At 51.5% G+C, this 57,671-nt stretch carries 52 protein-coding genes and 1 riboswitch (2 of these 53 cut by a window edge); of the genes, 44 read left to right on the forward strand and 8 right to left on the reverse strand.

The genetic code is table 11. The features are described from left to right. The 10 genes from ACQ76X_RS21900 to ACQ76X_RS21945 form a co-directional block, all read left to right on the forward strand. On the forward strand, positions 1-445 hold the 3' portion of the coding sequence (locus tag ACQ76X_RS21900) for a carbohydrate ABC transporter permease (protein ID WP_076110501.1). The gene continues 440 nt to the left of window position 1, outside the view; only the last 445 of its 885 coding nucleotides appear in the window; the start codon falls outside the window, past its left edge; it ends in the stop codon at positions 443-445. Further along, positions 442-1,269, forward strand: a complete 828-nt coding sequence (locus ACQ76X_RS21905) for a carbohydrate ABC transporter permease (protein ID WP_076110502.1) — start codon at positions 442-444, stop codon at positions 1,267-1,269. The genes ACQ76X_RS21900 and ACQ76X_RS21905 overlap by 4 nt, the downstream gene beginning before the upstream one ends. Before the next feature lie 21 nt (positions 1,270-1,290). Beyond that, the gene (locus ACQ76X_RS21910) at positions 1,291-3,303 is read left to right on the forward strand and encodes a beta-galactosidase (protein ID WP_438495916.1); all 2,013 of its coding nucleotides are present in this window, start codon (positions 1,291-1,293) and stop codon (positions 3,301-3,303) included. 79 nt (positions 3,304-3,382) lie between these two features. Then, positions 3,383-3,490, forward strand: a riboswitch (guanidine-I (ykkC/yxkD leader). A gap of 107 nt (positions 3,491-3,597) precedes the next feature. Next, positions 3,598-3,930, forward strand: coding sequence for a DMT family transporter (locus ACQ76X_RS21915; RefSeq protein WP_438495956.1), 333 nt, complete (start codon positions 3,598-3,600; stop codon positions 3,928-3,930). A gap of 1 nt (position 3,931) precedes the next feature. Then, a complete protein-coding gene (locus tag ACQ76X_RS21920; protein ID WP_038587851.1) occupies positions 3,932-4,246 on the forward strand; it encodes a DMT family transporter in 315 nt (104 codons plus the stop codon). Between the two features lie 107 nt (positions 4,247-4,353). Further along, positions 4,354-5,217 (forward strand): aldo/keto reductase, encoded by an 864-nt coding sequence (locus ACQ76X_RS21925; RefSeq protein ID WP_438495917.1) that lies wholly within the window; start codon positions 4,354-4,356, stop codon positions 5,215-5,217. Between the two features lie 390 nt (positions 5,218-5,607). After that, a complete protein-coding gene (locus ACQ76X_RS21930; protein WP_438495918.1) occupies positions 5,608-7,056 on the forward strand; it encodes a PTS mannitol transporter subunit IICB in 1,449 nt (482 codons plus the stop codon). A gap of 96 nt (positions 7,057-7,152) precedes the next feature. Then, positions 7,153-9,219, forward strand: coding sequence for a BglG family transcription antiterminator (locus tag ACQ76X_RS21935; RefSeq protein WP_438495919.1), 2,067 nt, complete (start codon positions 7,153-7,155; stop codon positions 9,217-9,219). Between the two features lie 16 nt (positions 9,220-9,235). Further along, positions 9,236-9,670, forward strand: coding sequence for a PTS sugar transporter subunit IIA (locus ACQ76X_RS21940; protein ID WP_438495920.1), 435 nt, complete (start codon positions 9,236-9,238; stop codon positions 9,668-9,670). Next, positions 9,670-10,815: a mannitol-1-phosphate 5-dehydrogenase gene (locus ACQ76X_RS21945; protein WP_438495957.1), complete on the forward strand. Its 1,146-nt coding sequence runs from the start codon at positions 9,670-9,672 to the stop codon at positions 10,813-10,815. The genes ACQ76X_RS21940 and ACQ76X_RS21945 overlap by 1 nt, the downstream gene beginning before the upstream one ends. 67 nt (positions 10,816-10,882) lie before the next feature. Here ACQ76X_RS21945 and ACQ76X_RS21950 read toward each other — a convergent pair whose 3' ends face one another. Further along, on the reverse strand, positions 10,883-11,956 hold the full coding sequence (locus ACQ76X_RS21950) for a M42 family metallopeptidase (protein WP_076110510.1): 1,074 nt from the start codon (positions 11,954-11,956) through the stop codon (positions 10,883-10,885). A gap of 152 nt (positions 11,957-12,108) precedes the next feature. On the opposite strand from ACQ76X_RS21950, the gene ACQ76X_RS21955 reads away from it, so the two are divergent. The 4 genes from ACQ76X_RS21955 (at position 12,109) to spoVAE (ending at position 14,302) form a co-directional block, all read left to right on the forward strand. Then, complete coding sequence (locus tag ACQ76X_RS21955; RefSeq protein ID WP_340893989.1) at positions 12,109-12,279, forward strand: hypothetical protein; 171 nt, start codon at positions 12,109-12,111, stop codon at positions 12,277-12,279. A gap of 134 nt (positions 12,280-12,413) precedes the next feature. Then, positions 12,414-12,911 (forward strand): stage V sporulation protein AC, encoded by a 498-nt coding sequence (gene spoVAC / locus ACQ76X_RS21960; RefSeq protein WP_038587871.1) that lies wholly within the window; start codon positions 12,414-12,416, stop codon positions 12,909-12,911. A 3-nt stretch (positions 12,912-12,914) separates the two neighbouring features. Further along, positions 12,915-13,949 carry a stage V sporulation protein AD gene (gene spoVAD / locus ACQ76X_RS21965; protein ID WP_438495921.1) on the forward strand — a complete coding sequence of 345 codons (1,035 nt, stop codon included), beginning with the start codon at positions 12,915-12,917 and terminating at the stop codon, positions 13,947-13,949. Further along, complete coding sequence (gene spoVAE, locus ACQ76X_RS21970; RefSeq protein ID WP_038587876.1) at positions 13,946-14,302, forward strand: stage V sporulation protein AE; 357 nt, start codon at positions 13,946-13,948, stop codon at positions 14,300-14,302. Before spoVAD ends, spoVAE begins: the two co-directional genes overlap by 4 nt. A gap of 59 nt (positions 14,303-14,361) precedes the next feature. On the opposite strand, the gene ACQ76X_RS21975 is transcribed toward spoVAE, so the two are convergent. Beyond that, positions 14,362-15,303, reverse strand: a complete 942-nt coding sequence (locus ACQ76X_RS21975; RefSeq protein ID WP_438495922.1) for a hypothetical protein — start codon at positions 15,301-15,303, stop codon at positions 14,362-14,364. Between the two features lie 216 nt (positions 15,304-15,519). Between ACQ76X_RS21975 and ACQ76X_RS21980 the strand changes: the two genes are divergently transcribed. The 12 genes from ACQ76X_RS21980 (at position 15,520) to ACQ76X_RS22035 (ending at position 26,261) form a co-directional block, all read left to right on the forward strand. Then, positions 15,520-16,476 carry an AAA family ATPase gene (locus tag ACQ76X_RS21980; RefSeq protein WP_038587881.1) on the forward strand — a complete coding sequence of 319 codons (957 nt, stop codon included), beginning with the start codon at positions 15,520-15,522 and terminating at the stop codon, positions 16,474-16,476. Between the two features lie 2 nt (positions 16,477-16,478). Further along, complete coding sequence (locus ACQ76X_RS21985) at positions 16,479-17,726, forward strand: DUF58 domain-containing protein (RefSeq protein ID WP_438495958.1); 1,248 nt, start codon at positions 16,479-16,481, stop codon at positions 17,724-17,726. Continuing rightward, a complete protein-coding gene (locus tag ACQ76X_RS21990; RefSeq protein WP_438495923.1) occupies positions 17,723-19,957 on the forward strand; it encodes a DUF4129 domain-containing transglutaminase family protein in 2,235 nt (744 codons plus the stop codon). The genes ACQ76X_RS21985 and ACQ76X_RS21990 overlap by 4 nt, the downstream gene beginning before the upstream one ends. 87 nt (positions 19,958-20,044) lie before the next feature. Next, complete coding sequence (locus ACQ76X_RS21995; RefSeq protein WP_438495924.1) at positions 20,045-20,572, forward strand: YqeG family HAD IIIA-type phosphatase; 528 nt, start codon at positions 20,045-20,047, stop codon at positions 20,570-20,572. After that, complete coding sequence (gene yqeH, locus ACQ76X_RS22000; protein ID WP_438495925.1) at positions 20,569-21,696, forward strand: ribosome biogenesis GTPase YqeH; 1,128 nt, start codon at positions 20,569-20,571, stop codon at positions 21,694-21,696. The genes ACQ76X_RS21995 and yqeH overlap by 4 nt, the downstream gene beginning before the upstream one ends. Positions 21,697-21,716: 20 nt before the next feature. Then, on the forward strand, positions 21,717-22,607 hold the full coding sequence (aroE, locus tag ACQ76X_RS22005) for a shikimate dehydrogenase (protein ID WP_438495926.1): 891 nt from the start codon (positions 21,717-21,719) through the stop codon (positions 22,605-22,607). A 37-nt stretch (positions 22,608-22,644) separates the two neighbouring features. Further along, entirely contained in the window at positions 22,645-22,938 is a 294-nt protein-coding gene (gene yhbY, locus ACQ76X_RS22010; protein ID WP_038587894.1) for a ribosome assembly RNA-binding protein YhbY, read from the forward strand. 75 nt (positions 22,939-23,013) lie between these two features. After that, positions 23,014-23,616 (forward strand): nicotinate-nucleotide adenylyltransferase, encoded by a 603-nt coding sequence (locus ACQ76X_RS22015; protein ID WP_438495927.1) that lies wholly within the window; start codon positions 23,014-23,016, stop codon positions 23,614-23,616. Then, the gene (gene yqeK, locus ACQ76X_RS22020; RefSeq protein ID WP_076110520.1) at positions 23,588-24,163 is read left to right on the forward strand and encodes a bis(5'-nucleosyl)-tetraphosphatase (symmetrical) YqeK; all 576 of its coding nucleotides are present in this window, start codon (positions 23,588-23,590) and stop codon (positions 24,161-24,163) included. The genes ACQ76X_RS22015 and yqeK overlap by 29 nt, the downstream gene beginning before the upstream one ends. Beyond that, on the forward strand, positions 24,163-24,510 hold the full coding sequence (rsfS, locus tag ACQ76X_RS22025) for a ribosome silencing factor (protein ID WP_038587902.1): 348 nt from the start codon (positions 24,163-24,165) through the stop codon (positions 24,508-24,510). Before yqeK ends, rsfS begins: the two co-directional genes overlap by 1 nt. Then, positions 24,507-25,439 (forward strand): CvfB family protein, encoded by a 933-nt coding sequence (locus ACQ76X_RS22030; RefSeq protein ID WP_438495928.1) that lies wholly within the window; start codon positions 24,507-24,509, stop codon positions 25,437-25,439. Before rsfS ends, ACQ76X_RS22030 begins: the two co-directional genes overlap by 4 nt. Positions 25,440-25,490: 51 nt before the next feature. Continuing rightward, complete coding sequence (locus ACQ76X_RS22035; protein ID WP_438495929.1) at positions 25,491-26,261, forward strand: class I SAM-dependent DNA methyltransferase; 771 nt, start codon at positions 25,491-25,493, stop codon at positions 26,259-26,261. Positions 26,262-26,376: 115 nt separating this feature from the next. On the opposite strand, the gene ACQ76X_RS22040 is transcribed toward ACQ76X_RS22035, so the two are convergent. Next, positions 26,377-26,535, reverse strand: a complete 159-nt coding sequence (locus tag ACQ76X_RS22040) for a hypothetical protein (RefSeq protein ID WP_038587909.1) — start codon at positions 26,533-26,535, stop codon at positions 26,377-26,379. 397 nt (positions 26,536-26,932) lie between these two features. Further along, a complete protein-coding gene (locus tag ACQ76X_RS22045) occupies positions 26,933-27,889 on the reverse strand; it encodes an ArsR/SmtB family transcription factor (protein WP_438495930.1) in 957 nt (318 codons plus the stop codon). Positions 27,890-28,247: 358 nt separating this feature from the next. On the opposite strand from ACQ76X_RS22045, the gene arfA reads away from it, so the two are divergent. From arfA to ACQ76X_RS22075, 6 genes are all read left to right on the forward strand, one after another. Next, complete coding sequence (gene arfA / locus ACQ76X_RS22050; protein ID WP_438495931.1) at positions 28,248-29,765, forward strand: arabinosylfuranosidase ArfA; 1,518 nt, start codon at positions 28,248-28,250, stop codon at positions 29,763-29,765. Positions 29,766-29,857: 92 nt separating this feature from the next. Further along, positions 29,858-31,105, forward strand: a complete 1,248-nt coding sequence (locus ACQ76X_RS22055; protein WP_438495932.1) for an extracellular solute-binding protein — start codon at positions 29,858-29,860, stop codon at positions 31,103-31,105. Positions 31,106-31,187: 82 nt separating this feature from the next. Then, complete coding sequence (locus tag ACQ76X_RS22060; RefSeq protein WP_038587920.1) at positions 31,188-32,066, forward strand: carbohydrate ABC transporter permease; 879 nt, start codon at positions 31,188-31,190, stop codon at positions 32,064-32,066. A gap of 78 nt (positions 32,067-32,144) precedes the next feature. Then, the gene (locus ACQ76X_RS22065; protein ID WP_144024305.1) at positions 32,145-33,035 is read left to right on the forward strand and encodes a carbohydrate ABC transporter permease; all 891 of its coding nucleotides are present in this window, start codon (positions 32,145-32,147) and stop codon (positions 33,033-33,035) included. A 32-nt stretch (positions 33,036-33,067) separates the two neighbouring features. After that, on the forward strand, positions 33,068-34,546 hold the full coding sequence (locus ACQ76X_RS22070) for an alpha-N-arabinofuranosidase (RefSeq protein ID WP_438495933.1): 1,479 nt from the start codon (positions 33,068-33,070) through the stop codon (positions 34,544-34,546). A gap of 55 nt (positions 34,547-34,601) precedes the next feature. Next, the gene (locus ACQ76X_RS22075) at positions 34,602-35,564 is read left to right on the forward strand and encodes a glycoside hydrolase family 43 protein (protein ID WP_342438962.1); all 963 of its coding nucleotides are present in this window, start codon (positions 34,602-34,604) and stop codon (positions 35,562-35,564) included. Between the two features lie 87 nt (positions 35,565-35,651). On the opposite strand, the gene ACQ76X_RS22080 is transcribed toward ACQ76X_RS22075, so the two are convergent. Next, complete coding sequence (locus tag ACQ76X_RS22080) at positions 35,652-36,539, reverse strand: AraC family transcriptional regulator (protein WP_438495934.1); 888 nt, start codon at positions 36,537-36,539, stop codon at positions 35,652-35,654. Between the two features lie 365 nt (positions 36,540-36,904). Between ACQ76X_RS22080 and ACQ76X_RS22085 the strand changes: the two genes are divergently transcribed. The 3 genes from ACQ76X_RS22085 to ACQ76X_RS22095 all read left to right on the forward strand — a co-directional run bounded on the left by ACQ76X_RS22085 (position 36,905) and on the right by ACQ76X_RS22095 (position 40,490). Further along, positions 36,905-38,533 carry an extracellular solute-binding protein gene (locus ACQ76X_RS22085; protein WP_438495935.1) on the forward strand — a complete coding sequence of 543 codons (1,629 nt, stop codon included), beginning with the start codon at positions 36,905-36,907 and terminating at the stop codon, positions 38,531-38,533. 102 nt (positions 38,534-38,635) lie between these two features. Then, positions 38,636-39,559, forward strand: coding sequence for an ABC transporter permease (locus ACQ76X_RS22090; protein WP_038599019.1), 924 nt, complete (start codon positions 38,636-38,638; stop codon positions 39,557-39,559). A gap of 28 nt (positions 39,560-39,587) precedes the next feature. After that, entirely contained in the window at positions 39,588-40,490 is a 903-nt protein-coding gene (locus ACQ76X_RS22095; protein WP_038587935.1) for a carbohydrate ABC transporter permease, read from the forward strand. Between the two features lie 126 nt (positions 40,491-40,616). Here the strand turns inward: ACQ76X_RS22095 and ACQ76X_RS22100 are convergent, their stop codons facing one another. After that, a complete protein-coding gene (locus ACQ76X_RS22100) occupies positions 40,617-43,202 on the reverse strand; it encodes a beta-L-arabinofuranosidase domain-containing protein (protein ID WP_438495936.1) in 2,586 nt (861 codons plus the stop codon). 285 nt (positions 43,203-43,487) lie between these two features. On the opposite strand from ACQ76X_RS22100, the gene ACQ76X_RS22105 reads away from it, so the two are divergent. Further along, positions 43,488-43,814, forward strand: a complete 327-nt coding sequence (locus tag ACQ76X_RS22105) for a MazG-like protein (RefSeq protein ID WP_438495937.1) — start codon at positions 43,488-43,490, stop codon at positions 43,812-43,814. A gap of 108 nt (positions 43,815-43,922) precedes the next feature. Here the strand turns inward: ACQ76X_RS22105 and ACQ76X_RS22110 are convergent, their stop codons facing one another. Further along, positions 43,923-44,450, reverse strand: coding sequence for a hypothetical protein (locus tag ACQ76X_RS22110; protein ID WP_438495938.1), 528 nt, complete (start codon positions 44,448-44,450; stop codon positions 43,923-43,925). Between the two features lie 243 nt (positions 44,451-44,693). On the opposite strand from ACQ76X_RS22110, the gene ACQ76X_RS22115 reads away from it, so the two are divergent. Together ACQ76X_RS22115 and ACQ76X_RS22120 are read left to right on the forward strand one after the other, a co-directional pair. Continuing rightward, the gene (locus tag ACQ76X_RS22115) at positions 44,694-47,369 is read left to right on the forward strand and encodes a YhgE/Pip family protein (RefSeq protein ID WP_438495939.1); all 2,676 of its coding nucleotides are present in this window, start codon (positions 44,694-44,696) and stop codon (positions 47,367-47,369) included. 151 nt (positions 47,370-47,520) lie between these two features. Beyond that, positions 47,521-48,918 (forward strand): transcriptional regulator, encoded by a 1,398-nt coding sequence (locus tag ACQ76X_RS22120; RefSeq protein ID WP_438495940.1) that lies wholly within the window; start codon positions 47,521-47,523, stop codon positions 48,916-48,918. A gap of 119 nt (positions 48,919-49,037) precedes the next feature. Here ACQ76X_RS22120 and ACQ76X_RS22125 read toward each other — a convergent pair whose 3' ends face one another. Next, the gene (locus ACQ76X_RS22125; protein WP_438495941.1) at positions 49,038-50,012 is read right to left on the reverse strand and encodes an aldo/keto reductase family protein; all 975 of its coding nucleotides are present in this window, start codon (positions 50,010-50,012) and stop codon (positions 49,038-49,040) included. A gap of 147 nt (positions 50,013-50,159) precedes the next feature. On the opposite strand from ACQ76X_RS22125, the gene ACQ76X_RS22130 reads away from it, so the two are divergent. The 6 genes from ACQ76X_RS22130 to ACQ76X_RS22155 all read left to right on the forward strand — a co-directional run. Then, positions 50,160-50,822 (forward strand): SGNH/GDSL hydrolase family protein, encoded by a 663-nt coding sequence (locus ACQ76X_RS22130; RefSeq protein WP_438495942.1) that lies wholly within the window; start codon positions 50,160-50,162, stop codon positions 50,820-50,822. Between the two features lie 226 nt (positions 50,823-51,048). Next, positions 51,049-51,681, forward strand: a complete 633-nt coding sequence (locus ACQ76X_RS22135; RefSeq protein ID WP_438495943.1) for an SGNH/GDSL hydrolase family protein — start codon at positions 51,049-51,051, stop codon at positions 51,679-51,681. Positions 51,682-51,699: 18 nt separating this feature from the next. Next, a complete protein-coding gene (locus tag ACQ76X_RS22140) occupies positions 51,700-53,526 on the forward strand; it encodes a sensor histidine kinase (protein WP_438495944.1) in 1,827 nt (608 codons plus the stop codon). Next, the gene (locus tag ACQ76X_RS22145; protein ID WP_438495945.1) at positions 53,516-55,144 is read left to right on the forward strand and encodes a response regulator; all 1,629 of its coding nucleotides are present in this window, start codon (positions 53,516-53,518) and stop codon (positions 55,142-55,144) included. The genes ACQ76X_RS22140 and ACQ76X_RS22145 overlap by 11 nt, the downstream gene beginning before the upstream one ends. Positions 55,145-55,366: 222 nt before the next feature. Then, the gene (locus ACQ76X_RS22150) at positions 55,367-56,740 is read left to right on the forward strand and encodes an ABC transporter substrate-binding protein (protein WP_438495946.1); all 1,374 of its coding nucleotides are present in this window, start codon (positions 55,367-55,369) and stop codon (positions 56,738-56,740) included. Between the two features lie 100 nt (positions 56,741-56,840). Continuing rightward, a protein-coding gene (locus ACQ76X_RS22155; protein ID WP_438495947.1) for a carbohydrate ABC transporter permease crosses the window boundary here: on the forward strand, positions 56,841-57,671 show its 5' portion. Its footprint extends 72 nt past the window's final position; 831 of the gene's 903 nt are visible here — the first part of the coding sequence; it begins with the start codon at positions 56,841-56,843; the stop codon falls past the right edge of the window.

Here is a 57,671-nt window from a genome sequence, read left to right on the forward strand (position 1 = left end):
GCTGTGGATCGGAGATCCCAACGTTTCTTTCTATTCGATCATTATCGTATCGCTGTGGAATGGCGTCGGCTATATGATGATTATATATTTGGCCGCCCTGCAGGGGGTGCCGCAAAGCTTGAAGGAAGCTGCCGTCATTGACGGGGCCAGCCCGTTCCAGACGTTCCGCAAGGTGACGATGCCGATGATTACGCATGCGGTTACGATCTGTTTTTTCCTTACGCTGAACGGGGCGTTCAAGGTATTTGAGGTGGTATACGGGCTTACCGGCGGCGGTCCGGGACGCAGTACACAGGTCATTACGATGAATATCTACGAAGAGGCGTTCTCCAACAACTTCCGTTACGGGTATGCCAGCGCCAAATCGGTGATTCTGTTCGTGATTATCCTGCTCTTCACCTTTATCCAGATCGGTGTCATGAAGAGAAAAGAGGTGGAAGCATGAGACTGAGAAAGGGAGCCAACCTATTCATCACGCTGTTTCTCTGTATCGGTGCTGTCATGTCCTTTTTCCCGATTTATCTGGCGATTATCAATTCCGTGAAAACCCAAGGCGAGATGTTCGCTTCCTTCACGGCGCTGCCGACCAAGCTGCACTTTGAGAACTACAGCCAGGCTTTTAGCAAAATCAACCTGCTAAGCAGCACCCTGAACTCGGTTATTGTCTCGGTCATCGGTATTGGAGGCATCATTTTCTGCGCTGCCCTGGCCGGTTACAAGTTATCCCGGACCTCCGGCAGACTTAGCGCGGCGATCTTCTCGCTATTCATTGCTTCCATGCTGGTACCGTTTCATTCGATTATGATTCCGCTTACACGGATGGCCAAAGCACTGCATGTCAGCGGCAGCACCTACGGCCTTGCTGTGATCTACATTGGTCTTGGAGTGAACATGGCGATCTTCCTGTACCACGGCTTTGTGAAGTCGATCCCCCGCGAGCTGGAGGAAGCGGCACGGATTGACGGCTGCGGCGAGTTCCAGACCTTCTTCCGCATCATCTTTCCGCTCTTGCTGCCGATTACGGTAACCATTGCGATTCTGGACTTCCTGTGGATTTGGAATGACTTCCTGCTGCCGCTGCTGATGCTCACCGACTCTACCAAATATACGCTGATTCTATCGACCAACACGCTGTTCGGAGAGTACAATAAGGAGTGGTCGCTGATTCTGGCGGCGCTGGTGCTGACTGCGCTTCCTGTGATCGTTATCTATGGATTCTTCCAAAAGTTTATTATGCAGGGCATTGCCGAAGGGGCAATAAAAGGCTAAAGCGAGAGGAGCAACAGAGTAATGAGTCAACTACGATACGGCGTCGCCTACTACGATGAATATATGCCTTATGAGAGGCTGAATGAGGATATTGCCATGATGCTGGAGGCCGGGATCAATACCGTCCGCATCGCCGAATCGACCTGGAGCACGCATGAGCCGCAGAACGGGATATTCGACTTCACTTCCGTCGACCGGGTGCTGGATGCGATGCATGCCGCAGGAATCTCCGTGATTGTCGGGACACCAACCTATGCCGTTCCCACATGGCTGGTCAAAGAGCATCCCGGAGTGCTGGCTGTAACGGCGGACGGTCCCGGCCGGTATGGCGCACGGCAGATCATGGATATAACGAACCCGGTCTACCTGTTCTATGCGGAGCGGATCATCCGCAAGCTGATCGGCAGGGTCAGCAAGCATCCGGCGGTGATTGGCTACCAGACGGACAACGAGACGAAGCACTACGGGACAGCCGGAGAGAATGTGCAGCTGCTGTTTGTTAAGCATATGCGGCAGAAGTATGGAACACTGGATGAGATCAATGACCGGTTCGGGCTGGATTACTGGAGCAACCGGATTAACAGCTGGGAGGACTTTCCGTCCGCTGTCGGCACGATCAACGGCAGCCTGGGTGCGGAATTCGCCCGTTTCCAGCGCGGTCTGGTGACAGAATTTCTTGCCTGGCAGGTGTCGCTGGTGAACGAGTACAAGCATCCGGGACAATTCGTCACACAGAATTTTGATTTTGAATGGCGCGGCTATTCGTATGGCGTACAGCCGTCCGTGGATCATTTTGCCGCAGCTGAAGCCTTCGACATCGCCGGAGTGGATATTTACCATCCCTCGCAGCATGAGCTGACCGGAACGGAGATCTCCTTCGGAGGGGATATCGCCCGGTCCCTGAAGCGCAGCAATTATCTTGTGCTGGAGACACAGGCCCAGGCGTTTCCCCACTGGACACCCTATCCGGGCCAGCTGCGGCTCCAGGCCTTCAGCCATCTCGCCTCCGGGGCAAATATGGTGGCTTACTGGCATTGGCATTCCATTCATAATTCGTTTGAGACCTACTGGAAAGGGCTGCTCAGCCACGACTTCAAGCCGAATCCGGTATACAACGAGGCCAAGACTATCGGCCGGGATTTTGCCCGCTTAAGCCAGGCGCTGGTTGACCTGCGCAAGGATAACAAGGCTGCGGTAATGGTCAGCAATGAAGCCCTGACTGCGATGGAATGGTTCAAGCTGCCGGATGGCAGGAACTACAATGATGTGGTTCGCTGGCTTTACGATGAGCTGTACCGGATGAATATCGAATGCGACTTCATTCAGCCCGGCTGTACCGAGCTTTCGAGGTATAGCCTCATTATTGTTCCGGCACTTTATGCCGTTCCGGATGAAGCACTGCTGCGCTTAAATGAATATGTGCGCGAGGGAGGCCACGCCGTCTATTCCTTCAAATCCGGCTTTGCGGATGAAGATCTCAAAGTGCGCACGGCAGAGCAGCCGGGCATTATCAGCGAGGCCTGCGGAATCAGCTACAGCATGTTTGTGACTCCGCATGAGGTGACACTGCGCAGCGAAGCTCTGGATACCGGTGCGGCAGATCCTGCGGTGAATACATGGATGGAGCTGATTACACCGGATACGGCGGAGGTGCTGCTCCGCTATGACCATCCCCATTGGGGCGAATATGCGGCCGTCACCCGCAACAGGTTCGGAAACGGTACGGCAACCTATATCGGCTGCATGACAAGCAGCGGGCTGGCGGGCAGCATCCTGAGATCCGCTGCGCAGGAGGCCGGATTATGGGGGCCCGATCAGGAGCTGGCTTTTCCGCTGATTGTCAAGACTGGAGTGAACCGGGAGCAGCAGAGGGTACGCTATTATTTCAATTACAGCGATGAGCCGGTGTCTATGGTGTACCGGCATGGCGCGGCGGCAGAGCTGTTGTCCGGAAGAGAGGTTCAGCCTGAGGAAAAACTTGAACTTGAGCCTTGGGGTGTGCGCATCCTGCTGGAGCATTCAAGCGGACAATGAGACCGGAAGCGGCCCCGGGAATAATAGAGGGTTGCTTTTATAGGCGGTATTTGCTAACATACAATGTAACTTAATCAGTTGTTCTGTTTTCTAGGGTTCCGCAGCTGCTACAGGCTGGTCTGGTCCGAGGGAAAACGCATGTACTGTGATGTACATGTCTACACGGAGGGATAAAAGCCCGGGAGGTATCGTCAATTAGACGATGACCTTCCGGGCTTATTTTGTTTCCGCGGTTAAGAGGTTTGTATCATAACTTATTTAGGTAAAGAGGAGGGAATGGCAGTGAATAACAGTATGGCATGGGTTAAGATCGCAGGCGCTGCCTGCTTCGAGGTCGTGTGGGTCATCGGGCTCAAGCATGCTTCGGCTCCGTGGGAGTGGCTCGTTACGGCAGTGGCCATTATCATCAGTTTCTATACGATCATCTCGGCGAGCAGCAAGCTGCCCGTAGGAACGGTCTATTCTGTATTTGTCGGACTCGGCACAGCCGGGACTGTACTGGCGGATATCCTGTGGTTCGGTGAGCCGTTCAAGCCGCTGAAGCTGGTGCTGGTGCTGATTCTGCTGGCGGGTGTTATCGGGCTGAAGCTTGTGACCGGTGATTCTAAAGAGAAGGAGGTGTCCTAAAATGGCTTGGTTAATGCTGATTGCTGCCGGCTGCTGTGAAATGTTCGGGGTGGCGATGATAGGCAAGCTGCACCGGGACCGCAATTGGCAGGCGATTGCCCTGCTGGTCCTCGGATTCGGAGGCAGCTTTCTGCTGCTGTCGCTCGCCATGGAAAGTCTCCCGATGGGCACGGCCTATGCGGTATGGACAGGAATTGGTGCTTCCGGAGGTGCGATTCTGGGCATGCTCCTGTATGGTGAAGCCCGGGATCTGCGGCGGATCATCTGTATTGTGGTGATTCTCGGAGCTGCCGTCGGTTTGAAAATGGTAGGCTGACAACGCTGAGATGTTAAAGAAATAGACACCTGTACGATGTTTCGAATGATGTATCATGGTAAGTATAGTAAGTAGTACTTAATCCATCGTATAAGGAGACTTCCACTATGAATGAAAATATACCCGGGCGGATTAAACTTCCGGACGGAACAGACTTGCCGAGAATCGGACAGGGAACCTGGTGTATGGGTGATGATGCTTCCAGACGTTCTGAGGAGATAGCTGCCCTGAGGCATGGGGTAGAGTTGGGCCTTAGTGTGATAGATACGGCAGAAATGTACGGGGACGGCCGCTCGGAAGAGCTTGTCGGTGAAGCGATCCGGGGAATCCGCGACAGCGTATTCCTGGTCTCCAAGGTGTATCCGCATAATGCAGGCAAGAAACAGCTGGCCCGCAGCTGTGAGGACAGTCTGAAGCGGCTCCGTACGGATCATCTGGATCTATATCTGCTGCACTGGCGGGGGAAGATTCCGCTGGAGGAGACGGTGGAAGGCATGGAGGAACTGGTGGCCGCCGGAAAAATAGCCCGCTGGGGCGTGTCCAATCTGGACACGGACGCTATGCGGGAATTGCTGCGCATTCCCGGAGGCAACCGCTGCGCTGTTAATCAGGTCCTCTACCATCTGGGTTCCAGAGGTATTGAGCATGAGCTGCTGTCCTGGCAGCGGAGCCACAAAATACCTGTAATGGCCTACTCTCCGCTGGCACAGGCAGGCACCTTGAGAAAAGGACTGACGGAGAATGCTGCGGTGCAAGAGGTTGCCCTTAGACACGGAGCGACACCGCTGCAAATTCTGCTGGCCTGGAGCATCCGGGAAGGCGACGTAATCGCTATTCCCAAAGCATCGACCCCGCGGCATGTAGCCGAGAACGCGGCAGCAGGGGAAATCAAGCTCAGTACCGATGAGCTGTGGCAGCTGGATGAGGCTTTTCCGCAGCCTGCCTGGAGAGTTCCACTGGATATGATCTAAAACTTTTAAAGATTAGAAATAACGGAGTGGAAATCTAAATAAAGCACACCCTAAACGGGAGTCTTGCAGTCAATGCAGACTTCCGTTTTTTTTTGTAAATATAAGGATGTTTAGGCTTCACGCCATAAATTATTTTTGTTTTTGCTAAAGAAACGGACCTCATCCCATAGGGATGGCAGGGCCGTTTTTTCTTGTGTCCATAAGCCGGATGCATGTCCAAAAGCCTGTGGCAACAGCTCTTAAATGTTGTCAACAACGTTCATGACGAAACCGTGTTTTCAATTTAATGACAAAGAAAGCGCTTTGATTTACGCTGTGTGCATAAGGGATATCTTTTAAAGAAAGCTTAAATAAAGGCATCCCATTTAATTTATTAAGGGGGCATTTTAAATGGCCACAACGGCAACAACGCAAACTTCATCCGGTGGTACAAGGGTGAAAGTTCAACAATTCGGCCGCATGCTCAGCGGTATGGTTATGCCGAATATCGGCGCTTTTATCGCATGGGGTTTAATCACGGCTTTATTCATTCCAACAGGCTGGTTTCCAAATGAAAGCCTTGCAGCTCTAGTAGATCCAATGATCAAATTTCTGCTTCCGCTGCTCATCGGGTATACAGGCGGACAGATGGTACACGGCAAACGCGGCGGTGTTATCGGGGCAGTAGTCACGATGGGGGTTATCGTCGGTTCTTCTATTCCGATGTTCCTCGGCGCCATGATTGTCGGCCCGCTGGCCGGCTGGGTTCTGAAGCAATTCGACCGTGCAGTTGACGGCAAGATCAAAGCCGGGTTCGAAATGCTTGTCAACAACTTCTCGCTCGGCATCATTGGCGGCGGCTTGTCCATTGCTGCGCTGAAGGGAATCGGACCTCTGGTTGAAGGCTTGACCAACATCCTTTCCAATGGTGTGGAATTTCTGGTCAATCATAACCTGCTGCCGCTCGTCAACATCATCATTGAGCCGGCAAAAGTATTGTTCCTGAACAATGCAATCAACCACGGCGTACTCGGACCGATTGCGCTGGAAGAATCACAGAGACTGGGACAATCGGTACTGTTCATGCTGGAATCGAATCCGGGACCAGGGCTGGGTATCCTGCTTGCTTACTGGCTGGTAGGACGCGGTTCGGCGAAGGCCTCCGCACCGGGTGCGGTAATCATTCACTTCCTGGGGGGTATTCATGAAATTTACTTCCCGTACATTCTGATGAATCCACGTCTGATCCTGGCTGTTATCGGCGGCGGCGTGTCTGGAACGTTCACAATGCAATTGCTGGGCGCAGGTCTGGTAGCTTCTCCATCGCCAGGCAGTATCTTTGCTTACTTCGCCATGACACCTAAGGGCGGATATGTGCCAATGCTTGCCGGTGTCATTGTTGCCACAGCCGTATCCTTCGTGCTGGCTACACTGCTCCTTAAGACCGTGAAGAAGAACAACGAAGAAGAGATGGATCTGGAAGAAGCTGCAGCAAAAGTGAAAGACATGAAGTCGGCAGGGACTGCAGCGCAAACCGCTGCTGCTGCCGCAACTGTAACTACAGCGGCAAATGTCCGCGGCAAGGCTGATGTGAACAAAATCGTCTTCGCTTGTGATGCAGGTATGGGGTCCAGCGCGATGGGCGCATCCGTGCTAAGAAAAAAACTGCAGGCTGCCGGAGTCAATATTACGGTTGTCAATTCCGCAGTCAGCGAAATCCCTGCGGATGCTGATATCGTGGTTACCCAGAAAACGCTGACGGACCGGGCGATTGCCAGCAATCCGAAAGCAGAGCATATTTCTATCGACAATTTCCTGAAGAGCCCTAAATATGATGAGCTAGTGGAACGTTTAAAGTAAGCGGAACAAGCATAGAAATGATGTATAACGCTAACTCAGGAGACGCTGGCCCGCAAAGCCGGCGTTTGTCTCTATTTAGGGCGGGGGTACACGGTTATGAGAAAAGTTACCGCGAGGCAGCGTCAAATCATCTGGCTTCTCTTGGGAGTCAGTGAAGAGATTACTGCCGCCGAAATCGCCGAGAGCACCGGTGTGAGTGTAAGAACGGTTCACCGGGAGATGGAGGACATCGAGCTTACGCTGGCAGATTTCGGTCTGGATTTGATCCGGAAATCAGGAAAAGGGATTCAGTTGAGCGGCCCGGCGGCCGGTCTTGCTGAGCTGCGCCTGTTTTTGCGGGAAGAGAAGCCAGCGGAACATTCCAGCGAGGACCGCAAGGTGTATGAGCTCTGCTCCTTGCTGGAGGCAGAAGAGCCGGTGAAGCTGTTCACACTGGCCCACTGGCTCAAAGTTACGGTGGCTACCGTGAGTTATGACTTGGATGAACTGGAGCCCTGGGTCCGCAAGTTCGGCCTGCAGCTGGTCCGCAGGCGGGGCTACGGCGTTGAGATTACCGGCAGCGAGATTGACAAGCGCAGGGCGATTGCCCGGCTGGCCGCCGAGCATCTGGATCTTTCAGATCTGGTAGGGCATAATCCGCAGCCTGCGAGCAGTCCGGTCTTCCGGATTCTTCTGGATGCGGTAGGCAAAACCAATCTGATGGACGTGGAGAACACGCTGTGGGATATGGAATGGAAATGGACGGCGGAGCTGCCGGAGATCGTTTATATGGAAATGCTGCTTGGCCTCGCTGTAACCACCAGACGGATTGAGATTGGCCGGAGTATCGACAACGGCGTGGAAGCGGGATATCCCAGAATGTCAGATCACCGCCATATTACCGCCGCCGAGCAATTTGGGCAGCGGCTGGGCCAGGCGCTGGGAGCTGAGATTCCGCGGGCAGAGATTCTATATATAGCCGGTCTGTTCGACAGGGTCCAGGAATCATTCTTCTCAGCCGGATTCGCCTCCGGTGACATTGAGCTGATGGAGATTGTATATAAGCTGACGGAGAGCGTGGTCAAACGGACCGGAGTTCCGTTTCAAAGCGACCGCTCCTTGCGGGAAGGGTTGCTGGAGCATATGGATCCGGCCTTCAAGCGGCTCCGGGAGGGAACCCGTATCCGCAATCCGCTGCTGGGCCCCATCCGTAAGGATTATGAATATTTGTTCCAGATTGTGAGGGCCGCGGTGGAGGAGCTGGAGCTGGAACTGGACATCCCCGATGAGGAAATCGGATTCTTGGTCATGCATTTCGGCGCTTCTGTCGAACGTCTGAATCAGCTCAGGCGGGGCGTCCGGGCAATTCTGGTCTGCGCCAGCGGTCTCAGTTCTTCCCGGCTGCTGGCTACCCGGCTGGCCAAAGAAATGCCGCAGATTGAAATTCTCGGCAATATTTCCTGGTACGAAGCGGCTCGACTGCCTGAGGTTGACTACGATCTGATTATTTCAACGATTGATCTGCCGCTCGACAAAGACCGCTATATCAAAATCAGTCCTCTGTTGACAGGGGAAGAAATAGAAAAACTGCTGAGTTATATTCAGAACACCACGCTGAGAGAACGGGAGAGCGTTCCGCAAGGCGAGTACGACAGAACAGCGCGTGAAGAGCATTCCCTGGAGCGGTTGAAAAGCTACCAGGGCATGCTGGATGAAACGGTCAGCCTGCTGGAGCGGTTCCGCTTCTATCCGCTTGATAACAGCGGGATAACGCTGCCCGCAACGATTTCGGCGATGCTCGATTTTCTGGATGGCAGCGGGGTGGTCGGCGATGCAGATATCCTGCTGGAGCGGCTGCTGGAACGGGAAAGGATGGCCAGCCAGGTCATTCCGGACACTGGTCTTGCGCTGTTTCATGCAAGAAGCAGCCACATCCTGATGTCTTCCCTGACGCTGTACCGTCTGCGCCAGCCGGTTGTTCTGGATGGGGGTACCGAGGTCAGGGTCATCCTGCTGATGCTTGCACCGCGCAAGCTGTCCAAGGAAAGCCTGGAAGTGCTGAGTGAAATCAGTGCAATGCTGCTTAATTCCGAGCTGGTGAAGCTGCTTGAGGAGCGTACGGAGTCCGAGATCAGGCGATATCTGTCGTCAGAGCTGCTGCGTTTTTTCGAAAATAAAATGTGAAAGCGAGAGAAACCATATGAGTATACTGTCAGAGAATAAAGTGATTATGAACGGTGTTGCCAAAGATAAATACGAGGCGATCACCATGGCCGGAAAGCTGCTTGTGGATGCCGGACATGTAACAGAAGAATATGTGCCGAAGATGCTAGAGCGCGAAGAGGTAGTTTCCACTTATATGGGCGAAGGACTTGCCATTCCCCACGGAACCAAAGAAGCCAGACCCTTCATTAAATCTACCGGATTATCCATTATCCGCTTTCCTGATGGTGTTGATTTTGGCGGAGATGAGCCGGCCTTTGTTGTGATTGGCATTGCAGCGGCAGGTGACGGGCACATGGAGATATTGACGAATGTGGCGATGATCTTCTCGGAAGAGGATGCCATTGAGCGGGTCATGAATGCGCCAACCCCGGCCGATGTGATCGCCATCTTTGAAGGAGGCCTGGAATGATGAAGGCTGTTCATTTCGGTGCCGGCAATATCGGCAGAGGTTTTATCGGTCTGCTTCTGTCGCAGGCAGGCTATGAGGTCACCTTCGTCGATGTGAATGAAACCTTCGTCACACAGCTTCAAGAACGCGGGGAATACCCGGTGACGCTGGCCAGCGAGGGTCAGGAAACGGTGATCGTGAAGAACGTGACCGCACTAAGCAGTGTAACCCATGCCGAAGAAGTTGCCGCGGCCATTGCCGGAGCGGATCTTGTTACGACAGCGGTTGGAGTATCCATCCTGAAGCATATTGCAGGGGTGCTGGCTGAGGGGATCGGCAGACGGCTTGCGGGTTCCACCGCTCCGCTGCATGTCATTGCCTGCGAGAATGCCATCGGCGGTAGTGCGCAATTGAAAGAGCTCGTATACGCTAAGCTGGATACTGAGACACGGTCCAAAGCGGATATATCCGTAGCTTTCCCGAACGCGGCAGTAGACCGGATTGTTCCCTTGCAGCAGCATGAGGATATCCTCAAGGTAGTGGTAGAGCCATTCTATGAGTGGGTGGTAGACGCTTCTCAGATGCTTCCTGGTTACCGTCCGGTAGAAGGTGTTCACTATGTAGATAATCTTGAACCTTATATTGAACGCAAATTGTTCACGGTGAATACCGGGCACTGCTCGGCAGCGTATCTCGGGTACCTGCGCGGTTACGGGACGATCCAGCAGGCTATGGCGGATGAGGGTTTGACCGGGCTTGTGCGCGAAGTGCTGGAGGAGACAGGGGCGGTGCTGGCTCAGAAGCACGGGTTCGACGCGGAGCAGCACAGCAAGTATATCGACAAAATACTGGAGCGCTTCCGCAATCCGGCCCTGACGGATGAAGTTACCCGTGTAGGACGTTCACCGATCCGCAAGCTGTCGCCGAATGACCGGCTGGTATCGCCGGCGCTCCAGGCTTTTGACAGAGGGCTTGGATTCACGGCCCTGACCCGCTCCATGGCGGCAGCACTGCTGTTCAACGTGAGCGATGATCCGGAAGCGGTTGAGCTTCAGGCGGCTGTCGCAGAGCTTGGTGCTGCAGCGGCAGTTACGAAATATACCGGCCTGGCCGCAGATCATGCGGTACACCGGTCGGTGATGGCAGAGTATGACAAACTGAAATAACGATGCAGGACATCATAAAGAGCCGCAGGGGAGATTCTATCCCCTGCGGCTCTTCGAATAGCGCAGCTTAGCTGTTCTCAATAATGGTCTGCAGCGTCGTGCGGTCCAGTCCTTCTACGAGCTTGATCAGCAGCTCTTTGGCGGCATCATAATCATCACTGTGAATAATGGAAGAGGATGTGTGGATGTAGCGCGAGCAGATTCCAATCACTGTGGACGGCACGCCAATTCCGCTGACATGCACCTGCCCGGCATCGGTTCCGCCTTGGGAGACAAAATACTGGTATTTGATCCGGTGGGTATCTGCCGTATCCTGAACGTATTCGAGCAGGCCGCGGTGGGTAATCATCGTCGGATCGTAAATGCGCAGCAGCGCTCCTTGGCCCAATTGGCCGAAGGCCTGGCGGTCGCCGGTCATGTCGGCGGCGGCACTGGCATCCAGGCCGAAGAAGATGTCCGGCGACAGCAGGTTAGCTGCTGTGCGGGCACCGCGCAGGCCGACCTCTTCCTGTACCGTAGCACCGGCGAACACGGTGTTTGGCAGTTTTTTGCCGTGCAGCGCTTTGACCAGCTCAATGGCAAGGCCTAAGCCATAGCGGTTGTCCCAAGCTTTGGCCATGATTTTCTTCGGATTGGCCAGCGGGGTGAACGGGCAGATCGGCAGAATCTGCTGTCCCGGAGCAACGCCGTAGCCCTGTGCTTCTTCCCGGCTGTCCGCACCGATATCTATGTACATTCTGCGGATATCACCGGTTTTGTTGCGTTCGTCATCACTCAGCAGATGGATCGGCGTACTGCCGACAACACCCGTCAATGTTCCCTTCGGGGTAATGATCTGCAGCCGCTGCGAAGCAACCGCCGAAGCCAGCCAGCCGCCGAGCGGTTGAAAGCGGATCATTCCGTTGTCGGTGATGCCGGTGACCATAAAGCCCACCTCGTCAAAATGACCGGCCACCATAATCTTGGGGCCGTTCTCTTCGCCGCGCAGCACACCGAACAGGCTGCCGAGGCGGTCCTGGACGAACTCTTCGGTATACGGTGTCATAGCATCCTTGACATAGGCACGCAACTCGCGCTCAAAGCCTGGAGCTGCGGGGAATTCAGTTAATGTTTTGAACAGATTGGTAGTTTCTTGATTCATATACTTATCGCTCCTTTACTATTGTCTAGTATGAACATTGTCGCGCTACTTGTCCATGTCTGCAAAGGGGTAAATGAACACTGGGCGCCGCCTTTGCGAATATTATGCAGTAGTGGCTCTGCAGGCAGGAGCCGGGAAAGGAAGCGAGGAAGATGAGGGTGGCTGGAAGCAGGTCCGCGGACAACCCGCAGGGCTTCTACGGTAAAGTGAATGCCCGTGGGGTGCCAAAAAGATACCTCCGCCGGTATGGGCCGGAGCGCGATGCTGTGCTGATTTTGATTCTGTTTATACTGCTGATTGTAATACTGCTGTATTTTTCCTGAACTGGGGAGACATAACGAAGCGGCTTACGGCGAACAATAAGGAAAAACTTCTAAGCGAAGAAAAGTCCGAGGGGAAATGTCCGCACTCACTGGTCCAGCCCTCCCCTCGCATACATTCCAGGAGGTGTCCTCATTTGCCGGCCAAAACTAGAAAGTCCGGTGTCAAGCTTCGGCTTGACACCATGACCCCACAGGATTATGAGAAATTGTCCAAGCCGTATGTGCCCAGCCGTCCTGTGTTCAAAAACTGCATCCGGGCTTTTCTGTCGGGAGGGTTGATCTGCGTGATCGGACAAGGCATCCAGGAGGCATTTATGGCGATATTCGATATGACCTCCAGGGAAGCTTCAAGCCCTACCGTTGCGGTTCTGATCCTTATCTCCGTCATCCTGACCAGCTTCGGTGTATATGACAAATTGGCCCAATGGTCAGGAGCAGGCACTGCTGTTCCCGTCACGGGTTTTGCCAACAGTATGTGCTCCGCAGCGCTTGAACACCGTGCCGAAGGTCTTGTGCTCGGAGTTGGCGGCAATATGTTCAAGCTGGCCGGCTCCGTCATTGTATTCGGTGTCGTCGCAGCCTTTATAGTCGGGGTAGTCTATGCCATTATGGGCTGGGGAGGTTCTCACTAAACTATGAAGCAGCTTGGCAGCCAGACCTGGCAATTCACAACCCGTCCTGTCATTCTCGGTTCTTCCGCAGTAGTAGGGCCGGAAGAAGGGGAAGGCCCTTTAGTTTCCGATTTTGATTTTATCTATGACTCGCTCAAAATGGGCGAACAGACATGGGAGAAGGCAGAACGAGCCCTCTTCGAGAAAGCATCCAAGCTGGCGCTGATGCATGCCGGACTCGAGCAGGAGAAGCTGGAGTTTTTCGTCGGCGGGGATTTAATGAATCAGATTATCAGCAGCTCGTTCGCGGCGAGAAAGCTTGGCGTGCCTTATCTTGGCGTCTTTGGCGCATGTTCCACTTCCATGGAGAGTCTCGCCATCGCTTCGATGATCGTGGATTCCGGCGGGGGCAAATACGCGCTCGCGGGAACCTCCAGCCATAACTGTACCGTGGAGAAGCAATTCCGCTATCCAGTCGAATACGGCTCCCAAAAGCCGCCGACCGCCCAGTATACCGTAACAGGTTCGGGTTGTGCCATTGTCGGCCGCAATGACGGCTCCGCTGCAGGCCCCTATGTCGTGTCGGCAACCCTCGGACGCATTATGGATATGGGACTGACGGACCCTTTTAATATGGGCACAGCCATGGCTCCGGCCGCCGCGGATACGATAACTGCCCATTTCCGCGATACGGGCTTGTCCCCCGGCCATTACGATTTAATTGTAACCGGTGATCTGGCTTCTATCGGCCTGCCCATTGCCAAAGATCTCCTGGCCAAAGAAGGCATTCCCATGGAGCAGACGACATTTGATGACTGCGGGATGCTCATTTATAATCTCGACAAGCAGAAATATGTCATCGCCGGAGGGAGCGGCTGCGGCTGCTCGGCTGTGGTCACCTATGGACATATTCTCAAACGGATGAAAAAAGGCGAGCTGAAGCGGGTGCTGATCGTGGCAACCGGAGCGCTGCTTTCACCGCTGTCATACCAGCAGGGAGAAAGCATACCGTGCGTGGCACATGCTGTAGCTCTGGAGAGCGGAGGTGAAGGAGCATGATTTATGTATGGGCATTTTTGATTGGAGGCGCCATCTGTGTCATCGGGCAGCTCATGTTCGACGTACTGAAGCTGACGCCCGCTCACACGATGAGCACGCTTGTCGTTGCCGGAGCGATCGCTGACGCGTTTGGACTGTATGACCCGCTGGTGAAATTTGCCGGGGCAGGGGCTAGCGTCCCGATTACCAGCTTCGGCAACTCATTGGTGCACGGAGCGCTTACGGAACTGGAACGGGACGGCTGGGTCGGTGTGGTGACGGGGATTTTCGACGTGACCAGTGCGGGGATTTCGTCAGCCATTGTATTCTCGTTTCTGGCAGCCCTGCTTGTACGGCCTAAGGGAACGCATTGATCAGCTGAAAACTATAGGATTCTTTTCCGGCCGCCACTTGGCGGTCTTTTTTGTTTTGTCTACATAACCTTCCTTAATTCCTGCGTGCTCTGCTCAAGAAGTTTCTCCGCCGCAGCGGAAATTAGAGAGTACTCCTGATCAAGCCATTGCTTTATGCCGGGCTCGTAATCCTTCTTGAAGATTAGCGCCGATAAATTCCTGATGATGTGATAGGAAGCATACGGATGGGGCAGCTTGGGGGCATTTTTGGCCTGAAGCAAAAATTTGGTGAGCACGGAATGATCGCTGTAATAGAAAAGCTCAACTAATTTAGCCCGGTATTCCAAATCCCTGGACTCAAGCCCGGGAAATTGGTTGAAGTCATACAAATGCTGTGCTTCGTGATTCAGGTAAGAAATTCGAAACTCTGCGCCTTCGATATCTTCATAACGTTTGGCATTGCAATACAGGCTTTCCTTCACAGCCCAGCCCCCGACGGTTCTCTGTTCACACGTAGCGAAACTGATCCAGCTTTCCAGAATAAAGTCCTTCATCATATGTACGGTTACGGGCTGGCTGATGGAAGGGAGCTCCACAGTGAAATTTAACGTCTCCATCTTTCGCCATATATAAGGTCCTCTGTACGGAGGGGTGACTCCGCCCCAAAAATAATAACCCTTTTGTGCAAATACTTCCTTCAGATGATCTTCAATGCAATCAAGGGCGGCGGGCTGCTCAATCTCAATCAAATTGCGGAGTGCATCCATGAGCTTAACCTCAGCATCATCCGCTGCATCAGGACGGGTCAGCACCATGCGGAAGTAAGCGTGGTAGGCCGAAATTACCTGTCTAACCCAAGGATCTTCTTCCTTGAGTGTTACCTCGTCATGCTTGTTGAAAAATCTGTTGATGTACAATGCCTCAATCTTTTCGATTTGCTCGGTTTTGGGCTGGATTGAACGCAGATACGCCATTGCCGGGTTAATATCTCCTTGAAGACATAGGGCATAAAACTTGTCCATGGATGACCCTCTTTTCGCCTGCCAGAATAGAAAAACGGATTCGGTTTATAATCATTTCTATAGGAACAATAATTTTCCTTCTATATAATAGAGAGATTTCCTTGTCCTTTGTTTGGTGTATCTTTAATTTCACGGGCTGCAATAATGTACTTTGGGACCCATAATCATGTAAAATATAAGTATTACGCTTATTCTGACATAGGAGGTTTACTATATATGCCCGTACGTCAAGAATCAATTCACATCATGAAGGCTGTTCGCCATAATTTAGAATCCTGTATACTCGGCAAAACATTTGAAATAGAGCTGCTGCTTACGGCGCTGCTGGCCGGTGGGCATGTCCTGATCGAGGATGTTCCGGGAACGGGCAAAACCCAGCTCATTCGGGCGCTCTCCAGATCAATGTCCGGGGAGTACCGCCGAATTCAGTGCAATCCCGATATTCTCCCTAGTGATATAACGGGGGTATCGGTCTATCATCCGCGCGATGAGATGTTCCATTTCCGTCCCGGTCCCGTGATGACGAATATTCTGCTCGCCGACGAGATCAACCGTGCGACAACAAAGACGCAGTCTGCGCTGCTTGAAGTGATGGAAGAACGGAATGTAACCGTCGACGGAGAGACCTATCCGCTGCCGCATCCGTTTATGCTCTGTGCGACCCAGAACCCGATTGATTTCGAAGGCACCTACACGCTGCCCGAAGCACAGCTTGACCGTTTCATGCTGCGTATCAGCCTTGGCTATCCCGATGCGGTTACCGAGAAGAATCTTCTGATGAGCCATCAGGAGGGACAGCCGGTGGACAGGCTTACCCCGGTAACAGGCATGGAACAAATTGCGGCTATCCAGGAAGAAATCCGCGAGATTTATATCAGCGATCCTGTCCTGAACTATTTGCTGGATATTGTCCGCCAGACCAGAGAGCATCCGCTAGTCCTGCTTGGTGCCAGCCCCCGTGCTTCGCTTTCATTCATGATGGCCTGCAAAGCCTATGCTTTCCTGCAGGAGCGCGATTATGTTCTTCCGGATGATGTGAAGATTCTTGCCCCCTATGCGCTGGGACACCGTATTCTGCTGCGTCCGGAATCGCGGCTGGACAATATCAGTGTTGATTCCTTGCTTCAGAAGCTGCTGCAGAGTATACATGTGCCTGTGACGATGAGGCAATAATGATGAAAAGCTATTTGTCCGGAGCGGCAGCTGTCATTCAGCCGGGGAAATTCGCCGGCATCCTTGCGATCTGGGGCATCACGCTGCTCTATGTACTGTTTCAGGGCGGCAAAACATCATTCATGCTGTTTATAATGGTATCTGTATTAATGATATATCTGTTGATTGGAGGCTTAGGCGGAGTACGGCGGGCCAAAGGCACGCGCAGCCTGTATTCCGAATTGGACAAGCCTGATCTGCTCTATGCGGGCGGTTTTCTGCGGGTGAAGCTGGACGTTACGATTCCAGGCTTTTTGCCTCTGCCCTATGTGGTGGTGAGAGAAATTCTGAAGCGCCATAACGGCGAATCCTGGGTATTTGAGGAGAGCATGGTTCCCAGCCTGAGAGGGCAGGGGGAACTGCTGTTTCAGACGCCGGCACTGGAGCGCGGCCGTTATACGTTCGAAGGAACGGATATCCTGAGTGAGGATATCTTTGGCCTGGTGGAGCATAAGGGCACCTTTATGGCCGAAGGGCAATTCCGCGTATTGCCCCGTGCGGTATTCGTGCCGCGTTGGCAGCTCTATGAGCGGAAGTCACGGCTGGCGGGGCAGCAAGCCTCGCTGCTCCATTCCCGGAGGGAGACAACGCAGATAAACGGGGTCCGCGATTACGTCTATGGCGACCGGTTGACGCGAATCCACTGGAATGCCACCGCCAAGACAGGTAACTGGAAATCCAAGGAATTTGAGCATGAATCTGTACCTAAGACCATGATTGTGCTGGACGGCAGCGCCATGGTATATGCCGGCTCGAACCAGTTTGAGCTGGCGGTGTCGATTGCCGCCTCCCTGCTCGGCTTTGGGATCCGCGACCGGATCGGCATCGGTTTATGCTGTCTGGACAAGAACACCAAGATATTCATGCCTGCTGAGGGCGCTGCGGAGCGGCAGAAGATGATCCAATATTTGATTGACATTAATGCCGAAGGCCGGGGGCCGCTGGTTCCCAGGCTGGAAAAAGGACACCGTATGTTTCCCAAAGGCTCCTATCTGGTGTTGATCAGTCCGCAGAGCGGACAGCCTGTACTGGATGTGATGCGCTGGGCGGAGAGCCGGGGAATGACGCCTTCCCATATTCATGTGCGCAATCCTGCAGCGGGCAACCGCGGCGGAGAATGGATGGATGTGCTGAAATCCCGCGGGGCAACCGGCTATAGCGTAAGTTCGCTTCAAGAGCTGCCCTCAGTGCTCGGAGGTGATAAAGTATGATAAGACGCTGGTGGAGCGGGATGAAGTCCTCATGGCATTACTCCTTCAGTCTGCTATGGCTGATGGTTATCGCCCTGCAATGGCTCACTTATACAGAGCCCTTCTGGCTGAAGGCGACCACTGCCGCCGTACTGCTGACCTTGGCTGCGGCGGGGGTTGTTGAAATTCTTTTACCTGTTAAACGGGGATATCGGCTAATTCTTGAAGTTTGCGCCATGCTATATTTCGTGTACAGGGTAATTCTGCGCTACGAACTCTATGTTCCTGATCCATTGCTGCCTTCACTGCGCGAACGTCTGCCTGACATCGCCATAAATATGGTTCCATATCTATGGTTTGCTGCGGGTGCGCTGGCCTTGCTGCTCCTGTCATCGTGGTGGGTCTCCTCCAAGGCGCGGATTCTGCTGTTTATCACCACGAATATTGTAGCCTTTGCGGCACTGGATTCCTTCACTTCGGCCATACTCTGGCAGGAGGTCGCCTGGACGGTGTTCGCGGGGATGGGCTGGCTTGTTACCCAGCATTTGAGAAGCTTTCAATTGCATTATCCCCGCGGCTGGACTTATCTGCTGAAATATCCTTTCAAGATATTCATTAATATCGCCATCATTTTCTCCTTTGTCATTATTACAGGTGTGAACATGCCTGAGGTGCGGCCGACGCTGACAGATCCTTATACCGCCTGGCATAAATGGAACGGCAGCGGATTATCGGCAAGCTCCGGCACATCGGGAACAACAAACGCCGGAACCAGTGATGCTTCTGCAGGCAGGACTACTTCGGGTTATAGTATGAACGACGATAATCTGGGCGGGGGCTTTAACTATGATTATTCGCCAGTCATGACAGTGACCTCGGATATACGTTCCTACATGCGGGGGGAAACCCGCAGCGTATATTCCGGAAAAGGATGGAGTGATGACGACCGGCTTACACGCGGTCCGCTGTCCGGGGCAGCGGTAGGCAAAGAGCTGGACAGGGAACCCGGTTCCAAGGTGGAGACGCAGACCCTACAGCAGACGGTAAAGCTGCTTGGGAACATTGATTATCCGGTATTGTTCGGAGCCTATTCCATTGCGAAGGTCGATTCCATAGACGGCAAGGAACAGAGCAGCCGCTTATTATGGAGAAGCGCAGACAGCGAAATGCTGTGGGATACGGATGGGAACAGCGGAAACTATCCCCAGACTTACGTGCTTACTTCGGAGGTCCCTGTCGTATCCGTGCAGGAGCTGAGCAAACAGACCTTCGATCAGCTGTACGCCGGCCAGAATAATACGCAATACCTGCAACTGCCCGACAATTTTCCAGAGCGGGTCACAGAGCTGGCAGAGACAATTACCGCAAGCGCGAAGACCCCTTATGACAAAATTGCGCTGCTCCAGCAATATCTGCAGCAAACCTATCCATACTCGAATCAGCCGGATCTGTCGCGCGGCAAAAGCAAGGATTTCGTGGAGAGTTTTCTGTTCGAGATTATGGAAGGCTATTGTGACTACTATTCCACCGCACTCGTGACCATGGCGCGTTCGCTGGATATTCCGGCACGCTGGGTCAAGGGGTATGCACCCGGTGAGCAGGCACAGCTGCCGGACAGTCTGGCCCAGCAGGGATTATCCAATAATAATTATACGATTACTAATGCCGATGCCCATTCCTGGGCGGAAATCTATTTCGGTGAATACGGCTGGATTCCGGTGGAAGCGACCCCGGGCTTTAATGTACCTCTTCTCACACAGAGCGAAGAGCCTGAGAGTAAGGAAGATACACAGCCGGAAGAGGATAATCCCGAGCCTGAACAAGCCGTGGCAGATCCCGGCAAAACCGGTGGAAGCCTTCAAGTAGGCGTCTGGGCTGTATCGGCCGCTGCGGCAGTGCTGCTGCTGTGGGGAGGTTATCTGCTCTGGCATTACCGCTTCAGTCTCCGGTTCCTGCTTGGGCGGCTGCGCAACGGCAAACCATTGTCTCCGGTGCAGAAAGTTGTGGCTGAAACCGAGCGGTGGGTAAAGTATGCCCGCAGAAAGGGCATGCTTAAAGAAGAGCACGAAACGCTTCGTGAATCGGTGGCCCGCTGGAGCCGTGAACGTCCGGCGGCTGCAGAAAGTCTGGCGTCGCTGCTGCAAATGTTCGAGAAGGCGAAGTACAGCCCGGATGTTATAGAAGACAAAGATTGGCGCAGCGTGTATACTGAAGCTTTGCGGCTGCACAGTCTCTTGAAATCAGATAAATAAACGCGGCAGTCCTAACATCGTCGCAGATTCATTTGCGAAGCGCAAAGAGTATGATATAGTTTTTCGTATGAAATCGAGGTGAACGTATTGTTTGAAAGGTTGGTTCCAAAACTCCGGGTGAATACGGTATTTGATATTGGGCTGGAAGAGCTGTACAGCCGGGGATACCGTGGTATCATTACGGATCTGGATAACACGCTAGTCGGCGCCAAAGCGCCTCTGGCCACTCCGGAGCTGCTGTTATGGTTCGAGAAGGTGAAAGAGCTGGGCTTCAAGCTTATCATTGTGTCGAACAATAACATGGATCGGGTGTCACGCTTTGCAACGCCGCTTAATATTGAATTTGTGCATCAGGCCCGCAAGCCGATCAATACGCCTTTCGTGAAGGCGATGAAGCTGATGGATCTGAAGCCGGAACAGACAATCGTAGTTGGCGATCAGATGCTTACGGATGTATTCGGCGGCAACCGGCTCGGCCTGTATACGGTACTGGTGCTGCCCATCTCCGTGAAGGATGAAGGCATTGGAACAAGAATTAACCGCCGGGTCGAGCAGATTGCCCTGACACGGCTTCGCAAGCAAGGATTGTGGCATGAGGAGGATAAACCCCAATGAATCAACAGAATGAATCACAGCGCCCTGTAAAATGCAGCGGCTGCGGCATTAAGCTGCAGACGGAGAACAAGGATCTCCCGGGTTATATTCCGGAGGTTGCATTTGAACGGGAACCGGTTATTTGCCAGCGCTGTTTCCGCATCAAAAACTATAATGAAGCTTCTTCGGTATCCGTCGACCAGGATGAATTTCTTCACCTGCTCAGCGGAGTGGGCGAGAAGAACGCGCTTGTAGTGCATATTGTCGATCTCTTCGATTTTGAAGGCAGCCTGATTTCCGGCCTGCAGCGTTTTGTCGGCAATAATCCGGTTATTCTTGCAGTGAACAAATGTGATTTGCTGCCCAAGGTAACGAACTGGAACAAGCTCCGCAACTGGATGCAGCAGCGCTGCAAGGAGCATGGACTGCGGACCGCGGAGATTATACTCTGCAGCGCGAAGCGCAATCAAGGGTTCGAACGTCTGCTGGAAGCGGTGAATGAGCTTCGCGGACAGCGTGATGTCTATGTCGTAGGGGCAACCAACGTAGGTAAGTCTACGCTGATTAACCGGCTTATTTCCGATTACAGCGATCTCGAGCAGGAACTGACGACCTCGCGTTATCCGGGAACGACTCTGGATACAGTCAAAATCCCGCTGGATGATGGCCACTATATCATTGATACTCCGGGAATTGTATATCCTTGGCGGTACAGTGAACTGGTGGAGCGCAAGGACCTCGGTGCCGTTATGCCGGAAAATTCGCTCAAACCTGCGGTATATCAGCTGAATGAAGGCCAGACGCTGTTCTTCGGCGGTCTGGGGCGTTTTGATTTCATTCAGGGTGCCCGGCAATCCTTCACCTGCTTCATCAGCACTACGCTCAAGATTCACCGTACGAAGCTGGAACGTGCGGATTCCCTGTATCAGGATCACCGCGGGGTAATGCTGGCTCCACCGGTAACTGCGGACATGGACAAGCTGCCGCAGTGGCAGCGTCATGAATTCCGGATCAGCCGGGGCAGCCAGACCGATCTGTTCATCTCCGGCTTAGGCTGGATCAAGGTGAACGGAACCGAAGGTGCCGTTGTGGCAGTTCACGTTCCGCGCGGCGTGAAGGTGGTTACCCGCCCTTCGCTGATCTGACGAAGGGAGGAGCATTGCCTGTGACAAGTGCAAACGGAAATGACAGAAGTACGGATCTGCTGCTGGGGGTTATGGGTGATCCGATTGCCCAGTCCAAATCCCCAATCATGCACGGGGCTGCGCTGAAAGCGCTGGGCATACAAGGGGCTTATGTCCCGCTGCATATTACCGGAGATCAGCTTGGCGATGCGGTGCAGGCCATCAAGACCCTCGGCTTTCGCGGAGTCAACGTAACCATACCGCATAAGGTTGCGGTGATGGAGTATCTGGACAAGCTGGATGAAAGTGCGGTTGCTGTCGGTGCAGTGAATACGATTGTTAATGACAACGGGGTGCTTACCGGATTCAATACGGACGGCATCGGTTATGTCCGTTCGCTGAAGGCGGAAGCGGTCCCCGATCTGTCCGGAACCCGTATTCTGGTAATCGGTGCCGGGGGCGCGGCGAGAGGAATTGTCAGTGCTTTGCTGGCCGAGAAGCCATATTCGGTTAAGATTGCTAACCGTACTGCCGGAAAGGCCGGGGAACTGGCGGCACTATTCCAGAGCAGGGGCAAGGTTGCCGGAGTGGGCATGGATGAAATCGCGGAAGCGGCTAAGGATGCGGATATTGTAATCAATACCACATCTGTCGGAATGTTTCCTCATCCGGATGACCTGCCGATGGATCCCGGACTGCTGCATGAAGGAATGGTCATAAGCGATCTTATCTACAATCCGCTGCGTACCCGGCTGCTGCTCGAGGGCTTGAAGCGGGGCTGCACAATTCACGGGGGTCTGGGAATGTTCGTATACCAGGGCGCCTATGCGCTGGAGTATTGGACAGGGCAGGCTGCACCCGTGGATATTATGCGGCAGACGATTATCGACTGCCTCGGCGGCAGTGCCAGTGAAATGGATCCGCAAGTTTAGGGTAATAATATATGTTAATTAAGGGGTTTGTTCATTTATGTTAACTGGAAAACAAAAACGCTATCTCCGCTCTTTGGCTCATCATCTTGACGCTGTCTTTCAGGTCGGCAAAGGCGGTGTGAACGACCACCTGGTCCGTCACATTGAAGAAGCTATTGAAAAACGCGAGCTGATGAAGATCAGCGTGCTTAACAATAATGCGGATGACCCGAAGGAAATCGGTGCAGCTCTGGCTGAGCAGTCCGGCTCCGAGCTGGTGCAGGTTATCGGCAAAACCATTGTTCTTTACAAAGAGTCACGCGACAACAAAACGATTGAGCTTCCACGCTAGGAAAGCTGCGCCTTGCGGCTGCCTTGCAGTCACATGGAGTCATTTCGCAGGAAGATAAGAGGAGGTAGGCCTCTCTTGAAAATTGGAATAATGGGAGGAACCTTTGATCCTCTTCACATAGGACATATGATGGCGGCGGAAGCTGCGAGGGACACCTATTTGCTGGAAGAGGTCTGGTTTATGCCTTCGCATATCCCGCCCCACAAGCATGAAGCCGGAGCTTCGGGTACAGACCGGCTGGCAATGGTGCAGTGTGCGGTCGAGGACAATGAGTCTTTCCGCACGCTGGATTGGGAAGTCCTCAGAGGCGGCGTTTCCTATACATTTGAGACCGTGCGCGGCCTGCAGCAGGAATACCCGGACCATGAGTTTTATTTCATCATTGGTGCGGATATGGTGCAATATTTGCCGAAATGGCAGGGGATTGAAGAACTTGTGCAGCGTCTGACCTTTATCGGTGTGGGCCGTCCGGGCACTCCGCTGGATCTGGCAGTGCTGCCCGGCTATATCGCCGACAAGGTGCTGCTGGCGGACATGCCGCTGGTGGATATTTCGTCCACGATGCTCCGGGCGCGCTCCGCTGAAGGAAAATCAATCCGCTATATGGTACCGGACAAGGTTTTCGATTATGTGCAAAGGAGTGGATTGTATGGCCTACAGCCGGGAAGCGCTGATTGAAGCGGTCTCTTCGCAGATGCCTGATAAGCGCTGGCAGCATACCCTTGGCGTAATGGAGTCATCAGTGAAGCTGGCTGAGCGTTATGGTGCCGATCCTGCCCGTGCGGAGACAGCGGCGATTCTGCATGATGTGGCCAAATATTGGCCTGTGGAGAGAATGAAGGAAATTATTGAGCAGAATGGTCTGCCCTCCGAGCTGTTATCCTACGATAAGCAGCTGTGGCATGCGGAAGTGGGGGCATTTGTAGCGGAACGGGATTATGAAATTACCGATGCAGAAGTGCTGGGAGCCATACGCTATCATACTTCGGGCCGTGAAGGCATGAGCCTGCTGGAGAAGATTGTCTGTCTGGCCGATTATATCGAGCCCGGACGGGATTTTCCCGGTGTGGACGAAATACGCAGGCTTTCCAAAGTAAGTCTGGAGGAAGGGCTGATAGCCGGATTTGATTCGACGATCAGCCTGCTGCTGCAGAAGCGCCGGATTGTGTTTCCGTTAACGGTGCTGGCGCGTAATGATTTAGTAAGAATACTGGAGGATAAATAATGAGTGTACAATCAAGCAAGCTGCTGGAACTGACTTTAAAAGCTGTGGAAGATAAAAAAGCGATGAATGTTGTCGCGCTGGATCTGCGCAATGTTTCCCCAATCAGTGATTATTTCGTGATCTGTCACGGTAATTCCGATACCCAGGTGCAAGCGATTGCCACCGAAGTACGCAAGGTTGTTCATGAAGCAGGCGGTATGATCCGCGGAATCGAAGGCATGGACGCGGCGCGCTGGGTGCTGATGGATCTTGGCGATGTCGTTGTGCATGTGTTCCACCGCGATGAACGCGAATATTACAACATTGAGCGCCTGTGGTCTGACGCCAAGATTGTGGAGAACGTATGAGTCTGATTGCCGGAACTGTAGTTAAACTGGATGTACTCCGGGAAGTATCGCCTTACGGCTACTTCCTGGGTGCCGGTGATCAGGATGTTATGCTGCATTATACGGAGCTGGTTGGCAGCAAGCCCAAGCCGGGCGATAAAGTGGAAGTATTCATCTTCTTCGATACGGAAGACCGGCTCGCGGCAACAATGAAGAAGCCATTTCTGACACTTGGTGAAATGGCGTTGCTGGAAGTCGCGGATATTCATCCCCGTCTCGGCTGCTTTCTGGAAATGGGACTTGGACGCCAGCTCCTGCTGCCGATCCGCGAGCTTCCTGAACTGATCGAGCTGCGCCCGCAGGTTGGTGACAAAGTATTTGTCATGATGGAGCACGATAAGCAGGGGCGTCTCCGTGCCAAGCTGGCCGGTGAACAGGAGCTTGCTCCGCTGGCGCTTCCTGCGCCAACCTCATGGATGGGGCAAATGGTGACCGCAAGAGCATACAAGCCGCTGCAAATGGGCACCTTCGTGATTGTGGACGGCGGAGTGCTGGGCTTCGGCATTATCGGAATGGTTCATTCCTCGGAACGCAGCCGTCTGCTGCGTCTGGGCGAGCAGTTTGAAGCCCGGGTCTCACATATCCGCGAGGATGGCCGGGTCAACCTTTCCATGACCCACCGCAAGGAAGTGGGACGTGATGTGGATTCCGCTGCCTTGCTGGACTTTCTGAATTCCCGACCGGGCGGTGCCATGCCGTATTCGGATGCCACGCCTCCGGATATTATCAAGCAGCGCTTCGGCATCAGCAAGTCGGCCTTCAAACGGGCGATGGGCAAGCTGATGAAGGAAGGCCTCATTACCCAGAAGGAGAATTGGACCTACCTTGCAGGCAAGGAAGACACAGCTCCGGATAAGAATCAGGGCGAAGAAGGAACAACGGAGAATTAAGCGGTTATGACAGAATTTGATTACAGGCAATTATAGAAAGCGGTGTGCGCAGTGTCTTCCTATGGGAAATTTGCATATGTATACGACGAGCTTATGGCCGATATGCCATATCCGGATTGGCTGGAGTTTGCGGAAACCGCCTGGAAGCTGCACGGAAAGCCGCTCACCGTGGCCGAACTCGGCTGCGGAACCGGCAGCATTACCATTCCGCTTGCCGCATCAGGGTATCATATAACGGGCATTGATCTCTCTTCCGACATGCTGTCTGTGGCGCAAAAGAAGCTGGAGGAGCATCCGCAGGGCCGCAGGTTCTTGCGGGAGGGCAGTGTGCGCTGGGTAAGGCAGAATATGAAGGAATGGGAGCTGCCGGAACCGGTGGATTCCGTTATTTCATTCTGTGATTGCCTCAACTATGTGCTGGAAGAGCAGGACGTTCAGGCAGTTTTCGCCAGTACCTTTGCCGGTCTTAAGCCGGGAGGAACCTTCCTGTTTGACGTGCATCATCCCAATACATTGATCCGTTACGAGGAAGAGCAGCCCTTTTTCATGAATGAGCCCTCCATATCCTATATTTGGACCAGTGAGCTGGATGTGCCGCGGCGGGAAATAGAGCATCATCTGTCTATCTTTGTTCGTGAAGAGGAACGGGGTGATCTGTACCGCCGTTTTGAGGAGACTCATGTTCAGCGGGCTTATGATCCGGAGTGGATGACAGCGGAACTGCTGAAGGCCGGGTTCAGCGATGTGAAGACCTATGCCGACTTCGAATGGGTAGAGGCGGATGACAGTGCCCAGCGGCTGTTTTATGTAGCAGTGAAATAAACCATATGCTTATGTGGGTCCTTGCCCGGAGGGTGAGGGCCTTTTTGCGTGTAATCCGATTGTTCCGATAAGGAACCGGCCCTTACATAGGCAAGGACCGGCATCTTCCAAACTTTTACCGGTGCTCAAACAAATCGATCGCGCCTAAGACAATATGCGCCAGACCAAAGCCCAGCACGCCGGTTGCGGCCAGCTTGTATTTGCTTCCCAGAAAAGCTGCGCCGGAAGCGGAAACTACGGTACCAAGAACGGCAGGGATCAGACCTTCACGCATATGAAACACTCCTTCTCGGTGGTATGGGAGACATCAGTTAGTGTGGGTTAAGCCAGAGATAATTATACTGGCAGGAAATGTTTCACATATATAAATTGAATTTAAGATATCCCCATTTTGGCGAGGACGTAGCTACGGTGAATATTTGGACTTTCGGCCGCTGTTGTCCCCAGATTTCTTGATTTAACCCGCTATTTGCGGTGGAAATCCGGTGACTGGTTATGCTTCCGAAGCGAGCTTTCCTGCGGAAAGCTTTCAGGCGGTCGCTATCGCTCCTACAGTTCCAAATTTCCCCTCCGCTACTTTTGCCCTTTTGTGTAGTTATTAAGTTCATTCTATATAGACATGAAAAAAAGACCATCTTCTGGGTTAGCCGCCGGGGATGGTCCCTGTGTGATTACTCAGTTATTGTCATGGAAACACGGCTGCCAACTTCTTCAACCTCATGTACATTATAAAGTACGCGGGCCATCAGATCCTGGCTGTAATTGCCGAAATGCTTGCCGTAAATGGTCAGTCCGCGTTTGTTGACCGGCTTGTCGGTAACGGCAATGCGGAAGGTCAGCTCGCTTTTGTAGTCCAGCTTAATATCATCAAGGGTAATATCCGAAATGCGGCAGCCGTCGATAAAGCTTCCTTCATTGTTGATCCGGATCAGTTTGAGCATCCCGTATTGATTCAGGTGAGGTGGCCACCAGTCTGGATTAAAGGTACCGCGCTGATCCCCGAAGTCTCCGGGACTGGTCCAGTAACCGATTTCGATGCCGTTTACATAAAAGTAGAGGTCTGAAGGATAGTTATCGCTGAAGCCGGGAGCCTCTGAGCCAATTTCCATGGAGAATTGAATTTCACGGAAGGTCTGATTGGCCTTAAGATAGTTCGGAATGCGGTATTCCAGGAATCCTTCAGCCATCCAGATAATCTCCGAATCAATCCGCTGGGGATCTGCGAAATAGCGCGGCTCGTCGAAGTCACCGATAATGCTGTCCTTGGTGGCCAGCCCGCAGGTAGGAACAGCCTGATAGTTGCTGTAATGGCCAACCTGAATCTCAACTTCATAAAGGTTGTCGACATCCTTGCTGCGGAGATCAACCATCAGCTTATCTTTATTAAGGTAACATACTTTCTGAATGCCATGTTTGCCTACAGAAGTATTAATTTCGATCAGGCCGCTCTCTTCCAGCTTCTTGATATGCATCGTGATGGCGCCATTGCTGAGATTCAGCTTCTTGGCAATTTCATTCAGGTTGAGTGCCTGATTGGTGGCAAGCAGCTCAAGGATTTGGATTCGAATCTCGGAGCTCAGTGCCTTGAAAATATCAATGCCACTCATTAAATCTTTAATATAAATCATTGTACAATACCTTCCTCCGCGGACGTCATGAAAGACTATTTTATAAAATTATAAACTAATTGAGGTAAAAAGGAAAGACTTCTTCCTTTATTTGTGTAATACAATTAAATTTAAGTCATTTTTTAAGCTAATAAGTCCTTTGATTCATATAATTATAAAGTACTGTCGTGAAATAAGATGAAAAAGAGCTGATATTTTCTGAAAACAGCCTTAAATTCATTTTGTTTTGAATACATATAAAAAGGTTTATACTTTTATATTTACACGAAGGCTTATATATGTTATTTTATATCTGTAAGCGAATACATTCAAATGTTTTTTAATTAGTTAATAAAAATGTGAAATGGAAGTGATGAGATTGTCGGCAGACACATTAAGAGCGACGCTTATCGCCGATAAGTCCTTTGTTATCGCTGAAGTGGATAAACGGATTTACGGCTCCTTTATTGAACATTTGGGCCGTGCAGTATATGGCGGAATTTATGAGCCTGGTCATCCCAGCTCCAATTCTCTTGGCTTCAGAGGTGATGTGAAATCACTGGTCAAGGAACTGGGTGTGCCGATTATCCGTTATCCCGGAGGGAATTTTGTATCCGGCTACAATTGGGAAGATGGCGTAGGTCCGGTAGAACAGCGTCCGAAGCGGCTGGAGCTGGCCTGGAGAACTATTGAACCTAATGAGGTAGGGACGAATGAATTCATGAGCTGGGCCAAGGAAGTAGGCTCAGAGGTGATGATGGCTGTCAATTTGGGTACAAGAGGTATTGATGCCGCACGTAACTTGCTGGAGTACTGCAATCATCCCGGCGGAACTTACTGGAGTGATTTGCGCCGCAATCATGGTGTGGAGCAGCCGCATAAGATCAGAACCTGGTGCCTCGGCAATGAAATGGATGGACCCTGGCAGATCGGCCAGAAGACAGCTGCCGAATATGGCAGACTGGCTTATGAAACCGGCAAGGCGATGCGCCTGGTAGATCCGGACATTGAGCTGGTTTCCTGTGGAAGCTCAAGCTCAGCGATGCCGACTTTCCCTGAATGGGAAGCGGTAACTCTGGAACATACTTATGATGTCGCCGACTATGTTTCCCTTCATCAATATTATGGAAACCGGGACAACGATTCTGCCAATTTTCTGGCACGCAGCATGGACCTGGAGCATTTCATCCGCACCGTAACGGCCACCTGCGATTACATCAAAGCCAAGAAGCGCAGCAAGAAAACGATGTATCTCAGCTTTGACGAATGGAATGTCTGGTACCACTCCAATGAGTCGGATACGAAGATTGAGCCTTGGACAGTAGGTCCGCCTCAGCTTGAGGATCATTATAATTTTGAAGATGCCCTGCTGATCGGCAGTATGCTCATTACCTTCCTCAGACATGCGGACCGTGTGAAGATGGCTTGTCTGGCACAGCTTGTGAACGTAATTGCGCCCATTATGACAGAAGCGGGTGGAGCAGCCTGGAAGCAGACAATCTTCTATCCATACCTGCATACCTCCAAATACGGGCGCGGCGTTTCGCTTCAGCCGATTGTCAATTCGCCGAAATATGACGCTCAGGACTATACCGATGTTCCTTATCTCGACAGTGCCCTTGTGTATAATGAGGAAGCCGATGAGCTAACGATCTTCGCTATTAACCGGCATTTGGAAGAAGCACTGCATTTAAAATGCGATGTGCGCGGATTTGAGGGCTACCGGTTAATCGAGCATATTGAGCTCCATCACGAGGATCTGAAAGCGGTTAATACAGCCAAGGAAGAACATGTGAAACCAAGACAAGCAACCGAAACCGAATGCAAGGATGGTTTTGTAGAGACTCTGCTGTCCAAGGCTTCATGGAATGTGATTCGTTTAGGCAAGGTGAACTGATTTTGGGTTCCCTGGCAGGCAACATGCTGAGTTCATTGTTTGCAAAAACATTTTTGTAGATGATTTACTAATTTAATTATTAGGAGGAGAAAGTGTTGAAGAAAAAGTGGGGTTTTTCGGCATTAGCACTTGTTCTATCATTATCGACGGTATTGGCAGGCTGCGGGAAAGATGATTCAAAGACAATAACCTTCTGGACGCCGCTGACCGGTGATGACGGTGCCTATATGGACCAGCTTGTTAAAGATTACAATGCTACCAATCCAGAGATAAAGGTGAAGCATGTAATTACCGCGGATATGTATACCAAAATTTCGACGGTTCTGAACTCCGGCAAAGGCGTGCCTGATTTGGCCATTATCCACGCTGACCGTGTACCGGGTTATGTGAAGCAAGGAACACTGGAGCCAATGACTGCAGTAACCACAGCTCAGCCTGAAATTAAACAAGACAATTACCTGCCGCAAGCGTGGTCAACAGGTACAATAGATGGAACTCAATATACAGTGCCGCTCGATATTCACAGTAATGTTATGTACTACAATAAAGATTTGCTTAAGAAATATGGTGCGGAATCCTTCCTCGACGACAATGTGGTGACGATAGATGAAATGCTGTCGCTGAAAGGGAAATTGGCTGAAGGCGACTATGCGGTCAACGATGCCCTGCTGGGCTGGGTTATCCTCGGGCAAGTTCAGAACCTTGGCGGAGATATCCAGGAGAATGGAAAACCTGCTGTAAACACACCGGTAATGAAACAAGCTTTTGAAAATGTTAAAAAGATCAACGATGCCGGTCTGATGACACCGTTTGGTGAAGACGGATACCTGATGTTCCAATCGGGCAATGTATTGTTCTCCACAGACGGCACATGGAGCTCCACAGCGCATGCCGGAGTTGAAGGCCTCAATTTCGGAGTAACCAACGTATATTCCAACACGGCTGACAAGTTCACGAACAGATCCTCTTCGCACTTGTTCTCCATGTTCAAGAATAAAGACAGATCTGAAGAAAAGGTAGCCGGAATCGGCAATTTCCTGGAGTTCATCCGTCAGAATTCCATTGAATGGGCCAAAGCCGGACAGACCGTAGCAAGTAAAAAAGTTATTGAGAGCCCTGAGTATAAGGATTACATCCAGTCCTTCTTTACTTCGAATGAGAAAGAGATTGAATCCCTCTACATCTACACTTATGAATACTACCCATATATTGCAGAAGCAGTGGATACGTATTGCGGAGATATCGTCCGCGGCAACGTAGATATTGATGAAACACTTCAGACAATGCAGAAATTTGTAGAAGATAAAATCGCTGAAGGCACAAGCGGAACAGCGAAGTAACAAAAGGAAGCGGAAATGATTGCATGAAGCAATGTGCCGGAATACGGCACATTGCTTTATGCCAAAGGAGAAAAGAATGCCTATGAAAAAGAAACTTAATTTGGCGCCTGTTTTCTTTGTAGGTCCACATGTCATCTTATTTGCTGTATTTATTTTACTGCCCACGATCTACGGGATTTACGCTTCCTTTACCAAATGGAATCTGATGAATGATCCGGTCTGGGTAGGTTTAGACAACTACAAGACCATTTTGTTTGACAACAGTTCCACCTTTCATACCCAATTCAACAACGGGCTTAAGAACACATTGATTTTTGTGCTGCTCAGTGTTCCACTGTTGATTGTGATTCCGCTGCTTGTTGCCGTTGCACTGGAACATAAGAAAGTCAAAGGGAAAAGCCTGATCCAGTCCATCATCTACATTCCGGGCCTTATTTCCATATCTGCAGGCGCGCTGATTTGGCTGCTGCTCTTTAACAAGCAGCTTGGAATGGCGGGGAATGTGTTCGGCTCAGACGTATCCTGGCCGGCCAATCAGCCATATGCGTGGATTATCATTATTATCATTACAGTCTGGGGCGGCGTCGGGGGCAATATGATTATTTACCGTGCCTCCATAAGCGGTGTGGCACAGGATCTGTATGAATCGGCGGAAATAGACGGGGCAGGACCCGTCCGCAGATTCACGAGTATTACTTTGCCTTCCATTCGTTTTCCGCTCATCTATACCTTTGTCATGACTACTGCCGGAGCCTTTAACGTATTCGGACAGCCGCTCATGATGACCGACGGCGGACCACGGCAGAGCACGCATGTACTCATGATGTATATTCGTCAACTGGCGTTCGGCAACGGGGAATCCATTGCGGGAATGGCATCGGCGATGGCGGTGTTGCTGGGACTTATAATCCTGGTCATCTCGGCTCTGCAATATTATGTGATGAACCGGAATGCAGCTTAACACTCGATAAGACAATGGACCAGCAATGGAAATTGAAAAGGCAGGTGTACCCGTATGTCAAACCAAGCGGCACAACAAATGGATAATAGTCCGCTTCTTAATGGACAAAACGCAGGGAAAAGAAAAGGCTCCGGCATTAGTATCTCTAAATATCTTTCCTATCTCTTCTTAATTATTCTCTGCATTATTTGGATCGTTCCTGTCATCTTCGGAATCACAACCTCCTTCCGGTCACAAACCGAGGTGGTCAGCTCCGGGTTCAGAATGTTCCCGAAAGAGTGGATTTTTGACAACTATATTGCGATTTTGGAAAACACCTCTACCGCACCAATCTTGCGCTGGCTGATGAACTCACTGCTTATTGCCACAATGCATACTCTTTTGGTGGTTGTGGTAATCTCCATTACCGGTTACGGCTATTCGCGGATGAAATTTAAAGGCAGAGACACGCTCTTTTTCACCCTGCTCGGTATTTCGTTCTTCCCGGGCGTCGTGAATCTGATTCCTTCCTACAAAATTATTGATGCTCTGGGCTGGGTTAATACCTCCTGGGCAATGGTAATCCCCGGACTTGCGGGTATGGGGAATATCTTTTTGGTCAGACAGTTTATGAACGGCATTCCGAAGGAACTCGACGAATCGGCCCATGTCGATGGTGCGAGCCATTACAGAATTTACATGTCGATTATCGTGCCGCTGATCAAGCCGGTATTGATTGTGTGTGCCCTGTTCTCGTTCACCGGATCCTGGAATGACTTCCTGTGGCCGGTAATCGTATTCACGGATGTTGACAAAATGCCGGTTACTGCCGGGTTATTGTTGCTGCAAGATATTTATGGAAATTACCGGATGATCGGACAGCTCATGGGTTCGGCGATTCTCGCTATTATTCCTACGCTGCTGCTGTTTGTGTTCGCGCAGAAATACTTTGTACAATCGATTAATTTGAATTCAGGGATAAAGGGCTAAATAAAAAAACATTAGCCAAGGAGAGAGAAACTATGACTGCAAAGCTTGTGATTCACGCTGACCTGCCCAAAAGCAAAATCAACAAAAATATATATGGGCATTTCGCAGAACATTTGGGCAGATGCATTTACGAAGGTCTGTGGGTAGGCGAGGATTCGCCGATTCCCAATACGGACGGCATCCGCAATGACGTCATTGAAGCGCTGAAGAAACTAAACATTCCGGTGCTGCGCTGGCCGGGTGGCTGTTTTGCCGATGAATATCACTGGAAAGACGGAATTGGACCGAGGGAAGGCCGCAAGCGGATGGTCAATACGCACTGGGGCGGTGTAGTGGAGAATAATCATTTCGGCACCCATGAATTTTTCCGCCTGTGTGAGCTGCTGGAATGCGAACCGTACATTTGCGGCAACGTAGGCAGCGGTACGGTTCAGGAAATGTCGGAATGGGTCGAGTATATGACCTTTGACGGCGAATCGCCAATGGCGGACTGGCGCAGGGAGAACGGAAGAGAACAGCCCTGGAAGCTTAAATACTTCGGTGTCGGCAATGAGAATTGGGGCTGCGGCGGCAATATGCGTCCCGAATACTATGCGGATCTGTACCGGCGGTATCAGACCTATTCCAGAAATTACGGGGATAACCGGCTGTACAAAATTGCCGGTGGAGCGAATGTGGACGACTACAACTGGACGGAAGTATTAATGCGGGAAGCCAGCCGTTTCATGGATGGCCTCAGCCTGCATTCCTATACCATTCCCGGCAGTTGGGAAGAGAAACGCCAGGCGCTCGGGTTCGACGAAGCTGAATGGTTCGAAACGATGCAGAAGTCACTTCATATGGATGAGCTCATTACCCGACATTCGGCCATTATGGATCAGTATGACCCGGAGAAGCGGGTAGGATTAATTATAGATGAGTGGGGGACCTGGTTCCTGAGCGAGCCCGGAACGAACCCAGGGTTCCTGTACCAGCAGAACACTTTGAGAGATGCGCTGGTAGCAGGCATCCATCTCAATATTTTTCAGAATCACAGCAGCCGGGTGCAGATGGCCAATATTGCGCAGATGGTAAATGTCCTGCAGGCGCTGGTCCTGACCGAAGGGGATAAATTACTGCTAACCCCTACGTATCATGTGTTTGAGATGTATAAGGTGCATCAGGATAATGAATTGCTCGAGGTTGCCTTTGAGAGTCCGCAATACACCTGTGGCGGGGTTGCCATTTCACAGCTTAGCGTATCTGCCTCACGTGACGGGGATGGCAAGATCTATGTGTCGATCTGCAACTTGAGCCATGAGGACGGTGCAACTCTCAGCTTTGGTATCGGTGGCGCAGCGCCAACCCGGGTAACCGGGCAAATTCTGACGCATACGGAGCTTGGTGCACATAACACGTTCCAGACGCCAGACAAGGTAGCGCCGTCTGTCTACGAAGCTGCAGCTTTGGAGGATGGACTGCTGAACTGTGTCCTTCCGCCTGCATCTGTAGTTGTGCTTACTTTGGAGTAGAGAAGCAGCGAATTCATTCTTTATATTTACTGATCAGATCAAAGGAGAAACCATTATGAACACAAATAGAGAATACAGCAATCCGCTTGTGGAACAGCGCGCTGATCCATGGGTGTATAAACATGCTGATGGCTATTATTACTTCACCGCCTCCGTGCCGGAATATGACCGGATCGAGGTGCGCCGGTCAGAGACCATTGAAGGACTTACTGAAGCCGTACCGGTTGTAGCCTGGCGGAAATATGAAACGGGACCGCTAAGTGCGAATATATGGGCACCTGAAATTCATTATATTGACGGGAAATGGTACATTTATTTCGCCGCTGCCCGCACAACCGAGACGAACGAGGGCTTGTTCGATCACCGTATGTTTGCCCTGGAGAACGAATCGGCCAATCCGCTCGAAGGTACATGGGTAGAGAAAGGCCAGGTGAAAACAGCCTGGGAGTCCTTTGCCCTGGACGCGACTACGTTCCAGCACAAGGGAGTGCTGTATTATGTATGGGCGCAGAAGGACCCTGAAATTCCAGGGAACTCTAACCTGTACATTTCCGAAATGAGCAACCCCTGGACCTTGACCGGCCCCCAGACCATGATTGCGACACCTGAGTATTCCTGGGAGAAGATTGGCTTCAGCGTAAATGAAGGCGCAGCGGTACTGAGACGCAACGGCCGTATATTCATGAGCTTCTCGGCCAGTGCTACCGATTACAATTACTGTATGGGCCTGCTGTATGCCGATGAAGACAGCGATCTGCTGGATGCTGCATCTTGGACTAAACATCCCGAGCCTGTATTCAAGACCAGTGAAGAGAACGGACAATACGGTCCGGGACACAACAGCTTCACTGTGAATGAACAAGGTGAAGATGTGTTGATCTACCATGCCCGCAATTATAAAGAAATTACCGGCGATCCGCTTTATGACCCGAACCGTCATACCCGTGCACAGGTGCTGTATTGGAACGAAGACGGCACACCTAACTTCGGCCTGCCCGTGAAGGACAGCAGTAAGTAAGGTTCTGAACTGAGCAACTGCAAACCAATAAAGAGTCCAGGAATCCCGTATAACCATGGGGGCCTGGACTCTTTGCTGTTGGTGTATTTACTCATAAAAAAGCAGCCGTTTGGCGTAGGCGTTCCGGAAATCCGTGGGCGTTAAACCTACGATCTTCTTGAAGGACTTCATGAAGTTATGGCAGTCCTTGTAGCCAAGCTGCTGTGAGACCTCGCTTACATTCTGGTTGGTATCCGTCAGGAGGAATTTGGCCAGCTCCATCTTTTGCTGCAAAATATACTGCTTCAGGGAGATTCCCGAAATCCGGGTGAAGAGATGGGATAAATACTTTTCGTTATAACCAAAGTAGGTGGCGATCTGCGATACCTTGATATGCTCGCTTCTGCTCCACTTGATATAGTCCACGATGTCATTGTACAGCTGTTCCTGCTTATTTTTTTTGGCGGGATTATGTTCACTATGAAAGACCTGGTTGTACAGCTCGCACAAAATGACCGTGGACATATAGTTATTCAGTGTCTTTTGGTTGTAGCCCCTGACCGAATCCTGAAGCTGCTTCATCATGACAATAATTTTCTCGAGACTTTTCAAGGTTCCGTACTGGGGAAGCAGCAGTTTGTTGTCCTCCCTGTTTCGGGGATGGGTGGAGATGTCGGTAATGCTGATCCCGTCCTGGGACTTGAAGTGAAGCCAGTAGAAGCTGCATTCCGAAGCCTTATAACCGTACTGTTTGGTAGAGGGGGGCAGAAGCAGATACTCTCCCTTGGAGACAACAAAATGCTGCTGGTCTCCCGCCAGGTACAATACCCCCTCGGTCATGACAATAAGCTCGTAATCCTGCAAAATTCTGCTTAAGTGAATCCAATCGGAGGAGGGGGCGATAAATTTGCCTGTGATCTCCAAATCGACCGGCGTATCTACGATCAGCTCGAAAGCAATCATCCGCTTGTCCCCTTTAATCTGACTTTTGTACACTCTTGCGTACTCTTATTATTATGGAAAGCTGGCCCGAAGTAAAGCGCTTACCGCTTAAAAATGTTTAGGTAATTGATAACCTTTTCACACATATTCGAACCTTAAACTATTTATCCAAATTTAAAACAAGCGTAAGCTAGAGATAACAAAACGACGTTCCAAAGGAAGGAGAAGGATGAAAAGGCTCATAAATCCGCTTAGATTCCCGGAGATTATGATCTCTATTTTTTAAATTGTATTTGAAAGCGGATACATTAGGATGATGTGTGTAATTGGATTTCAGTTTCATTTGGTTAATTTTAGATATTCATGAAGTATATCATCTTTTTCCTGCTACGATCGAACAGAAAAAGGGAGGATACAAAATGAAAAAATTTCTAGTGGGTCTGCTCGTGCTGGTGTTCAGCGTAGCAACGGTGTCCGGGTGCTCAGGCGGCAACAATACAAATACAAATACAGAGGCTGCCGGCACAGGCAACACAGGCAAGAAGGTTAAGCTTACCGCCATCATGACCAAACATCCGTTAACTCAGGAATTCTCCAAAATGAAATGGCTGCAGGAAGCCCAAGAACGGGCCGGGGTTGAAATTGAGTGGCAGGAGGTCACGGCGGACTGGGATCAGAAAAAAGGCACGCTGCTGGCCAGCGGAGATATTCCCGACCTGATCGTGGGCGTCAACTCCATCACCGATGCCGATTTCTCGCAGTTCCCGGGGTTGTTCGAGGACATGACCGGGCTGATCAAAGAGTACGGCCCTAACGTGCAGGCCATGTTCGACGACAAGCCGGAGACCAAGTTAATTGCCACACAGCTCGATGGTAAAATCTACGGCCTGCCTAAATATCAAAGATTCTGGCCGGAAACGACCACACGCCAGTTCATCAACCAAAAGTGGCTGGATAACCTGGGCCTGCAAATGCCGACCAACTGGGATGAATTATACGATGTGTTGAAAGCGTTCAAGGATGAAGACGCCAACGGAAACGGCGATCCGGGCGACGAAATTCCTATGGACTTTGCGCCTACAGGAACTGTGGCGTTTGGTGCCTTCATGCCTACGGTGCTGCTGGGCAGTGAAGGCATTACACTGACAGACAACAGCGGACTCGGCTATTTTGTGGAGGACGGACAGGTGAAGAACTTCTTCACGGATGAACGCTACAAAACGCTGGTAACTTTCCTGAATAAATGCTTTAGCGCAGGACTTATCAATCCTGAGGTGTTCACCCAGGACTACACCAAATTCCAATCCGTCGCCCGGGGCAACGGGGACACGGCGGCTGTCGGCTTCACCTGGGGCTGGGAAGTGACCGACAGAGTCGGCAATGCGCTGGCTCCGCAGTATACTTCGATGTCACCTCTGAAAGTGTCAGCCGATTCAACCAGCAAGATCTCCTGGAGTTATGACTATAATTCGCTGAACTATGGGGTCAACACCGTGCAAATGTCCGCCAAATCCAAACACAAGGAAGCGGCCATGAAGTTCATTAATGAGCTGTATGATCCTACAGTAAGTATGCAGGTACTGTTCGGCTCGCTTGGCACTAACATTGGCGACAACGGGGACGGAACCTACACTATTTTGCCTCCTACTGACACAGCGATGGACCCGGGCACCTGGAAATGGACCTCATCCTGGGCGGATAACGGGTCGATGTATATTGCGGATTCCCTGAAGCTGACGCTGGGGACGGATATGCAGTCCGTCGGTAAACAGACCGAACCGCTTAAGGCGGCCCTGGACGCCATCAACAAGGATACGGATGTGCTGCCAAGTATGTTTATCAAATACAGTGCAGCGGACAACAACGCGATGAGTCTTAACAATACGAGCATGATGTCTCTGGCCCTCTCGAAGTGGTCGCAATGGATCACCAAGGGCGGAATTGATTCGGAATGGGATACTTATGTGAAAAACATTGAGAAGACCGGCGTCTCCAAAAATATCGAGATCATACAGAAATATTACAACGATTACAAGAGCAATCAATAAGCAGCAAGCGCAGAGCCTAAGAGAAACTGAGTCCGGAAGAAGTTATGCCGGGGGACTTAAGGCATCCGTTCTTCCGGCTCCTTAATGGGAGTGATGGTTCTGATGAAATCGGCTCATAAAAAGCCTACCGTGGTGAATACCTTCAGACGGGATTATCAGCTGTGGATTATGATTTTTCCGGCAATCGTTGTGATCTTTATCTTCAACTACATTCCAATGTACGGCATCCAGCTGGCGTTCCGTGACTATGACTTCTCCAAGGGGCTGACGGGGGGTGCATGGAGAGGGCTGTTTTATTTCCGGCAGTTTTTCGACAGCTATATGTTTGCGGACCTGATGAAGAATACGATAGCCATCAGTCTGGCAACCGTGATCCTGAGTTTTCCTGCACCGATTATTCTTGCTCTGCTGATTAACCAGGTGCGCTGGAAGCGGGCGAAGAAAACGCTCCAGACGACCGTTTATCTGCCCCATTTTATCTCCATTGTCGTGATGGTGGGACTGCTGAATGTGCTGCTCTCCCCGAACTCCGGGGTTATCGGCCATATCCTGAGTTCGATCGGTCTAGGTGATATCAATCTACTGGGCTCAACCAAAACCTTTGTTCCCGTGTATGTGTTATCGGAGATTTGGCAGCATTGCGGCTGGAACAGCATCATTTATTTGGCTGCACTTTCCACGGTGGACCCGCAGCTCTACGACTCTTCCAAAATTGATGGAGCCAGCCGCTGGCAGACGATCAAGCATGTCGATATTCCGGCGCTGATCCCTACGATTATCATTTTATTCGTGCTTAGTATGGGGAACGTGCTCAGTACCGGCTTCGAGAAGGTTTTCCTGATGCAGAACGCCCTCAACCTTCCGGTATCTGAGGTCATTGCTACCTATGTCTACAAAATCGGGATTATCAGCAATCAGTTCAGCTATTCCGCGGCCATTGGCCTGTTCAATACCGTGATCAACTTTATTTTCTTGTATGCGATGAATCTGGTTGCCCGGAAATCCTCAGACATCAGCCTGTGGTAGCAGCACTTAGGGAAGGAGTGGAGTGTTCATGCAGCTTATTAACCAAAAGGGTAAAAAGTTGACGGATGTCCTCTTTGATGCCGTCGTATATGCAGTGTGCCTGCTTATCTTTCTGAGCATCGTGTACCCGCTGTATTTTGTAATTATCGCCTCCGTCAGTGACTCCACGCTGGTGTCGACGGGGCAGGTAACGATTTTCCCGAAAAATATCAGCTTCTTTGGCTATAGTGAAATCTTCAAGGACTCGCGGATATGGACGGGGTACGGAAATACCCTGCTGTATACGGTTCTAGGAACGGCGGTGAACCTGCTATTCACGCTGCCTGCGGCTTATGTGCTGTCCAGACAGGAATTCCGGGCCAGACGGTTCCTGATGCTGACGTTTGTAATCACCCTCTTTTTTAACGGCGGACTGATTCCGACTTATCTGCTGATGAAGGATCTGCATATGACCAATACGATGTGGGTCTTTATTTTTCCGTTTTGCGTGAACGTCTACAATCTGATCATTGCCCGTTCGTTCTTTGAGAATTCCATCCCCAAGGAGCTGTTCGAGGCTGCTTCCATGGACGGGTGCACGCATTTCAAATTTTTTCTTAAGGTAGCCCTGCCTTTGTCGAAGGCGGTAGTATCAGTTATTGGTCTATATTATCTGGTTGCACACTGGAATGATTTCTTCACCGGCCTGATTTACATCCGCAGCAACAACCTGCAGCCGCTGCAGATTGTGTTAAGAGATATCCTGCTGTCCAATCAGGTGTTCTCGCAAGGCGCAGGCGCGGGTGGTTCGGCCGGAGGTTATGCCCAGCAGTATGCGGATCAGGTCAAGTATGGGGTCATCATCGTTTCCACGCTGCCGATTCTGATTGTGTATCCGTTTATCCAGAAATATTTCGATAAAGGGGTCATGATCGGTTCGGTCAAAGGGTAATGATGTGGTCCAATTACATGCTTGATTCATCCGGTCTTCCGCCCCTTATTACAAGGTAGACTATACGTACAAGCAAAAATCCAGCCGTTACTGCGGCTGGATTTTTGCTTGGGATGGGGTTTAGCATTATTTTTTCAATACAGTAACCTTGTATTCTTGAACCGTGGAATGATCTTCCGCTTTGACAGTGAGGGTCAGTTCTGTACGGTTGTCTTCCAGTGCAATATCCCTTGGTGACGTATCCTCGACCAGAACATCGCCCACATAGACCAGCGCGTTCTTGTGCTTCGGCACCGCCTTCATCTCAAGAAGCTCTGTCCCCTGCGGAACAGTCAGCGTGTACGAAGGGGTATCGCTGCTGAACGGATCGGATAAGACCCCTCTGCTAAAGCTCAGCTCCTGCAGCCGGGCATCGGCGTCAAAGCCTGTCATCATGCGCAGCAGGTCGAAGATGCCGTTCTCCTGACCCGGGATCACGAACTTGATTTCCGCTTCTGTCTTGTCCTGTACACTTGCGGCCGGGATGAGATACCGCTTGTTATAGAAGCTGCGCGGCTTATCCGTGTGCAGCGTCTCGCTGGCCAGCAGCTCGCCGTCCACATAAATAGCGATCTCCTTGCCGTTGCTGCCGGAGAAATACGTAACCGACAAGTAGTTGTCGGTCTGCGGCATAACCTTCAGTCTATAGCTGAACCAGCCGTTATTCTCCGATTTGCGGATGTTATATCCGTCCCAGGTGGCTACAGAGGTATTCTCGCCTTGTATCCCATGCTCCAGCTCGTACTGGTCATTGCCGACCGGCAGGCTGTCGATGGTGGCATCCTGCACGCTCTGATGCAGCTTGGCCTGCAGAATATGGGCCTGCAGCTCCGCAGAATCTGCTTCAACAAGGCGCCAATAGATTCCGTAACGTTCACTGTGTTGCTTATAGTGAGGAGTGAATACCAGGCGGTTGTCTTCGTCAGTACCACGCAGGGCAAAGGCAAGGCCATCCTTCAGTGTCTCAAAATGGTCAGCGAAACCGTTCAGCCATTCCTCAGGGCTGGCATTAACCGTAGTAATGAAATCCTTGACCAGCATATTTCGGGTCGGCACACTGACGGCTACTCCTGTCGCCGACTGTGACATATCGTCCTGTCCCAAGGCGGCGCTCAGCACCACCGGGCCATATTTGAAGGCAACCACATGCTGTGCATCCGGCAGGTTGAAATAGTTAAGCTTCATGGGCACTTTAAGCTTCAGGATATCCCCGTCCGCCCAAACCCTATCCAGTACGGCATATCCCTCTTCAGTCACGAAGCTGACGGATTGTCCGTTCAGGCTCAGCCCGGGTTCACCGGCAATCCAGTCCGGCAGCCGCAGCTTGAGCGATAGGGAGGCATCTTTATTCTGCAGGGTCTGCACCGTGAACTGCACGGTATCACTGTACGGAAGGGCGGCGGTTTGCGTCAGCTTAAGGCCATGTTCTTCAGAAAGCAGCGTCGAGCTTAAATATTGGTTCACATAAATGCTGCCGTAATTGTGGAAGTAAATGCTGTCATTCAGCTTGGTGAAGCTCTCCATGCCCGTTCCGGTGCAGCACCAGAAATGCTCGAAGGGCGAGCTATATACCTTGAAGTAGCCTGTTGCCATCGGCTGGAAATACATCGTCATCCCGGTATGCGGGTGCTGAGAAGAGACAATTGCATTTAAAAAGGTGTTTTCATAAAAATCGGCATATTTGACGTCACCGGTAATCTTAAACAACTCGCGCGAGAGCTTCAGCATATTGTAGCTGTTGCAGGTCTCCGCGGTGAAATTGGAGCGTTCCCGGTCCAGCATATCCGGATCACCGAAATGCTCCCATTCGCTGTTGCCTCCGGAAATATAGCTATGGTGATGCACAACCATTTCCCAGAACTGCGCGGCAGCCTCCAGGTAAAACTGTTCGCTCGCGCCGAGCGCAAGATAGCGGTTCAAGGCCCCGAGAAATTTCGGAATGGTAGTATTGGCATGTTTGCCTTTGAGAATATCCTTGCCTTCACGGACCGGTGTGAACAAGGTCAGCTCATCGAATTGATGGGCTGCGTTCAAATGATGCTCATCTCCGGTAATTTTGTACAGCTCATACAGGCAATCGTTCATTCCCCCGTATTCCACGGATAAGACAATCTGCTGGATTTCGGGAGACCAGGAGGAGGTGCGGCGGTACACCCATTCGCCCAGTTTTGTTACAACAGCATAAGCTGTTTCATTTCCGGTGGCGGAGTAAACGGCTGTCAGACCGGAGATAATCTTGTGCATGGTGTACCAGGGTACCCAGGCGGGCTGTTTATTCTCCACATTGTCAAACAGCTGCTCGGAAAAAGCCGAAAGATATCCGCTCTCCAACTGGCAGAGTGCAAGCTCCGAGACAATATACTTCAGTCTCAGGCCGATTTCATCATCTTTGGTGCTCTGATAGGCCTGGGCCAAGGCGGCTAGGTAATGCCCCAGCGTGTGGCCGCGAATCTCTGTATTCTCCCAGCCGGGATATTTGTCGGCTTTGGGGGCCAGTCCTTTGTTCTCCCGGAAGCCTGCGAGCAGCCGGTCGGAATCGTAGCTTTTGAGATATTGGATTTCTTTAGCGAACGCATTCATGAAATAGGGATCGGTAATGCTGACCTGATCCATCCGGAAATCGTGTAGTACAGGTTTATTTGCCGCAGTGTGCGGTGTTGTTCCAACAGTCATATTTATCACCAATCCTATAATCTATAAAGTATGATACACGAAGCTTGATTCATAAATAAGCTTATAGGTATAGTGTTTTCGGGTAAATAGTGCAACGTTCGAATATGTGTGAAAAGGTTAGATTTATTGGATTTCTAAGGAAAATAAAGTATTGGACTGTCGTTGCTTCATGAAGCGGAAACAATTAATATGACAGGCTGTAGTCAAGTTATAAATAGTAGAATGAAAATGTAAATCACTTAAGGTTATCTCATGAGTGAAGATGGATAAAAGAAAGGAAGCAAAATGGGAAAAATAAAATTTAGTGAAGCGATTGAACGTTCTGTGCAAATAAGAGAACAATACCACAAATTGGAGATACAGTATCATGAAAAAGAATGGACAGTAGAAGAAGATGCGTTAGCCTTCCTGACAGATGCTGGTTTGGTCGGCCGTTTAACAATGTCTCAACAGGGGCGTTGGCCAACTAATGGGGACACTGTATCTGAACTTGAACATAAGATGGGGGAATGCATGTGGTGGCTGATTATCTTGGCTGAACGCATGAATATGGACATCAGTGAAGCATTGGACAAATTCTTATCCAAAACTGAGAAAAAATTAGGGAATTAGCAACTCTCAACTTAAAACTATGGGTCGCGCGCTAAGAAGGCGTACCAAAAAGACGGTGTTTGCCCGGATGGGCAGACACCGTCTTAATTTGTACGATTATAACAATGGTTATGGAATGTATTGCTGCACGATTGAAGTTACTTGACCCTCTTCGATCGTGAGATGGTATGGAAATTGGCTTAAGTCGATAATATCGGTCTTGGCGAATTCCTTCTGGAACTGAGGTAGAGAAATTCCCTCGTTCCAGTTGATATCCAGATCCTCGATCGTTCCGGTATGATCATAGATTTGCATGGTTACTCCGGCATTATCGGCAACCGGATAAGAGGTTAGCAAATCGCTGTCGTTAACGATATAATATCCGTCCGGTGCGCCTCCCAGCTCTGCCGCGCCATCCGGCTCCCGCTCGGCAAACACCCGGTCGGCTTCCGCGCCTTCAAACCATTCGATATCGTCTGAATTAAGCATCAGCTTGCCGTCTACGATTTGTAGATCGTGAATATATGCTGTGAGATGCTGAATCTGCCCGCCGCTTTGCGCTTCCGCACGTGTTCCCGCTGTGCTTGCCGTTGTTGCGAGGGAAAGAAACAGCAGGACCAGCAAAGGCAGTACATACTTGGAGTTTTTCAATAACATCTTTTCGTTTCCCCCTTGGCTTAAATATGGCTTGTGAATAGCCTATATACCTCTTTACCCTTCGCTATAGTTCTCAAACGGGGTATGTACCTCTATTAACGTAAATTAGCAAGAAATGTTGCAAAAATTTTGCTGAGGCCCATCAAAACTGCAGAAGATGTGAAAGACGGCACCGTATTTGTAAAAAGCTTCATGCCGGGGCATATTAAAATATCCAAATAACGGCTTGGAGGTGACTGGCGGATGGCGAAAATATGGCGGATCTATCTGAACGATTGGCGCAACCTGTTCAGGATTCCGGTGGCGGTGCTGCTGATTGCAGCGCTTATTGTGCTGCCCTCTGTGTACGATTGGGTAAATGTAGCCGCAGTATGGGATCCATACAGCAACACCTCCGGTATCAAAATCGCCGTGGCCAGTCTGGACAAAGGGGCGGAGCTGCAGGGGAAGAGCTTCAATATCGGTGACCAGGTGCTGGACAGCCTGCATAACAATAAGACGCTGGGCTGGACCTTTACGGATGCCCGGGCCGCTGAAATTGGGGTTCGGCGCGGAGACTATTATGCGAGCATCGTCATTCCCGCAGAGTTCTCGCAGCGGATGGCCGGAATCGTTGAGGGCAACCTGGTGAAGCCCGAGGTAGAATATACCGTTAACGAAAAGATCAATGCCATCGCGCCCAAAATCACTGCGAAGGGCGCTTCGACGATCACGACGCAGATCAGTGAGCATTTTATCGAAACACTCAGCAGCACGGTGCTTAATGCCCTCCGCCACATTGATGAGGAATTTCAATCCGAGCTGCCGGTAATCCGCAAGGTGGAGCAGGGGCTGTTCAAGCTGGAGGCCAGCTTGCCGGAAATAGACAAGGCGGGTAAGCTGGTGCTTAAGCTGCAGCAGAACTGGCCGGAGATCTCCTCCTCCGCCGGGAGGATCGCTTCCCTTACCAGCAAGCTGCCGGAGGTGGAACAGGCTGGAGCGGCGGCGGAAAGGATCGACGAGCACTGGTCCCAGATCAGTGAAGCCGCCGGGCAGCTGCAGACGCTGAGAAGCAAGCTTCCTGAGCTGGAGCGGGCCGCTCTTCTGGTCACCGGGCTGGATGCCAATTTCGGCAAGGTGGACGAGGTGCTGGACCGGGCTTCCGAGCGGTTGTCGGAAGCCGGAGCAGTGGTGAATGCCGCGGCCAAGGCATTGCCGCAGGCGGACCGGCTGGCTGCGGCCGGAAGCAGCTTTGGGCAGGAGCTGCAGCAGTTTCTGGAACAGAACGGCGCAGCCTTCGAGAGCATCCCCCTGATTGTGCAGCAGAATTTCTATCTGCTGCAGCAGACCGGGGATGCAGCCGTGCAGCTTGCCGCAGAGCTGCAGAACAACAAGGAACAGCAGCCGGCGGCCGCCCGGCAGCTGCAGCTCGCTTCAGCCCGGCTGTCGGCCGGAAGCGGGACACTGGGCCACACCGCGGCTTTGCTTGGCGCGGTGAACAGCCTGTCGCCCGGGGCGGTGCGTACCGGCGACATCCATGCTTTAAGTGAAGTGCAGGAGCAGTTCACATCCGCTGCTTCCCGGGCGGACAAGCTTGCGGCGGCGCTGCAGGCCGGAGGCGGCCCGGACGCCGGCGCGCTTGAGCAGTTTAGCCTGGCCGCCGGGCAGAGCCAAACGGCGCTGGATAGAATTGTTGCGCGCTACAATGCAGAAGGCATGCCGGCGGTAACGGACTCCATGAAGCAGCTAACCAGCACAGCGGGGACTGCCGCCAAGGCACTGCAGAATGCTCCACAGCGCCTTGACGCACTGAATACAGTTCTGGATGAGGCAGCGGCGGCAATCGGATACGGAGAGTCGGGCCTTGCTTCGCTGCGGCAGAACCTGCCTGCGATCCGCGAAGATGTGCATGCGGCAGCCAGCGGCCTTGAGGACAAGATGGCTATGTTCAATCATTTCGTCACGGATGTTCTTCCGCAGATCGAAAGCGGACTCCCTGCTGCCGGAGAAGCGATCCATGGAGCCGCTGAATTTGCCCGCAATGATCTGCCTGCCGCAGAGGAGAAATTCCGCAGGGCAGCGGCGCTGATCACCACCGGACTTCCGCGTGCTGATCAGGGCGTGGAGCGCGCTGCACAGCTGGTGCGTGAGGATCTTCCGACGCTTGAAGCCGCCGTCCGCAAAGCGGCTGTGACCATCCGGCAAATTAAAAGTGAAGTGAATCTGGAAGATATCGCGCAGCTCTTGGGCGGAGATATCAAGAGCAAAAGCGATTTTCTCGCCAGTCCGGTCGTCCTGAAGGAGAAGATGCTCTACCCGATTCCGAATTACGGCTCGGCGATGACTCCTTTTTATGTCGTGCTCTCCTTATGGGTGGGGGGAACCCTGATGATTTCCCTGCTGCGAACGGGAGTCGATACAGGAGGAATCATATATACCGGCTACCAGCTGTATTTCGGGCGGCTGCTGACCTTTCTGACCATTGGAATCCTTCAGGCGCTGGTAGCGGTACTTGGCAATATTTATATCCTGAACTGTTATGTCGCGGATAAAGGCTGGTTTGTGCTGTTTGCTGTGTTAATCAGCATCGTATTTGTGACGATTGTGTTCACCCTCGTTTCGGTCTTCGGCAATTTGGGAAAAGGAATTGCCGTTGTATTTATGGTGCTGCAGTTCTCCAGCTCCGGAGGCACATTTCCCATCAGTACCACCGGGCATTTCTTTCAGATCCTGAATCCTTTTATGCCGTTCACCTATGCGATCAGTCTGCTGCGGGAAGCGGTAGGGGGGATTCTGCCGGAGGTGGTCTTCCGCGATGCGTTTGCTCTGCTGCTTTTCGGCGTGCTGGCGCTGCTGCTGGGGCTTACGCTGCAGAAACCGCTTGAACGCTTCATCCGCAAAGCCGCAGAACAGGCTGAGAAGTCCAAGCTGATCACTTGATGTAAGGAATTAGAAGATAAGAGCTTTTATTTCCATCTGTCAACCACTTTTGAACGTGCCAATGGATGTTGACCTGTGTAATATTTACACCTATTATGTAGGAATATCTGGATTATTGTTCAAATATTTGGATTTGAGAGGTGGAGTTTGTTTGGAGCCTAAGACTACGATCCAAGGGGAACTGGACGCTTTTCTCAAAAGGGAAGGCAAAACCATTAATCAATTTGCTGGAATATCCGCTGTCAACTCCGGAACGCTCAGCAGCATTATCAATGGCAACCGCCCGATTGCAATGCAGCAGCTGGACCGGATAACCGCCGGAATGGGTCTGCCTGAAGGTGCGTTTTATGAAATGTATATAGATGAATGCATTATTCATTCCACGCCGGACTGGCGGAGGCTGGGCCCGTTTCTGCACCGCTGCGCCGAGCTGGACAAGCTGGAATGCATCCGGCAAGTGGTACATAATCTGATGGATAATATCTCCTATGCTCAAGCGCTGTTTGACACGGCCGAGGAATTTTACAGGAATGACAAAAAAGAAGCTGCGGCGCTGCTGTATGAAGGCGTAGCGGAGAGCGAGAAGTATCAGCATTCCGAACGGCTGGCGCTCTGCCAATACCGCTTGTTCACGATCGCTTTGGGTGATAATCAGGATATTAACCTGCAGGCTGCCACGCAATTTGAATATTTTGTCGAACGGCTGGATGAGGCCGATCAGCTTGATGCGCTGCACGCGCTGGCGAATATTTATATTTCCCTGCACCGCTGGAGCAAAGTGAATATTCTGGCTGAAGAAATGGAGCGCAAAGCCTCCATCCAATACCAGAATCAGTACCTGGTGACCAAACAGCGTGAGACGCGTAAGGAACCGGCAAGACCAATCTGCTTCTACATCCTTTACGCTTATCTGCTCCGTTCGGCGGTATGCCATGAACGTGGAGAATACGAACGGGCTTTGCATTATGCTTCGCTCTACGCGGACTCCGGCTGGGTACGTGAGGACACGGAGAAAGTCCGGGAGGTTAAGGCGCAGTTTCAGGAATGGGCGATTGCCAATTCCTATCTTCATCGGTTAATGGCTGGTCAAATGGATGTGCTTACAGAGTATGCCGAGTTCATTGCGGCCCGGGAAAATGAAATTCTTCCGGCTTTAATAAAAATTATGCAGGCCGCCAACCGCTATCAGTTCAATGTGGATGGAATTATTGAACGTTTTCAGGATCAGCTGGATTTCAAAGAGCAGCGGAGCCGAATAGGCATCATTAATTCCCGGGTTACCTGGGATGAATATACAGACCTTCTTTGTGAGGTGGCCGCCTATTACTTTAATGCACAACGATATGAGGCGGCTATTCATTATACGTTAAAGGCATTGGAGTATTCCGCCAAAATAAATGGTGATGCATGTGTACTCCGGTGCGTGAGATTATTTGAAGAATGCAGGCATCTGGCCACTATAGAGGACCAAAAGAAGTATAAAACACTAATCGGCGGGGCAGGGCGGATGAATGAAAAGAAAGACAGCCTAATGCTCAGTCATTATTAGTATTGAAAGGACTGTCTCGCCCGTAGATAACCTCTGCGGGTAAGACAGTCCTTTTTGTAAAGATAAGCATTTATATGCTTCGCGCTATAAATTATCCTTCTATTTCTCGCTCAGCTTCCCTATCTCGCCGGTGCGAAATCGGCCACCTGGCGGAGCAGGCCGTCGATGGTCTCCAGCGTTTCCTGCTGGAGAAGAATGCCGGAAGCCTGTGCGTTCTCTTCAACCTGGCCGGGCTTGCTGGCTCCGATCAGTGCAGAGCTGACACCTGGCTGGCGGAGTACCCAGGCCAGCGCCAGCTGTGAGAGCTTCAGGCCAAGGCTGGCCGCCAGGTCATCCAATTGGGCAACGACGCCAAGGACATCGTCGCGCAGATAGCTGCGGATGACGCCGTTCACTGAATCGTCTGCGCCGCGTGTTCCGGCCGGAGGCTGTTGTCCCGGCTTGTATTTGCCGGTCAGAATGCCCTGGGCGAGCGGCGAGAAGACAACTTGTCCCAGTCCTTCCTGCCCCGATACCTCAAGCACCTCTTCTTCGATATAACGCTCGAACATATTGTAGATCGGCTGATTGGAGGCCAGCGGGCGGAGATTCAGCCTGCGGCTGATGCCTCCGGCACGGGCGATTTGTGCCGCGCTCCATTCGCTGACTGCGGAATAGAGGATTTTACCTTGGGCTGTAAGGTCATCCAGCGCGCGCAAGGTTTCTTCTAACGGCGTATCCTTGTCAAAGCGGTGGCAGAAATACACATCAATGTAGTCGGTTCCGAGACGCTTCAGGCTGGTCTCGCATTGCTCCATAATATGCTTGCGGGAAAGCCCCCGGTCGTTCACCCCGTCTCCCATCGGGAAAAACACCTTGGTGCTGAGCACATAATCCGACCGCTGGTAGGAACGGAGAGCTGCGCCAATCGCCTTCTCGCCTTCCCCGCGGTTGTAGGCATTGGCGGTATCGAAGAAATTGATACCGCATTCAAAAGCTTTGGCCACGCAGGCGTCCGCTGCTTTCTGCTCTGCGGCTGTTCCGTAGGTAAGCCAGCTGCCCAGGCCGATCTCACTGACCTTAAGGCCTGTATTGCCTAATCTTCTATACTTCATTGTGATTCCATCTCCTTCCATGTCATTTGTTAAATCCTATCACATTGCATAGCAGCGTCACAAATCATTGAAGCATCGGCCGCAATTACGGTAGAATCGTAGATAGTGCCAAATCTATCTAATTATAATAGTTGAAGGGTGAGCTGGATGTCTATTTCATTTGCTAAGCCAAACAAAGTTATTCTGTTTCAGGGAGATTCCATCACCGACGGCAACCGTGGCCGCGATAACGATCCCAATCATATTCTGGGGCATGGCTATGCCTACATTATTGGCGGCAAGCTGGGCAATGAGCTGGCCGAGCAGCAGCCTATGTTCTACAACCGCGGAGTGAGCGGTGACCGTATCTCCGATCTGTATGCCCGTTGGAATGAGGATGCGATCTATCTGCAGCCGGATATTCTCAGCATCCTGATCGGAGTCAACGATATTTGGAGAATGATGAAGGGCGAGCCGGGAGGCTGCACCGACCGTTACGAGCGTGCTTACCGCCATGTGCTGGAAGAGACGCGCGAAGTGCTGCCGGAAACGAAGCTGGTGCTGGTCGAGCCGTTTATCCTGAATACCGGAGCACCCGCGGAAGACTGGAGTGGATGGTCCAAATGGATCAACCATTATCAGGGGGTTGTCCGCGAGCTATCGCAGCAATTCGGCACCGTGCATGTTCCGCTGCAGGATGCTTTCAACGCAGCTGTGGAGAGAGCAGAGGCAGCCTATTGGCTGTGGGATGGCGTTCATCCAACAACGGCCGGCCATGATTTGATCGCCAAGGAATGGCTGAGTGTTGTGGAGAAGAGCGGGATATGCTAAGGCTGCTCAGAAGAAGTTTTGCCCGTGAAATAGAGCTGCTGTCCGCATAGGACGGTATGCTCTATTTTTTTGGGAAGCTGGACATTTATTTGGCTCAACGTTCAATAGGCGCAGCAATTTCCACTTGTATGAAATAAAGAGGAAACAACAATGGTATTCTTTTTATGTTGACTTCAAAAGAATGTGGAGTAAGATGGGTAATGCGAGAAATCACTGATTTTCCAGGTTGTTATTACTGAAGGAGAAGAAGGAACTGAAACGGCAATGGCCGGAGAACCGGACTTTAAATATTGTATGCCATGGACACAGTGTGCCGTCTGGATATTTTGCCACCCCCTTTGTTGATACCGTTCATGCTTATCCCCATTTGCTGCACAAAGAGGTCAAGGCGCAATATCCCTATGCCGTATTGAATGTCATCGTCACCGGCATTGGCGGTGAAACCTCGCTTGCCGGAAGAAGCCGATTCCGTGACCAGGTACTGGGGCACCGTCCCGATGTGGTAACAATTGATTATGGATTGAATGACCGAGGCATTGGACTGGACGCTGCTGCCGATTCGTGGAAAGCGATGATCGAAGCCTCTCTTGAACAAGGAACCAAAGTCATCCTGTTGACACCTACCTGGGATCGGTCGTATGGTACAGGAAACGAAGCTTGGCATTCCTTGCTGGAGCACGCCGGGCAGATCCGTCAGCTCGCTGAAGAATACAAGGTCGGATTATGTGACAGCTTCGCCGCCTTCCAGACCTACATCGACGGCGGAGGCGAACTCGAAGATCTGCTGTCCTATGTGAATCATCCCAATGAACAGGGGCACCGGCTGGTAGCCGGCGAACTGGCGAAATTTCTGCTGTAGGAAGGGGCGGGTACCTCCATGAAATCCCTGAGAAGGTGGGGCGGGCTGATCCGGGAGAAGCTTAGCGACAGATTTTATCAGATATCGATCAAACAGAGAGTGCTGTTCTCTTTCATTCTGTTGATAACGCTGTCAATCAGTGCGATGGGATTGTTAACCTACCGGATTGCCGGGAAGGAAATTCAGAACAACGCCTTTGAGACCAGCAGGGAAACGGTGGACAAGACCATGCAGCTGCTCGATTACAGACTGAATGATGTGGCCATGTCGGTACAATCGCTGATGCTGAGTGATGCCTACAGGCAGATGATGATCGATGTTCAAGCTCATGATGTGAAAAATTACTATGTCCATTTGTCGGAAATGCAGTATGTACTCTCCCAGGCCACCTTCAATGAACCGATTATTGAGAACGTTCTTATTGCAACGCCAATCGGCGATTTCTACTCGACAACGCAGGTGCGGGCGCAAGATCATTCATTTTACGGCTCGGAGCTGTACGACAACAGTAAAAAAAATCCCGGCGGTTATTGGGCCAAAGCCCATTACGACCGGCTGTTTACAGGCAATCAGCGTGTCGTTTCTTTTGTGGTGCGGGGAATATATGAGCATACGCCGATTACGAATGTGTTCATCGTCGTCAACCTCCGGGAGAACCGGATTACCTCGCTGCTGAATCAGAACAGCTCCGGCAATGACCGGGAATACCTGCTGCTGAACAAGGAAGGCGAAGCGGTGGTGCAGAGCGGCGGGTTCACCCGCGAGGAGCCGCCGAAGGACCCGGCATTTCTGCGTGACAGCACCACTAGTAGCGAGGGGAACTTCTTTTACCCTTTTGACGGAGAAGATTATCTGGTCAATTATAAGCAATCGATAATTGCGCCGAACTGGATCCTGGCCGGGATACAGTCCAAGGATCAGCTTCTCGGACAGCTGAAGGGGGTGCAGCGGACAATTCTATATGTCATTCTGGTGTTTCTGCTGACCACATGGTTTTTCTCGAACAAACTGACAGCCGCCCTCCTTAAGCCGCTCTTCAAGCTGAGCAGACTGATGCGCAGGGTGGAGGAGAACCAGCTAAGTGTGTCTTTTGAGAGCAAATATAATGACGAGATTGCCCAGGTTGGCTTCCAGTTTAACCGGATGATGACCGAAATCAAAAGCCTGATCGAGGATGTGCGACAGAACGAAGAGGGCAAACGCCATGCCGAAATCCGGGCGCTGACAGCCCAGATGGAACCGCATTTTCTCTACAATACGCTGAATACGATCTACTGCAAATCGGTGATGGGTGAAAATGACGATGTAAACGAGATGATTCTGGCCTTGTCGCAAATGTTCCAGCTGGGCCTCAGCGGCGGCAAGGATCTGATTCCGCTGGAGGACGAGCTTTCCCATGTGCAGCAGTATTGCGCCATCCAGCAAAAATGCTATGAAGATCTGTTCCAGTACAAGGTTGATATCGGAGAAGAAGAGCTGTTGTCCTTCCCGGTCCCCAAGATCCTGCTGCAGCCGATTGTGGAGAACAGCATCCAGCACGGCTTTGCGGACCGCCGAAGGGGCGGTGTCATTCAAGTGCGGATTTCCACGGAGCATTCCATGCTGCATATTGTGGTGGAGGACAACGGCAAGGGAATGGATGTTGTGAAGGTGAAGCAAGGAATGCACAAACGTGAAGTTTCCAAAAAAGGCTATGCACTGGTCAATATCAGGCATAGGCTGATGTTATATTACGGCGGTGAGGCGCGGATGGAGCTGTCCGGTGAACCGGGCGCTGGCTCCCGCACTGATTTATGGATACCGCTCAGCCCGCTGAGGGGGGAGGGAGGAAGCTATGGAATATAGAGTGCCTAGGCTGCTCAAAATTTGTGTTATCGATGATATCCGAAGTGTGGTGGATATGATTGCCCGCAAGCCGGACTGGCAAAAGCACGGCATTGAAGTGGTAGGGACAGCGCTCGATGGCGAAGAAGGACTGCAGATGATCCGCGGGTGCAAGCCTGATATCGTGCTTACGGACATCCGGATGCCGCGCATGGACGGGCTTGAGATGACCCGGGCAATTCTGGAATTTGCGCCCCAGTGCAAAATCATTATCCTCAGCGCATATTCAGAGTTTTCTTATGCGCAGCAGGCGATCCGCCTCGGGGCGATGGATTTTGTCAAAAAGCCGTTTTCACTCGAAGAGATTGTGAATGTGGTGCTGAAGGCCAAGGCGATATGCTTGCAGGAGCGTGAGGAGCAGGAGAAAATCAGGGAAATGGAAGCCAAAATCAAAGAAAGTCTGCCGATTCTCCGCCAGGAGTATCTGACCTTTCTGATGCAGCATCAGACCACGGAACATAGCGCGAAATCCCGCTGGGAGTATTTAGGGATTCCGCTGAATCAGGAGAATTTCATCGTATTTATCGCGGAGATTGATCATTTTTCTGAGAAGTTCGGCAGCCAGCCGGTGCAGGAGATCGAGCTTGTCCGCTTCAGCCTGCAAAATATACTGGAGGAGACGATACGCTCCCGGACGCGGGGGATTATCTTCCGGGAGGCAACGAACCGTTACGTTTGCGTGATGAACGGTGAGGATCCCGGTACTGCCGAGCAGATTGCGGAGGCTTGCTGTGCCAATATCAGCCGATATTCCCGGTGTACGATCTCGGTAGGAACGGGACTTTGCGTATCAACGGTACATGAGCTTGCGGATTCCTACGCACAGGCGCTCAGCGCGCTGGCTTATCATTTCTATACAGACGGAAATGCTGTGTACAGTTATTCCAGTATCGTCCATAAACCCCGGTCCGTGAACAATTATTCCGTTGCCGCTGAACAGGAATTTCTGTTCGCGCTCCGTTCGGGCAACCGCGACAAAAGCCAGCAGGTGCTGCGGTATATTTTTGACGAGCTACTGCAGTTGGACCCGCTGCCCGAGCCGCAGTACGTAGAGAACATCGGTTATGAGCTGGCGTTCAAAATCTGCCGGGTTATGCTGGAATTGTTCCCCTACGAGAAGGTTCAGCCACTAGAGCAGCAGGTGAACCGGCTGAGGAACCGGCATTCCCCTTCTCTGCAGGAGATACGCACGCTGCTGGAAGGGTTGTGTGCGGAAGGCTGCCGCTGGATTGAAGAGGAGCGTTCCATGGAGTCCACTCTGATTATTCATCGGGCAAAAGCGTATATCTGTGCCAATCTCCATACCAGCCTGACACTGGAGCAGGTGGCGAAGCAGATCAATTTGAGCCAGGGATATTTCTCTAACCTGTTCAAGAAGGTAGCGGGCATTTCCTTTCAGCAGTTTGTCACGCATGAAAAGATGGAGAAGGCTAAAAGTATGCTGATTGAAGGCATGCAGGTGCAGGAAATCGCCATAGAGCTGGGCTACGAGCACCGCCGCTATTTCAGTGAGGTGTTCAAGAAGTCCACCGATATGACACCTTCGGAGTTTAAAATATCTTATCTGGGCAAAGGTTGATGCCGGGTGAATCGCGTCTGCTAGCGTGACCTGGCCTCAACATATCTGTCAACACCACGGGGATGAACGATCTGCTTAAACAGCGGAGACTCATCCCCGTTTGGCATTATTTCAGCAGAAAGCTGCCCTTAATGTGGGCTTACCCGCATTATGCAGATTATGGAGCTGCCCTATAATCAAGGTGTAGGGAATCAGTATTGAAATATAAGGGGGCTAACAGCAATGAGGAAACAACTGCTTCTGACTGCATCAAGCGTAGTATTGGCATTCGGCCTGACCGCATGCGGCAATTCCGATACCACGGATAAATCCGGAGAGACAGGCGGATCAGCACCGGGAGAAAAGACCAAAATCAGCTATTGGACGGGAGACCGCCATGACGCCGAATTTGTGAAAGAAAAGGTGGCCGAGTTCAATGAAACGAACACCGACGGCATCGAGGTGGAACTGGTCGTCAAGGGTGATGATTTCGATACCGCACTAGATCTTTCATTCCAGACCTCCGACGCCCCGGACATCATCCGGGTGAAGGAGAATACGATTGGCACCTTTTATAAAAAGGAGTATCTGGCTCCGATTGACGAGTACCTGAGTGAGGAGTTGAAAGCGAAATTTCCGGAAATGGTCGATCTGAACACATTTGACGGCAAACGCTACAGCCTTCCCAACTATGGAACGACGATGCGTCTCATCTATAACAAAGACCTGTTCGCCAAAGCAGGCATCCAGAACCCGCCAACGACCCTGCAGGAATTGGTGGACACCGCCAAAAAGCTGACCGAAGCGGGGAAAGCGGATGGTGCGTATGGCTTCGCCCAGAACTTTAAGAATCCGCCCAGTGCGCTTGGACGCTCTTCACGGGTCATTGCTGAAATGAGCGGTTTCGGCGGTTTCGGGTATGACTTCAAGACGGCCAGGTTTGACTTCAGCGGCTTCAAGCCGATCATTGAAGCGTTCAAGCAGATCAAGGATAACGGGAGCATGCTGCCGGGTGTTGAGTCGCTGGATATCGACCCGCTGCGGGCACAATTTGCCGAAGGCAAGATCGGAATGTATCTGAGCTTCTCCTCGGAGCCTGGCGTATATAGCAAACAGTTTCCGGCCAAAATCGACTGGGCTGCGGCTCCCGCTCCAACGATTGACGGCAATGTGAAGGGGGCTTCCGGTTTCCTCGGTGGACAATGGCTTGCGCTGAGCTCCAAATCGGAGCATAAGGATGCCGCATGGAAGTTCATGGAATTCATGTACAGTGATCAGATGCTTACGGCGTATCAGGAAAACGGCTACGGTATCTCGATGGTGCCTTCCATCAGCGCCGCAGCAAAGACGCCGGAGGTCAACGGAATCGAAGGCTTCCTGCCAAACAAATATGACGGCGTATGGCCGGTCTATCCTACTGTTGCGCCGGAGGGCATGAAATCGGATGACGCGTTCTTCAAGTACATGCTGAACGGCGGCGATCTGGATGCTATCATCACAGATCTGAACAAACGGTACAATGCGGCGCTTGACGATGCGATGAAGAACGACGGTCTGAAAGCCGAACCGGACGCTGGTTTTGACCCGGCTCAGCTTGGCGGGAAATTCGCCAAGTAAGTCCAACGCCATGAAGATGTAGAGATCGGATAAGGAGGGGGAGGCTCTCCCCATCCTTATCTATATACAGCAAGACAGGAAAGGAGTCTGAAGAGATCCTATGCGCAAAACCAAAAACGCTGTTTTTGCTTACAGCTATCTGCTGCCCAGCGCACTGCTCACACTGGTGCTGGGCATCTATCCGATTGCCTGGGCATTCCGCTATATGTTCTACAATTACAAAGGTTATGGAACGGCCCGCTTTATCGGTTTAGATAATTTTACCCGGATTCTGCAGGATACCCAGTTTTGGGACTCGGTTGTCAACACTTTTGTATATGCGGGAGGAAAGCTGCTGCTCTCCATCCCGCTTTCATTGCTGCTGGCTGCGATTCTGAACCGCAAACTCAGAGGCAGACAGGTGTTGCGGGCTATCTTTTTCATGCCTACGGTGATCAGTACGGCTGTCATGGCCGTGGTCTTTTTTACCATATTCAATTCTTACAACGGAATTCTTAACCAGTTCCTGATCAAATTTAACATTACATCCTCCGGCATTGACTGGCTCGGTCCGAAACATGCCATGCTTACGGTCATTCTTGTCGCTGTGTGGGGCGCGGTGGGCAATTACATGCTGCTGTTTCTGGCCGGACTGCAGAATATACCCGAGGATGTTTATGAGAGCTCCTCTTTGGATGGAGCCAATAAAATACAGCAGTTCCGGTTCATTACTCTGCCGATGCTCGGTCCGGTCCTGCAGATGGTCATTATGCTGGCGATCATCAACGCACTGAAGGGCTATGAGAGCATTATGGTGCTGACGGAAGGCGGACCTGCGGGCAAGACGGAAGTGATGTTCCTGTACTTGTATAAGCTGTTCTTTCCTGTCGGCGGCGGCGCAGCCTCAAGCCAGGTGCAGGAGTTTGGATACGGCAGTGCGGTCGCGTTCGTT

This window comes from Paenibacillus sp. IHBB 3054 (assembly GCF_051594305.1).
Classification (GTDB): domain Bacteria; phylum Bacillota; class Bacilli; order Paenibacillales; family Paenibacillaceae; genus Paenibacillus_AQ.

Coding starts and splice junctions, on each gene's coding strand:
- ACQ76X_RS22030 (WP_438495928.1), top strand. CDS start 24,507: ATGAGTCTGATTGCCGGAACTGTAGTTAAACTGGATGTACTCCGGGAA.
- ACQ76X_RS22140 (WP_438495944.1), top strand. CDS start 51,700: ATGAAATCCCTGAGAAGGTGGGGCGGGCTGATCCGGGAGAAGCTTAGC.
- ACQ76X_RS21980 (WP_038587881.1), top strand. CDS start 15,520: ATGCCCGTACGTCAAGAATCAATTCACATCATGAAGGCTGTTCGCCAT.
- ACQ76X_RS21955 (WP_340893989.1), top strand. CDS start 12,109: ATGAGGGTGGCTGGAAGCAGGTCCGCGGACAACCCGCAGGGCTTCTAC.
- ACQ76X_RS22115 (WP_438495939.1), top strand. CDS start 44,694: ATGGCGAAAATATGGCGGATCTATCTGAACGATTGGCGCAACCTGTTC.
- ACQ76X_RS22130 (WP_438495942.1), top strand. CDS start 50,160: ATGTCTATTTCATTTGCTAAGCCAAACAAAGTTATTCTGTTTCAGGGA.
- ACQ76X_RS21940 (WP_438495920.1), top strand. CDS start 9,236: ATGAGTATACTGTCAGAGAATAAAGTGATTATGAACGGTGTTGCCAAA.
- ACQ76X_RS21990 (WP_438495923.1), top strand. CDS start 17,723: ATGATAAGACGCTGGTGGAGCGGGATGAAGTCCTCATGGCATTACTCC.
- ACQ76X_RS21945 (WP_438495957.1), top strand. CDS start 9,670: ATGAAGGCTGTTCATTTCGGTGCCGGCAATATCGGCAGAGGTTTTATC.
- ACQ76X_RS22110 (WP_438495938.1), bottom strand. CDS start 44,450: ATGTTATTGAAAAACTCCAAGTATGTACTGCCTTTGCTGGTCCTGCTG.
- ACQ76X_RS22095 (WP_038587935.1), top strand. CDS start 39,588: ATGCAGCTTATTAACCAAAAGGGTAAAAAGTTGACGGATGTCCTCTTT.
- ACQ76X_RS22145 (WP_438495945.1), top strand. CDS start 53,516: ATGGAATATAGAGTGCCTAGGCTGCTCAAAATTTGTGTTATCGATGAT.
- ACQ76X_RS22125 (WP_438495941.1), bottom strand. CDS start 50,012: ATGAAGTATAGAAGATTAGGCAATACAGGCCTTAAGGTCAGTGAGATC.
- ACQ76X_RS21915 (WP_438495956.1), top strand. CDS start 3,598: ATGGCATGGGTTAAGATCGCAGGCGCTGCCTGCTTCGAGGTCGTGTGG.
- ACQ76X_RS22085 (WP_438495935.1), top strand. CDS start 36,905: ATGAAAAAATTTCTAGTGGGTCTGCTCGTGCTGGTGTTCAGCGTAGCA.
- ACQ76X_RS22075 (WP_342438962.1), top strand. CDS start 34,602: ATGAACACAAATAGAGAATACAGCAATCCGCTTGTGGAACAGCGCGCT.
- ACQ76X_RS22090 (WP_038599019.1), top strand. CDS start 38,636: ATGAAATCGGCTCATAAAAAGCCTACCGTGGTGAATACCTTCAGACGG.
- ACQ76X_RS21905 (WP_076110502.1), top strand. CDS start 442: ATGAGACTGAGAAAGGGAGCCAACCTATTCATCACGCTGTTTCTCTGT.
- ACQ76X_RS21910 (WP_438495916.1), top strand. CDS start 1,291: ATGAGTCAACTACGATACGGCGTCGCCTACTACGATGAATATATGCCT.
- ACQ76X_RS22150 (WP_438495946.1), top strand. CDS start 55,367: ATGAGGAAACAACTGCTTCTGACTGCATCAAGCGTAGTATTGGCATTC.
- ACQ76X_RS21935 (WP_438495919.1), top strand. CDS start 7,153: ATGAGAAAAGTTACCGCGAGGCAGCGTCAAATCATCTGGCTTCTCTTG.
- ACQ76X_RS21930 (WP_438495918.1), top strand. CDS start 5,608: ATGGCCACAACGGCAACAACGCAAACTTCATCCGGTGGTACAAGGGTG.
- ACQ76X_RS22060 (WP_038587920.1), top strand. CDS start 31,188: ATGAAAAAGAAACTTAATTTGGCGCCTGTTTTCTTTGTAGGTCCACAT.
- spoVAE (WP_038587876.1), top strand. CDS start 13,946: ATGATTTATGTATGGGCATTTTTGATTGGAGGCGCCATCTGTGTCATC.
- ACQ76X_RS22100 (WP_438495936.1), bottom strand. CDS start 43,202: ATGACTGTTGGAACAACACCGCACACTGCGGCAAATAAACCTGTACTA.
- spoVAD (WP_438495921.1), top strand. CDS start 12,915: ATGAAGCAGCTTGGCAGCCAGACCTGGCAATTCACAACCCGTCCTGTC.
- yqeK (WP_076110520.1), top strand. CDS start 23,588: ATGGCCTACAGCCGGGAAGCGCTGATTGAAGCGGTCTCTTCGCAGATG.
- ACQ76X_RS22040 (WP_038587909.1), bottom strand. CDS start 26,535: ATGCGTGAAGGTCTGATCCCTGCCGTTCTTGGTACCGTAGTTTCCGCT.
- ACQ76X_RS21950 (WP_076110510.1), bottom strand. CDS start 11,956: ATGAATCAAGAAACTACCAATCTGTTCAAAACATTAACTGAATTCCCC.
- ACQ76X_RS21920 (WP_038587851.1), top strand. CDS start 3,932: ATGGCTTGGTTAATGCTGATTGCTGCCGGCTGCTGTGAAATGTTCGGG.
- ACQ76X_RS21925 (WP_438495917.1), top strand. CDS start 4,354: ATGAATGAAAATATACCCGGGCGGATTAAACTTCCGGACGGAACAGAC.
- yhbY (WP_038587894.1), top strand. CDS start 22,645: ATGTTAACTGGAAAACAAAAACGCTATCTCCGCTCTTTGGCTCATCAT.
- ACQ76X_RS22105 (WP_438495937.1), top strand. CDS start 43,488: ATGGGAAAAATAAAATTTAGTGAAGCGATTGAACGTTCTGTGCAAATA.
- ACQ76X_RS22070 (WP_438495933.1), top strand. CDS start 33,068: ATGACTGCAAAGCTTGTGATTCACGCTGACCTGCCCAAAAGCAAAATC.
- ACQ76X_RS22065 (WP_144024305.1), top strand. CDS start 32,145: ATGGATAATAGTCCGCTTCTTAATGGACAAAACGCAGGGAAAAGAAAA.
- rsfS (WP_038587902.1), top strand. CDS start 24,163: ATGAGTGTACAATCAAGCAAGCTGCTGGAACTGACTTTAAAAGCTGTG.
- ACQ76X_RS22045 (WP_438495930.1), bottom strand. CDS start 27,889: ATGATTTATATTAAAGATTTAATGAGTGGCATTGATATTTTCAAGGCA.
- ACQ76X_RS21975 (WP_438495922.1), bottom strand. CDS start 15,303: ATGGACAAGTTTTATGCCCTATGTCTTCAAGGAGATATTAACCCGGCA.
- ACQ76X_RS21985 (WP_438495958.1), top strand. CDS start 16,479: ATGAAAAGCTATTTGTCCGGAGCGGCAGCTGTCATTCAGCCGGGGAAA.
- yqeH (WP_438495925.1), top strand. CDS start 20,569: ATGAATCAACAGAATGAATCACAGCGCCCTGTAAAATGCAGCGGCTGC.